The organism is Ercella succinigenes (genome assembly GCF_900002895.1).
The window spans coordinates 1-57,671 of record NZ_CDHP01000010.1; the positions used below are offsets into that span (position 1 = coordinate 1).

At 35.9% G+C, this 57,671-nt stretch carries 46 protein-coding genes (1 of these 46 running past the window's edge); 18 read left to right on the forward strand and 28 right to left on the reverse strand.

The window, feature by feature from the left end; all coding sequences use genetic code 11:
• From AC0KSB_RS03035 to AC0KSB_RS03065, 7 genes are all read right to left on the reverse strand, one after another.
• On the reverse strand, positions 1-244 hold a 244-nt coding region (locus AC0KSB_RS03035), incomplete at its 3' end, for a transposase (RefSeq protein WP_472306594.1).
• 75 nt (positions 245-319) lie between these two features.
• Positions 320-1,252, reverse strand: a complete 933-nt coding sequence (locus AC0KSB_RS03040; protein ID WP_472306596.1) for a carbohydrate ABC transporter permease — start codon at positions 1,250-1,252, stop codon at positions 320-322.
• A gap of 99 nt (positions 1,253-1,351) precedes the next feature.
• Entirely contained in the window at positions 1,352-2,683 is a 1,332-nt protein-coding gene (locus AC0KSB_RS03045; RefSeq protein ID WP_472306598.1) for an ABC transporter substrate-binding protein, read from the reverse strand.
• A 47-nt stretch (positions 2,684-2,730) separates the two neighbouring features.
• Positions 2,731-3,744, reverse strand: coding sequence for a DUF7916 family protein (locus AC0KSB_RS03050; RefSeq protein ID WP_472306600.1), 1,014 nt, complete (start codon positions 3,742-3,744; stop codon positions 2,731-2,733).
• 35 nt (positions 3,745-3,779) lie between these two features.
• Complete coding sequence (locus tag AC0KSB_RS03055) at positions 3,780-5,060, reverse strand: 6-phospho-beta-glucosidase (protein ID WP_472306602.1); 1,281 nt, start codon at positions 5,058-5,060, stop codon at positions 3,780-3,782.
• A gap of 104 nt (positions 5,061-5,164) precedes the next feature.
• A complete protein-coding gene (locus AC0KSB_RS03060) occupies positions 5,165-6,097 on the reverse strand; it encodes a carbohydrate kinase family protein (protein WP_472306604.1) in 933 nt (310 codons plus the stop codon).
• Between the two features lie 41 nt (positions 6,098-6,138).
• The gene (locus AC0KSB_RS03065; protein ID WP_472306606.1) at positions 6,139-7,011 is read right to left on the reverse strand and encodes a MurR/RpiR family transcriptional regulator; all 873 of its coding nucleotides are present in this window, start codon (positions 7,009-7,011) and stop codon (positions 6,139-6,141) included.
• 367 nt (positions 7,012-7,378) lie between these two features.
• On the opposite strand from AC0KSB_RS03065, the gene AC0KSB_RS03070 reads away from it, so the two are divergent.
• The 9 genes from AC0KSB_RS03070 to AC0KSB_RS03110 all read left to right on the forward strand — a co-directional run bounded on the left by AC0KSB_RS03070 (position 7,379) and on the right by AC0KSB_RS03110 (position 18,376).
• Positions 7,379-8,572: a LacI family DNA-binding transcriptional regulator gene (locus tag AC0KSB_RS03070; protein ID WP_472306608.1), complete on the forward strand. Its 1,194-nt coding sequence runs from the start codon at positions 7,379-7,381 to the stop codon at positions 8,570-8,572.
• A gap of 207 nt (positions 8,573-8,779) precedes the next feature.
• Positions 8,780-9,802 carry a sugar ABC transporter substrate-binding protein gene (locus AC0KSB_RS03075; RefSeq protein WP_472306610.1) on the forward strand — a complete coding sequence of 341 codons (1,023 nt, stop codon included), beginning with the start codon at positions 8,780-8,782 and terminating at the stop codon, positions 9,800-9,802.
• Between the two features lie 212 nt (positions 9,803-10,014).
• The gene (locus AC0KSB_RS03080) at positions 10,015-11,505 is read left to right on the forward strand and encodes a sugar ABC transporter ATP-binding protein (RefSeq protein WP_472306612.1); all 1,491 of its coding nucleotides are present in this window, start codon (positions 10,015-10,017) and stop codon (positions 11,503-11,505) included.
• A gap of 2 nt (positions 11,506-11,507) precedes the next feature.
• A complete protein-coding gene (locus tag AC0KSB_RS03085; protein ID WP_472306614.1) occupies positions 11,508-12,476 on the forward strand; it encodes an ABC transporter permease in 969 nt (322 codons plus the stop codon).
• Between the two features lie 44 nt (positions 12,477-12,520).
• Complete coding sequence (locus AC0KSB_RS03090) at positions 12,521-13,144, forward strand: SGNH/GDSL hydrolase family protein (RefSeq protein ID WP_472306616.1); 624 nt, start codon at positions 12,521-12,523, stop codon at positions 13,142-13,144.
• 53 nt (positions 13,145-13,197) lie between these two features.
• On the forward strand, positions 13,198-14,430 hold the full coding sequence (locus AC0KSB_RS03095) for a sugar isomerase (protein ID WP_472306618.1): 1,233 nt from the start codon (positions 13,198-13,200) through the stop codon (positions 14,428-14,430).
• Entirely contained in the window at positions 14,430-15,515 is a 1,086-nt protein-coding gene (locus AC0KSB_RS03100) for a uroporphyrinogen decarboxylase family protein (RefSeq protein ID WP_472306620.1), read from the forward strand. Before AC0KSB_RS03095 ends, AC0KSB_RS03100 begins: the two co-directional genes overlap by 1 nt.
• A 2-nt stretch (positions 15,516-15,517) precedes the next feature.
• Entirely contained in the window at positions 15,518-17,008 is a 1,491-nt protein-coding gene (locus tag AC0KSB_RS03105) for a rhamnulokinase (RefSeq protein ID WP_472306622.1), read from the forward strand.
• A gap of 24 nt (positions 17,009-17,032) precedes the next feature.
• Positions 17,033-18,376 (forward strand): amidohydrolase family protein, encoded by a 1,344-nt coding sequence (locus AC0KSB_RS03110; RefSeq protein ID WP_472306624.1) that lies wholly within the window; start codon positions 17,033-17,035, stop codon positions 18,374-18,376.
• A 59-nt stretch (positions 18,377-18,435) separates the two neighbouring features.
• Here the strand turns inward: AC0KSB_RS03110 and dhaK are convergent, their stop codons facing one another.
• The 10 genes from dhaK to AC0KSB_RS03160 all read right to left on the reverse strand — a co-directional run bounded on the left by dhaK (position 18,436) and on the right by AC0KSB_RS03160 (position 30,556).
• Positions 18,436-20,208: a dihydroxyacetone kinase subunit DhaK gene (gene dhaK / locus AC0KSB_RS03115; RefSeq protein WP_472306626.1), complete on the reverse strand. Its 1,773-nt coding sequence runs from the start codon at positions 20,206-20,208 to the stop codon at positions 18,436-18,438.
• Positions 20,205-21,344 carry a glycerol dehydrogenase gene (locus AC0KSB_RS03120; protein ID WP_472306628.1) on the reverse strand — a complete coding sequence of 380 codons (1,140 nt, stop codon included), beginning with the start codon at positions 21,342-21,344 and terminating at the stop codon, positions 20,205-20,207. The genes dhaK and AC0KSB_RS03120 overlap by 4 nt, the downstream gene beginning before the upstream one ends.
• A gap of 34 nt (positions 21,345-21,378) precedes the next feature.
• Positions 21,379-22,152: an SDR family oxidoreductase gene (locus AC0KSB_RS03125; RefSeq protein WP_472306630.1), complete on the reverse strand. Its 774-nt coding sequence runs from the start codon at positions 22,150-22,152 to the stop codon at positions 21,379-21,381.
• Positions 22,153-22,212: 60 nt separating this feature from the next.
• Positions 22,213-22,971, reverse strand: coding sequence for an IclR family transcriptional regulator (locus tag AC0KSB_RS03130; protein WP_472306632.1), 759 nt, complete (start codon positions 22,969-22,971; stop codon positions 22,213-22,215).
• Positions 22,972-22,993: 22 nt separating this feature from the next.
• Positions 22,994-23,620, reverse strand: coding sequence for an RpiB/LacA/LacB family sugar-phosphate isomerase (locus tag AC0KSB_RS03135; protein WP_472306634.1), 627 nt, complete (start codon positions 23,618-23,620; stop codon positions 22,994-22,996).
• A gap of 46 nt (positions 23,621-23,666) precedes the next feature.
• A complete protein-coding gene (locus AC0KSB_RS03140; protein ID WP_472306636.1) occupies positions 23,667-24,758 on the reverse strand; it encodes a Gfo/Idh/MocA family protein in 1,092 nt (363 codons plus the stop codon).
• A gap of 31 nt (positions 24,759-24,789) precedes the next feature.
• Positions 24,790-26,592, reverse strand: a complete 1,803-nt coding sequence (locus AC0KSB_RS03145) for a thiamine pyrophosphate-binding protein (RefSeq protein ID WP_472306638.1) — start codon at positions 26,590-26,592, stop codon at positions 24,790-24,792.
• A 79-nt stretch (positions 26,593-26,671) separates the two neighbouring features.
• Positions 26,672-27,664 carry an ABC transporter permease gene (locus AC0KSB_RS03150; protein WP_472306640.1) on the reverse strand — a complete coding sequence of 331 codons (993 nt, stop codon included), beginning with the start codon at positions 27,662-27,664 and terminating at the stop codon, positions 26,672-26,674.
• Between the two features lie 16 nt (positions 27,665-27,680).
• A complete protein-coding gene (locus tag AC0KSB_RS03155; protein WP_472306642.1) occupies positions 27,681-29,174 on the reverse strand; it encodes a sugar ABC transporter ATP-binding protein in 1,494 nt (497 codons plus the stop codon).
• 326 nt (positions 29,175-29,500) lie between these two features.
• A complete protein-coding gene (locus tag AC0KSB_RS03160; protein ID WP_472306644.1) occupies positions 29,501-30,556 on the reverse strand; it encodes a substrate-binding domain-containing protein in 1,056 nt (351 codons plus the stop codon).
• 343 nt (positions 30,557-30,899) lie between these two features.
• Between AC0KSB_RS03160 and AC0KSB_RS03165 the strand changes: the two genes are divergently transcribed.
• On the forward strand, positions 30,900-31,937 hold the full coding sequence (locus tag AC0KSB_RS03165; RefSeq protein ID WP_472306646.1) for a LacI family DNA-binding transcriptional regulator: 1,038 nt from the start codon (positions 30,900-30,902) through the stop codon (positions 31,935-31,937).
• Between the two features lie 63 nt (positions 31,938-32,000).
• Here AC0KSB_RS03165 and AC0KSB_RS03170 read toward each other — a convergent pair whose 3' ends face one another.
• The gene (locus AC0KSB_RS03170) at positions 32,001-32,666 is read right to left on the reverse strand and encodes a lysoplasmalogenase family protein (RefSeq protein ID WP_472306647.1); all 666 of its coding nucleotides are present in this window, start codon (positions 32,664-32,666) and stop codon (positions 32,001-32,003) included.
• A gap of 86 nt (positions 32,667-32,752) precedes the next feature.
• A complete protein-coding gene (locus tag AC0KSB_RS03175; RefSeq protein WP_472306649.1) occupies positions 32,753-34,174 on the reverse strand; it encodes an MFS transporter in 1,422 nt (473 codons plus the stop codon).
• Positions 34,175-34,571: 397 nt separating this feature from the next.
• Here AC0KSB_RS03175 and AC0KSB_RS03180 point away from each other — a divergent pair, with 397 nt between their 5' ends.
• From AC0KSB_RS03180 to AC0KSB_RS03210, 7 genes are all read left to right on the forward strand, one after another.
• Positions 34,572-36,215, forward strand: a complete 1,644-nt coding sequence (locus tag AC0KSB_RS03180; RefSeq protein ID WP_472306651.1) for a class I adenylate-forming enzyme family protein — start codon at positions 34,572-34,574, stop codon at positions 36,213-36,215.
• Entirely contained in the window at positions 36,205-37,791 is a 1,587-nt protein-coding gene (locus AC0KSB_RS03185) for an acyl CoA:acetate/3-ketoacid CoA transferase (protein ID WP_472306653.1), read from the forward strand. The genes AC0KSB_RS03180 and AC0KSB_RS03185 overlap by 11 nt, the downstream gene beginning before the upstream one ends.
• 39 nt (positions 37,792-37,830) lie before the next feature.
• Positions 37,831-38,568: a 3-oxoacyl-ACP reductase FabG gene (fabG, locus tag AC0KSB_RS03190; RefSeq protein ID WP_472306655.1), complete on the forward strand. Its 738-nt coding sequence runs from the start codon at positions 37,831-37,833 to the stop codon at positions 38,566-38,568.
• A gap of 52 nt (positions 38,569-38,620) precedes the next feature.
• Positions 38,621-39,802, forward strand: coding sequence for a thiolase family protein (locus AC0KSB_RS03195; protein WP_472306657.1), 1,182 nt, complete (start codon positions 38,621-38,623; stop codon positions 39,800-39,802).
• A 64-nt stretch (positions 39,803-39,866) separates the two neighbouring features.
• Positions 39,867-41,006, forward strand: a complete 1,140-nt coding sequence (locus tag AC0KSB_RS03200) for a glycerate kinase (RefSeq protein WP_472306659.1) — start codon at positions 39,867-39,869, stop codon at positions 41,004-41,006.
• Between the two features lie 150 nt (positions 41,007-41,156).
• Entirely contained in the window at positions 41,157-42,875 is a 1,719-nt protein-coding gene (locus AC0KSB_RS03205) for a sensor histidine kinase (protein WP_472306661.1), read from the forward strand.
• Between the two features lie 2 nt (positions 42,876-42,877).
• Positions 42,878-44,434 carry a response regulator transcription factor gene (locus AC0KSB_RS03210; RefSeq protein WP_472306663.1) on the forward strand — a complete coding sequence of 519 codons (1,557 nt, stop codon included), beginning with the start codon at positions 42,878-42,880 and terminating at the stop codon, positions 44,432-44,434.
• Here the strand turns inward: AC0KSB_RS03210 and AC0KSB_RS03215 are convergent.
• The 9 genes from AC0KSB_RS03215 to AC0KSB_RS03255 all read right to left on the reverse strand — a co-directional run bounded on the left by AC0KSB_RS03215 (position 44,429) and on the right by AC0KSB_RS03255 (position 56,347).
• Positions 44,429-45,376 carry an ROK family protein gene (locus tag AC0KSB_RS03215; RefSeq protein WP_472306665.1) on the reverse strand — a complete coding sequence of 316 codons (948 nt, stop codon included), beginning with the start codon at positions 45,374-45,376 and terminating at the stop codon, positions 44,429-44,431. The two genes, AC0KSB_RS03210 and AC0KSB_RS03215, sit on opposite strands and share 6 nt — an antisense overlap.
• Positions 45,377-45,379: 3 nt before the next feature.
• Positions 45,380-48,025 carry a transglutaminase-like domain-containing protein gene (locus tag AC0KSB_RS03220; RefSeq protein WP_472306667.1) on the reverse strand — a complete coding sequence of 882 codons (2,646 nt, stop codon included), beginning with the start codon at positions 48,023-48,025 and terminating at the stop codon, positions 45,380-45,382.
• A 35-nt stretch (positions 48,026-48,060) separates the two neighbouring features.
• Positions 48,061-48,810: a copper homeostasis protein CutC gene (locus tag AC0KSB_RS03225; protein WP_472306668.1), complete on the reverse strand. Its 750-nt coding sequence runs from the start codon at positions 48,808-48,810 to the stop codon at positions 48,061-48,063.
• On the reverse strand, positions 48,810-50,219 hold the full coding sequence (locus AC0KSB_RS03230) for a M17 family metallopeptidase (protein ID WP_472306670.1): 1,410 nt from the start codon (positions 50,217-50,219) through the stop codon (positions 48,810-48,812). The genes AC0KSB_RS03225 and AC0KSB_RS03230 overlap by 1 nt, the downstream gene beginning before the upstream one ends.
• Positions 50,209-51,060: a YitT family protein gene (locus AC0KSB_RS03235; RefSeq protein WP_472306672.1), complete on the reverse strand. Its 852-nt coding sequence runs from the start codon at positions 51,058-51,060 to the stop codon at positions 50,209-50,211. The genes AC0KSB_RS03230 and AC0KSB_RS03235 overlap by 11 nt, the downstream gene beginning before the upstream one ends.
• Positions 51,047-53,062 (reverse strand): alpha-amylase family protein, encoded by a 2,016-nt coding sequence (locus tag AC0KSB_RS03240; RefSeq protein WP_472306674.1) that lies wholly within the window; start codon positions 53,060-53,062, stop codon positions 51,047-51,049. The genes AC0KSB_RS03235 and AC0KSB_RS03240 overlap by 14 nt, the downstream gene beginning before the upstream one ends.
• Positions 53,063-53,076: 14 nt before the next feature.
• Complete coding sequence (locus AC0KSB_RS03245; protein WP_472306676.1) at positions 53,077-53,925, reverse strand: carbohydrate ABC transporter permease; 849 nt, start codon at positions 53,923-53,925, stop codon at positions 53,077-53,079.
• Positions 53,925-54,821, reverse strand: a complete 897-nt coding sequence (locus AC0KSB_RS03250) for a carbohydrate ABC transporter permease (protein WP_472306678.1) — start codon at positions 54,819-54,821, stop codon at positions 53,925-53,927. The genes AC0KSB_RS03245 and AC0KSB_RS03250 overlap by 1 nt, the downstream gene beginning before the upstream one ends.
• Before the next feature lie 155 nt (positions 54,822-54,976).
• Complete coding sequence (locus AC0KSB_RS03255; RefSeq protein ID WP_472306680.1) at positions 54,977-56,347, reverse strand: ABC transporter substrate-binding protein; 1,371 nt, start codon at positions 56,345-56,347, stop codon at positions 54,977-54,979.
• A 320-nt stretch (positions 56,348-56,667) separates the two neighbouring features.
• Here AC0KSB_RS03255 and AC0KSB_RS03260 point away from each other — a divergent pair, with 320 nt between their 5' ends.
• A protein-coding gene (locus AC0KSB_RS03260; protein WP_472306682.1) for a GH36-type glycosyl hydrolase domain-containing protein crosses the window boundary here: on the forward strand, positions 56,668-57,671 show its start. 1,426 nt of this gene lie beyond the right edge of the window; the window shows 1,004 of its 2,430 coding nt (coding positions 1-1,004); the start codon lies at positions 56,668-56,670; the stop codon falls past the right edge of the window.

The window sequence follows — 57,671 nt, forward strand, 5'->3', positions numbered from 1 at the left end:
ATTTAGGCACGTGAAGAATCAGCGTTCCTACTCTAGTTGTCAGGGTACGCTCGCGATAGCCATTCCGATAGCTGACACGTCCATCACTTCGCTCATACGGCTCGGCATTCAATTGTTCGCTGGCCTGTCCTCGCAGCACCGCATCAAATACTTTTTCCAGTAATTTCGCCACCCCGTTCTCCCGATTTCCAAGCATAAGGTCTTTAAGAATTTCGTCTTCCAGTGTAAGATGTACTTGAGCCATGATCTCATTCCTTTCAGTTGTTAGTTTCGCAAAACCTATTATACCGAAAGCGAGCTCGTGGCTCTTTTTTATTTCTCAATTTACACCAAGTATACGGACTTTATCGTCCCCCATCATTCTTTTGCTAGTTTTTATATAAAATATACTCATCATCATTATGCAAAATAAGGTAATCATTGAAAGAGACATAGAATATCCCATATCATAAAAAGAAAATCCAGTTTTATAGGTATATAGTGCTATGGTTTCTGTTGAATAGCCAGGGCCACCTTTTGTCATAACATATATCGTGTCGAAAATCTTAAATAAATCCATCGAACGAATAAGCATAACAAAACTAATAAATGGTGCAATAGATGGCAAAATGATTTTTCTAACAATTTGCCAGTATCGAGCTCCATCCACTTTGGCAGCTTCAATCAACTCATCTGAAACGTTCATCATTGATGTATAAAGTATCAACACAACAAATGGTGTCATCTGCCATATGTCTACAATCATGACACTTAACAAAGATGTAGAAGGATCTCCTAACCAAGCAATTCCATCAATTCCTATTGTATTACGTAACAAGTAATTTAATATTCCAAATTGAGGATCATATATGTATCTCCAGATTAGACCAACAACAACAGGAGAAGTAATCATAGGTAATAGTATTATAGAATTTATCACTCTCAGATTTTTTTTAATGTTCCAAAGAGTTAAGGATATTAGAAAACCTAAAACTACTTCTGCAACCAAGCATACAATGACCAATGTAAATGTATTGCTAATAACCGTTGCAAAAACATTATCCGAAAAAGTTTTCAAATAATTATTAAAGCCAACAAATACTTTTTCCGCGCCAAGATCAAATAGTTTCCATTCATAGAAGCTCATATAAAAAGAGTAAATAATGGATATAAATATGAAAAAGAGCAAAAAAGCTATTGAAGGTAAAATGAAAAAATAACCCATTCTTTTTTCAGCTTTTTTCCTATGTCTTACAGTATTTGCTAATTGCATGCAAATTCCTCCATTACAAAACCAGATAATGACGTTTGTTTTTACAGTTCGGTTATGCATATTAAAACATAACCGAACCATAAATAAACACTATTGATTTTATTCGGCTTCCATAAAGGCTTGTAATGCATCCATAGCTGCCTGGGCGTTTGTTTTTCCTGTCATTACATCTTGTAGTTGAGTTTCTAAAACTTCTTGTTGAGCTGACCATGACTTCCACGATGGATTAGGTTTTATATTATTAAAAGTTTCATTCATTGCCTGAAGAACTGGTGTAGATTCAAGTAATGCTGTATTTTCATAATACGCCTTAGTTGCACCGCAGGTTCCAGATTTTTCAGTAAAATAAGTCTGAGCTTCCGTATCTGTAATAAAGCTTATTAAAGCTGCGGCTTCAGGCTCATTAGTTGTGCCGTTTGCTATTGACCAGCAATAACTGTCAACTATACCTCCAGGTGTTCCGCTATTGGAATAAATAGGTACATAACCCCATTTACCAACTGTTGAGCTTTGATTAGGATCTTCAAGCCATGCACTGTTAACTGTCATACACATAATCATTGCAGCTTTTCCACTAGCCGCAACATTTGAATTTTCATCCCAATGGAAATTCATAAAACCTGAAGGTGCATATTGACTTAATTTACCAAGATATTCTGCAACTTCTACTGCCTCGGAAGAATTGGCATTAGGATTGCCTTCATTATCATAAAACCAGCCATTATTGCCTACCAAAAGAGCCCCGAAAATGCTTGCCAAAGCACCAGATTTTTTACCTGGGAAGGTTATTCCGTAAAGATTATCCCCATCAGAAAGTTTATCTGCTGCTGCTAAAACTTCATCCCAGCTTTGTGGAGCATCAATATCATTCTCTTCAAAAATATCTTTGCGGTAAGCAAGGGTCTGAGTTGTAATAAAATCTGGCAAACCGTAAAGCACATCATCTTTACGATAAGAATTTAAGAGATCTGGAACATATTTATCGATTATATCCTGTGATAAAACTTCTTCAACAGGTAGTAGAAATCCATTATCTGCGAACTCCTCAAACCAGGAAGGATGAACATACAGAACATCATAGGCTCCTGTTCCTGATGCTAGCTCTAAAGCACTTTTCTCGCGTAAATTTTCCCAGGGTATAGCATCCATTACAACCTTAACATTGGTTTGTGCTTCAAATTCATCAAACATATCCCGCCAAGCTGATTGAAAAGGATCTCCTGCCCATGTAGCAACTACTAATTCTCCTGATAGATCTTCTTTAGTGGTTTCGTTATTTGTAGTTTCTTCTGATGTGCCTGCTGTAGTTTCATTAACTGAAGAAGTAGTAGTAACACTTGTACCATTACCGCTACATGCGGTAATCCAAATCAAATTTGATAGAACCAGTATTAATGCGATGAAAACAATATACCTTCTACTTAGTTTCACTTTCCATTCCTCCTTTAAAATTTGTTCTAATACTAAATCAAAAGAATTTAATATAAATCTCCTCTGAGGGGAGAACCCGCCATTCTGCGCAAAACATGTCGCTGCCCCTTTATGGCTTTTGCAAAAGCCATAACATTTTCTGGTGAACACGATCCCCCGTAAACACTATCTCCAATCTGGAACAAGTCTGCACCTGTCATCTTGCTGTCAATTGCAAATCTCTGGATTACTTCAGTATCAGCTCCCTCTTGTGACGTCCCTATGGTAGTTTCCGCCAAAAGACCACATTCATGTATTACTTCTACCCATTTTCTTACCAGATCAATTGTCAAACCTGGTACAGTCCCAGGAGAAGGAAGAACTATTACGTCTGCCCCTGCTTCTGCCAACTCCTTTATTTCATTGACTGTGACAAAATTGTCTGGATTAATTCTAAAGGAACCTCCCCAAGGCATTTTGCCAGCTTTAACCAACCCCTTGTCCTCAACCCCCTCTCTTACATTTGAAACGCAACCAGAAAACTCTTTGTCTGACATTTGCGGTGTACGGATTAAAGTAATATAACTTGCACCTTGGCTTATACCTTTTTGAGCATTTTCTTTGCTGGCAACACGAGAAGCAGGATAGTTATGACTACTGGTTACAGGCTCTAAAGTCATTCCTACAGGTATTCCAGATAGTTTTTTTACCTCTCCTATTGTGCGACCGAACCCAAATTCAAGAAAAGTATTTTGAAAAGATTCTTCAACTTCATCAAACTTAGGAATTATCCCTTTACTTTTATCAATATTCCAAAAAGAAAAAAATCTCTCAATTCCTTCTTGAGTTGAAGGAAGACCGGGTATTAATGGCGACTCTACATTGTAGTGGTTTAAGGTTGCCATGTCACAACCCCAACTTTTAATTAATTCAATATTTGTTACACCATCAATCAGATTTTGCTTAAAAGTTACTGTTTCTCCAATAATAACGCGTCCACTAGCTGACTGAATTGCTTTTACCAAATCACTTCTCTGAGCTGTTATAAGAGGAGTGCCAACATCGTTTAGAAATTTAACCATTATATATTTCCCCCTTTAAGTTTTTGCGAACATTCTTAATTTAATTTTATATAATCTGGATGTGCTGAAATAATTTCTTCCAACATTTTTTCCGCATCATTAATAGATCTAATAAACGGGTGCGAAGCTAAAGCGATTAAAGCAAGATCTTTAGATTTTTCTGCACCAGCTTTTACCGTAAGCGATTCATACTCTTTAACATGGTGTACAAGACCAGCAATACCATCTGGAATATTTCCCAAATGCAAAGGTTTTATGCTATCACCATATACAATCGCAGGAACTTCGATAACTGCATCTTTTTTGAGCTCATTTATTATTCCGTTGTTTTGAATGTTTATAACGTGAATGGCACCATCGGCATTTTCCATTGAGTCTATTAAGGCAACTGCAGCTTCTGAATACCAGGCTCCTCCCCTTTGGTCCAATCCTGCAGGCTTTGTTTTCAAATCAGGATTACTGTAATCTTTTAACAACTCTTTATCAACATCAATTAATTTCTCCGCTCTGGTTGTCTCCTGTGAAGACAGTTTCTGATATATTTCATTTTGGTGATTGTAATACTGCAAATATCCAACAGGTAAAACCTGCATGGCTAAAGAATGTTTGACATTAAATGCATAACCCAACATATAATCACATTTAGAGTGATTTAATATCTCTGCAAAAGAATTCCTTGTAACATCTTTACCCTTAAGATATATACCTTTTATAAAACCAAGATGATTTAGTCCAAAATAGTCAAAGAAAACCTCATTATCGTTCCAACCCATTACTTCACATATACGCTTGAAAGTCGTAATTGGTCCATTGCATAAACCAATTACTTTGATTTTTGAATATTTACTAGCTGCTTCAGTGATAATTCCAGATGGATTTGTAAAATTAATAAGCTTTGCCTGTGGAGCATACTTTTCCATACAATCTGTTATTTTTAATATTTCAGGAATTGTTCGAAGAGCTTTAGCAAAGCCTCCCGGACCGGTTGTCTCCTGACCAATATAATCATACTTGAGTGGAATTGCTTCATCTTTAGCACGAGCTTTTAAAAGACCAACTCTAAATTGTGTTACAACATAATCTGCATTCTCAACTGCTTCTTTTAGGCTCTCTGTCATGGTAACTTTAGGTGGTTCATCAAACTTAGAACACATTCTTTCAATCAAACCACCAACAATAGAAAGTCTTTCTTGACTAATGTCCATTAGAGCAAACTCTTTTACTCTAAGCTTATCCTGTCTTTTTAAGAAACCATCAATCAACTCAGGACTGTAGGTACTTCCAGCGCCAATTACACTGATCTTCATTGCTTTCATTTCTATTCCTCCTTACTTTTTGAGAACACTTAATACAGACGGCAATATTTAGCCGCTAAAAAATTTGTGGATTCTTTTTTCTCTTTTGATAAAATTAAAAAAGTCTAGTAAACTAATTTTTTTCGAAAAATTTCTGTATCTAATTTAGGATAAATTTTATAATCATCGTATTTCTTTAAGGATAGTCCTGTAAAAACTGAAGCAAACTCTGCACAAGCTTTTTTTTCAAGACCATTTAGCATTGAAAAACAGTAGCTAGCCCCGAATATATCTCCTGACCCCACTGTGTCATATGCCTCAACAAGAAAACTATCTACTTTTTTACAGTCTTCCTGAGTCATAACAATACAACCGGCCATTCCTTTTTTAAGAACAACTGTTTTGCAACCCATATCAAGAAATAATTTCCCCGGATTATTTGTTTTTGTATTATTTAGAATTTGCAACACCTCTTTATGAGCTACGAAAAAAACATCTATCAACTGAAAAATTTTATCCAAGCGACCGGAAGCTATGGGATCGAATTTATCAACCGGTAACATCTGTCCATCTAAAGCTATAATTTTTCCTCTTTTTTTCACTTCACATAATAAATCATAAAATTCATCTGTCCAGAATTCTGGGAAAAGCATGTAACCAGCCACATAAACCAAATCAAAATCGCCAAAATCATCTATTTTAGGTATATACATGGGTAGCATAGGAGAGCACCCAACAAAAGTTTTTTTGTTTTTGTCACAAACCATCATGCTTTTTGTGCTTTTTTTAGATGGCAAGATTTTTACACCACTGCAATCTATACCCTTTTGTCTTAAAAAACTGATCATGCTATACCCTGCTAAATCATCCCCTACAACTGAATAAATTTTGACATCAACACCCAGATGCTTTAGAGCTGTGGATGCGTAAGAAGCAGATCCACCGGTTGTTATAGTTATATCTTCTGCCCACACTTTTTCTCCCATCACTTCTATTGATGAAGGATTATGCATCAGAATGTCTTCACAAATTTCCCCTATCATTATTACCTTAAACACATTTTTACCCCTATAATAATTTTTGTTGGAAATAATTATTGTTAAAATTTTTCTTCCGCAAGAGTCTGATCTGTAAGTCTGATATATTTTTTTGATCTTTCTATTCTTTTAAAGGCGACAGCCACGAATAACGCGTCCATAATTCCCATTTGAGCAATACGCGATGACATTGCAAAATCTCTAAATGTAGTCTCTTCAGATCTCGAAATTAAAGTTATGTCAGAAACTCTAGTTATAGGAGATCTTTCAAAACTTGTTAAACATATTGTCGTGGCACCGTTACTACGGGCATCTTCGAGCATTTTCACAGTATGTTTTGTACTACCTGTATGAGATATGCCAATAGCAACATCTCCCTGATTAAGCATGGTAGCATGTATCAAAGAATCAGATGTATCTACTCCTATTCTTGAGTTTATTCCTACCCTAAGAAGGCGATAATGAGCATCCATACATATCGGAATGGAATTGCCGTATGCAAAAAATTCTACTCTGTTAGAAAAAGCAATGCTATTTACAGCTCTAGAAAATTGATCACTGTCTAATTTTTGCAGAGTTTCCTGCAATGCTTGCATTTCTGAGCTAAAAACTTTTTTCAAAATTGTTTTTTCATCATCATTTTCACTTATATCTTCAAGGATCATTTGGTTTCCTGTGTTAGTTTCAGCTGCTAGATTGATTTTAAAATCGTTAAAACCTGCATAGCCTACAAATTTACAAAATCTAACAACACTCGCCTCACTAACAGAACAAGATTCAGCTACCATCACAATGGTCATGTGTATTACTTTTTCAATATTATCCATTACATAATTTGCTATTATTTTTGATGTGTCAGACATTTTAGGAAACTCTGATTGTATTCTTGCGACACAGCCATCAGGCATCATTAAGTTATTTTCATACATTTCCATATTTGTCATTCTCCAATACAAAATTTATCTTGAACAAATATTAACATGTCATTTTGAATTTGTCTACACAAAACTGAAATATTTTTTCTATATATTGATATTATTTTAACCAATTAATGCTATATACACATTAAAATCTTCTTTTCAGAGCAATTTACAGAGCAAAATTTACTAAAAACCTTAAAATGGTGAAAATTATTTTCTTTTTATAAAATTATTTTTTCACAGATTAGAATTTTTTCATCAATAATCTTTGTAAAAATTTTTCTAAATTGTGTTAAAACTTCAACTGAAAAAGTCTGTTCTATTATCTTTGTCGACATGAAACTCAACTGGGAATGTTATATATGCACAAAATATTTTTTATATGGCACTTATTTTAGTGCATAGTGTGGACAGCAGCATTTTCATAAGCTATATTATAAATGTGGTTGTTAAATTTATGGGAACGTTCCAAGTTGTTAACATCTATTTAGCAGCCATTTTGTTTGAAGCACAAGGGAACGTTCCCAAACAAGTTCTTACTGATGCATTAGTGGAGGATTCAGTGTATACAATTATCGATGTAGCCAAATTAGCCGGAGTCAGCAAGTCTACCGTTTCTAGAGTCATTAATAACAATGGACCAGTTAATGATGAAACTAGGGTTCGCGTAGAAAAAGCCATGAAAGAATTGAACTATTCTCCTAGCTACTTTGCTCAAGGAATTAGAACCGGCAAAACAAAAACCTTAGCATTTATGCATCCAGATTCTACGAACGTCTTCTACAACGAGATGTTGGTAGGTGTTGAAGAGGTTGCCTTGGAACACGGGTATATGGTTTTAATTTGTAATACAAACAGAAATACTGAGCGAGAATATAAGTATGCTCTTGAATTACAAAAAAGAAATGTCGACGGAATTATTTTTTCAACCTATGAAGTGGATCAAAACAACCTAAAACACTTCTATCACCTTTCAAGAAAGCTACCAATGGTTTTCATGGACAATATTTATACAAATCAGGAAGAAGTATCGGTCGTTATCTCTGAAGGATATAGATCCAGTCAACGCATAGTAAAGTTTTTGCACGAAAAAGGCTGCAGACGTATAGCATATATTCGCATTCAGGATGTAAGTGTAGTCAATCATCGTTTCATGGGATATGTAAAAGGTCTGGAAAAGTGTGGTTTGCCCTATAATCCAGAACTTGTTTACATGGCGACTTACGAAGAAATGAACAAGTCCCATATAAAAATGGGACGAGACGGAGCAAAACGCTTACTGGCATTGCCTGAACCTCCGGATGCAATTATGACTTCAATAGATACCATGGCTATAGGTGCAATGAGGCAAATTCTTGATAGCGGTCTACGCGTACCTGAGGATATCAAAATCGTTGGTTATGACAATATTGAACTATCTACATTAGTAAGGCCCAGAATTACCACAATGGCTCAGCCAATAAAACAACTAGGAATTGAAGCCGCTAAACTTTTAATGCATAAGATTCAAATTGACAACAATTATAACCAAAGAATTCTTTTCGACCCTGTTTTCTTAGAAAGAGAAAGCACTTAAAAAAGTATCTATGGTGTGCACATCTGCTAACTATTGACATTAATAAAAGCATCAAAAAGAAAGCTTTCACAATAAAAAGAATCGCAAGAGCAATGTAAATTTACTAAGAGAGGTGATGCTAAGGCTGAAAGCAAGAATAACGAACCCACGATGGTAACGTTCCCAACAAAATAACTAAAATAACAAATTTTCTAGGAGGGTCAAATAATGAATTATAAGAGAATTATTTCATTGATTATGAGCATAGTGATTGTTTGTTTTGTAGCTGCCTGTTCAATGAATACGCCAGGAGAAACAACAACGGCCACTACTACATCGTCTTCTGATCAAGAAGGAGAAACAGAATCTACCGAAACAACAGCTCAAGGAGAAGAAAAAGATTCTTATCTCATTGGTATGTCTACGCTGAATTTATCTAATCCATTTTTTGTAGCACTAACTGATGCAGCAAAAGAATTTGCAGAGCAGAACAATGCCGAACTCATGATTAATGATTCACAGGATCAAACAGAGAGACAAATTACTGCATTAGAAAATTTTATTGCTAGCGGTTGTGATGCAATAATTGTAACGGCTGTAGATCCTGAAGCTATTTTACCTATCGTTCAAAGCGCCCGTGCTCAGGGGATCGTTGTGGTCTGTCATACAACAAAACTTGATGAGTACGATGCCTGGGTTGCCGCTGATGAATATGATATGGGTTATACTCTTGGAACCGCAGCGGGTGAATGGATAGCCGCTAATCTTGGCGACGAAGAAATACAGGCAGCTACTCTAAACTTTGACACTATTCCACAAGTAATAAACCGTAAAAATGGAATTATTGAAGGAGTATTGGAAAAAGCGCCCAATGTAAAATTTGTAGCCGATGCCACAGCTGGTGACCCACAAGCAGGCATGGAAGCAACAGAGAATTTTATACAAACTTATCCAGATCTACAGGTTTTACTTGGTATTAATGATGGCGGAGCTTTAGGTGGTTACGAAGCTTTTATGGCAGCAGGGAAAACAGGAGATCAATATCTTGTCGGCGGTATTGACGCTACACCAGAAGGCATAGAAAAAGTGCGCGAAGGCGGCATCTACCGTGTAACAGTAGATCAGGCACCGGTTACAGCAGGTCAAAAATGTGTTGAACTTGCATTAAAAGCAATAAAAGGTGAACCTTTTGAAAAAGATTACTTACAAGATCTTGTTCCTGTAACCATAGATAATGTAGATAATTATTAAAATCATCCCAATATTTCCCTAAATGGGATTTTCACAAGCATATAAAACTAATAAAACCCGACATTAACTGCATAAAACTACTTTTACTGTTAAAAATTCTAAATATTTTCAATGTGCTTAATATATGCATAAATGTCGGGTTTTTAATTTAATTTATTCACATCATTACTTAAGAGTATTAATGATTAATATTTTATAAAGGAGGGAAATTTTTGAAGACATTGCTTGAATTGAAAAATGTATGCAAAAAATACCCTGGGGTTACAGCTTTAGATAATATAACTATGCAAATAGAAGAAGGTGAAGTACATGCCCTTCTCGGTGAAAACGGAGCAGGGAAAAGTACTCTTATTAAAGTATTATCTGGTGCTATTGAGCCAAATGCCGGAGAAATCGTCTTTGAAGACAAAACTTATTCCTACATGACACCAATTTTATCCACTCATTTGGGAATAGGTGTAATATATCAGGAATTTAATCTGGTTCCATCATTAACTATTTCTGAAAATATTTTTCTAGGCAATGAAAAAAGAAACGGAATATTGATTGATAAGAAAAAAATGCTGGATGAGTCAAAGAAAATTCTTAAATCTCTCGAAATTGACATTGATCCATCAACTCTGGTGCGAGAACTTAGTGTGGCATATCAGCAAATTGTTGAAATTGCCAAAGCGGTATCCAGAAATGTTAAAGTTCTGATTATGGACGAACCAACCGCACCTCTAACTAATCATGAAATTCAAGCCATGTTCAAACTAGTAAAAAAACTGGTCGAACAAAAAGTGACAATTATATATATATCTCATCGACTGGAAGAATTATTTGAAATAGCTGATCGTGTTTCTGTCTTGAGAGACGGCACTTATATAGACACAAAAAACATAAAGGAAACAAACAAAGATGAATTAGTTAGCTTAATGGTCGGAAGATGCATGAATGAACAATATCCACCTCGAAAAAGCATGATAGGGGAAAAAGTCCTGGAAGTCAAAAATCTTTGTGATGGAGCTTTTTTGCAAGATATCAACTTTGAAGTCAGAGCAGGTGAAGTTGTTGGCATATCAGGCTTAGTAGGAGCCGGTCGTACTGAGTTGCTGAGAATACTCTTTGGTGCTGATCTTCGTAGTTCAGGTGATATATTGCTAAATGGAAAACCTATACAATGCACACGTCCAGCACAAGCTATTGCTAAAGGTATTGCATTAATTCCAGAAGACCGTAAACAGCAGGGAATTCTGCTCAAAATGAATATCGCAGATAACATCACCTTACCAAGCATCCGTAAACTTTCACGTGCAATCATTATGAATAATTCCAGAATTAAAAATGTTGTTAGTGATTTTATCACTCGTCTTTCAATAAAAACGCCTAACGCACAACAGATCGTAAAAAATCTTTCTGGCGGAAATCAGCAAAAAGTTGTTCTAGCTAAATGGTTGGCATGCGAATGTAATTTATATCTTTTCGACGAACCAACACGAGGCATTGATGTTTGTGCCAAATATGAAATCTACCAATTAATTAATGATCTTGTACAGCAAGGTAATGCTGTAATTATAGTTTCTTCAGAACTTCCAGAAATTATTGGCATGTCAGATCGTATTTTAGTCATGAACCATGGCAGAATGGTTGGCGAACTGGGGCGTGACGAAGTAACTCAACATAAAATTATGAGCCTGGCATCAGGCGGATGGGTGGTTTGACTATGAAAATGGGCAATTTCGCAAAAAAATATGGCATTGTAATTGTCATGGTATTATTAATCATTTTCTTTTCTTTTATGACAAATTCTTTTTTGTCAGTAAAAAATCTTTTTAATGTAATGCGTCAGGTTTCGATAACTGGAATAGTTGCTGTTGGTATGACCTTGGTTCTATTGACAGGAGGATTAGATCTATCAGTAGGAAGCCTCTTGGCAGTGACTAGCGTTACAGCCTCTAGTCTAATTGTCAAGGCAGGACTTAATCCATGGTTAGCAATGATTATAGCAATTCTGTTTACAACTTGTTTTGGAATAATTACAGGATCTCTAATTCAAAAAATTGAACTTCCCCCTATGATAGCTACATTAGGTATGATGACTATTGTGCGAGGATTGTCATTCATCATCACAGGTGGATTGCCTGTATATGGGCTTCCCCAACAGTATGCAATTATAGGACAGGGGTATCTTTGGGTAATCCCCATTCCGGTTATATTTATGTTGATAGCTTTTGCTCTAGGATACTTTCTTCTAAACAAAACATATTTCGGACGTTATTTTTACGCTATGGGAGGCAATCAGGAAGCAGCCAGATTGGCTGGTATCAACGTGGGTATAATAAAAATTGCTACTTATACAATTAATGCTTTTTTGTGCGGAGTAGCCGGCATAATCCTCATGTTTCGTATTAATTCAGGACAACCTACGGCGGGACAAGGAATGGAAATGGACGTTATAACAGCAACTGTTTTAGGCGGAGTGTCTCTTTCGGGAGGCGAAGGAAGAATCGCAGGGGTTCTGATTGGTTGCCTAATCATGGGAATTTTATCAAATGGTCTGATTATAATGAATGTCGGAGAATACTATCAAATGGTCGTAAAAGGTGTTGTTTTAGTACTGGCAGTCAGCTTCGACAAGATTAGTCAACGTAGCACTATGCGACAAGCTCGTCAACGTTCCGCAAAAGCATAAAAGAACGAATCTAGAATACCAATTAAATACACGAGGGCAATAAAATGAAAACTATCCTTTGTTTTGGTGATTCAAATACATATGGAGAAATTGCAGGTGGTGGACGCTTTGGCCGCTACGAGAGATGGACAGGCAGACTACAGCAAAAAATAGGATCAGAATACTATGTAATTGAAGAAGGCTGTGGCGGCAGAACAACAGTCTGGGATGATCCTATTGAAGAATATAAGAACGGGAAAAAGTATCTTATACCCTGTCTTAATAGTCATAAGCCACTTGATTTAGTAATTTTGATGCTAGGCACAAATGATTTGAAAAATCGCTTTTCTTTATCAGCAACAGATGTATCTTGGGCGATAGAAAATTTGATTAGCAAGATTCATAATCCAGCCTACGGATTAAATGGTGTACCTCCTAAAATCTTACTGCTATCTCCACCTGCTATAACAAACCTTTCTAATTTGTCAGAGATACTTATTGGCGCAAAAGAAAAACGCGAAAAACTTGCTGTCTTGCTAAAAGAAATAGCAGACAAGTACGCTATCTTTTTTCTTGACACTGCACCAATAGCAACGATTGATCCAGCAGATGGTGTGCATTTGGATTTAAACGGCCATGCAGCTTTATCAGAAGTTTTAGCTGAGATGGTAATAACTATATTTAAATAGCAATGAAAATTATTCAAAACAATGGGATTCAGATACACGCAAAAGGAGGATTTATGTCCAGATATATCGATCAGTACAAAATTTTAGAGGAACAGTTATTAGAAAAAAATATAGAAATAGAAAAAATCAAAAAAAATCTCAAAAAACAAGTTGTTGAACTGCCTTCATGGGCTGTAGGAAATTCGGGAACTCGATATGGTACATTCCGTCAAGCCGGTGCAGCTTCAAATATATGGGAAAAAATTGATGATTGTGCAGAAATACAAAGATGCCTTGGTATTACTCCTGTAATGGCAAGTCATGTAACATGGGATAAAACCGAAGATGGAAGTTATACACCAGTACGTGAATATGCTTCACAAAAAGGAATGAAAATAGGTACAGTTCATCCCAACACCTTTAGTGGTCAAGAGTTTCGTTTAGGATCAATTTGTTCACCAATAGCAGAAGTTCGCAAAAACACTAAAGAACACTTTCGTAAATGTGTGGAAATCACACGAGAAATGGGATCAAAGACAATTGGCATGTGGTTGGCAGATGGAACAAACTATCCCGGTCAAGATAATTTGCGCGAACGAAAACATCGTATGCAAGAAGGATTGAGTGTTTTATATGATGCTATGGATGAAGACATGACTTTAATGCTTGAATACAAACCTTTTGAACCTTTTTTTTATACAACTGATATAAATGATTGGGGAATGTCACTTCTTATGTGTCAGAAGCTAGGTCCCCGCGCTAAAGTTCTAGTAGATCTAGGTCATCATGTTGCTGGTGTAAATATTGAACATATTATAGCCACTTTACTAGACGAAGGTCGTCTAGGTGCATTTCATCTCAATAATCGCCGTTATGCCGACGACGATTTAATTTCAGGAACAGTCAATCCCCATGAGATGTTTCTCATTTTCAAAGAAATTGTTGATGCAGGATATGATGGCTTGAATAATCAAATAACCTATATGCTTGATCAGTCACATAATATCGAAAATAGTCTAGAGGGGATTATATATTCAGTCATGAATGTGCAAACAGCTTTTGCCAAAGCACTGATAATAGATCGCAAACAGCTGATAAAAGCACAAGAAGAACAGGATATTGTGGGAAGCAACAGAATACTGATGCAGGCTTTCAATACAGATGTCGAGCCACTATTAAGTGTTGTTCGCGAAGAAATGGGTTTAAGCGATATAGATCCTTTGCGTAATTTCCGAAACAGCGGATACCTTTCAAAGATCATATCTGAGCGTAAAGAAGGAATATTAACATTGGGAGGCGGCTGCTAATGAAACAAAATAATGTCAAAAAAATTTCTATGACTGGCAGAGAAAGAATTCTTAGTGTCTTAAATCTTCAAGAACCTGATCGAGTACCCACGATGGAATGGGTTATCTATCCAAAATTAATGCAGACGCTTTGCGGCACTACTTCTGATCTTGAATTCGCCCGTTGCATTGGTTTGGATGGTGTTGCAGTTGGCATAGACATGAAAACAACACCTATCGATGATCGTCATGTAAAAGATGAGTGGGGAATTACACGAGTTACCTATGATGAATATCCCAACCCAGTCGTATTCCCTATTGAAACTATGGATGATTTAGACAAACTGCAAATTCCTGATCCAGATGCTCCTTATAGATTTAATAAAATCAAGCAAGCACTTGCCGAAGTAGGAGAAGAGATTTGTGTAGTTGCCAGAGTAAGAGATGTATTTTCACAACCACGCGATCTTATGGGATTTGAAAATTTCCTTGTCAGTTTTTATGAAGAACCTGAACTAGCTGAGTTTTTAATGAAAACAAGCGCAGATTATTCTTGCCGCATCTGCGAAAATCTTGTTGATCTTGGAGTGGAAGTAATTGTAATTGGTGACGATTATGCAAATAACGATGCTCTTCTTATGAATCCTGATATGTTTCGGGAACAAGTTCTTCCCCACTTAAACAGACTGGTAAAACATGCAAAAAAATTAGGACTAAAAGTAATTAAACATAGCGATGGTGATCTTAGAGCAATATTGTCCGATTTGCTTGAAACAGGTATCGATTGCCTTGATCCTATAGATGAGCGCGGCAATATGAATCTTTCAGAGCTGAAAAAAACTTATGGAAATCAAGTGGCATTTAAGGGCAATGTTGATTGTGTATCAACACTTGTCGATCAAACAGTGGCACAAGTAAGGCGGGAAACTGCACGCTGTATTCTTGCCGGTTCTTCCGGCGGTGGACATATTATTTCTTCTTCTAATTCAATTCACAGTGGCATTAATCCTGCTAATTATAAAGCCTTTATTGACTCACTACATGAATTAGGGAATTATCCTTTAGATTTAGAAAAACTGCAAAGAATAGCGCAGGGAAAGGAATAGTTATGAGCTGGCATTTTGCTGTTGATTTAGGTGCCGAAAGCGGACGTTGTGTCGCTGGCAATTTGGAAAATGGTAAAATAACACTACATGAATTATCACGTTTTCCCACAGGTTCTTTTCAATTAAAAGATGGTTTGTATTGGAATATTTATCGGTTTTACGAAGAAATAATAAAAGGTCTTAAAATATACGTGCAAAAATTCGGCACTACTTTGGATAGTATAGGTGTAGATTCTTGGGGTGTAGATTTTGGTTTAATTGACAATAACGGAAATTTAATTGATTTACCTCGTTGCTACCGAGATTCTCGCAATGATGGCTCTGATCAATTAATAAAGAAATTTATGACTCAACAGGAAATTTATGCTAATACTGGAATTCAGTTTTTAACAATAAATACTCTTAACCAACTTGTTGTTTCTCAGATCTCTGGAGAAGTTTCAAACCAAAAATCATCTGGCATATTGTTCATAGCTGATCTTTTACATTATTTGCTTGGAAGTAAAGCTTGTTGTGAAACTACTTCTGTTTCTATTTCACAACTCTTCAATATTCACGAAGGGAATTGGGATTCTTCAATTTTTTCAAAATTTAAGCTCTGTGAAGACATGCAATTACCAATAGCTAAAACTGGCGAAAAAATCGGAACACTTTCACCATATATTGCCAAAGAGGTTGGTCTAAATAGCAAAACTGCAATAATTGCTCCAGCTACTCATGACACTGCAAGCGCAGGTGCCGCGGTTCCTGCCAAAGGAGAGTTTTGGGGATATATCAGCTCTGGCACTTGGTCTTTGGTAGGAGTTGAATTAGAAAAACCAGTGGTTAATGAGCAAAGTTTCAAGCTAAATATTTCTAACTCTGGTGCCGCTTTTGAAAAAGTGCTTTTTTTGAAAAATGTAATGGGGTTGTGGATTATACAGCAATGTCGTTCGCACTGGCAAAAAAACAAGCCCGATCTAGATTATTCCCGGATTGCAGAACTTGCCAAACAAAAAAATGCCATTAATTCTCGAATTTTCATCGACCCTGATGATCACCGCTTTTTATCTCCGGGAAATATGCCTCAAAAAATATGCGAATACATTTTAGAAAAACAAAAAATCCAAGTAGATCCTGAAGATATAGGTACAGTCGCAAATATTGTTTTCATAAGTCTTGCTATGAAATACAAGTATGTCATGGAGATAATATGCAATACAACCAGCAAAAAACTAGATTGCTTGCATATTGTTGGCGGAGGAAGCAAAAATGATTTGCTAAATCAATTATCTGCTAACATCATGCAGATTCCAGTTTTGGCAGGACCGGCAGAATGTACTGCAATGGGAAATCTATTGATTCAAGCTTATGGTTGTAGATTAATTGATTCACATGAAGAATTGCGGCAAATCGTACGTAATTCCACCGCATTGACAAACTACAAGCCTGAAAAAACTGAAAACTGGAATGACTTATACAAAGATTTTCTGGCTATTACAAAATTAGCTTGAAAATTTACTTTGGAGAAAAGCAAAATGATTAGTTATGATAGCTTATTGTGCCAAATAAGTGAATTGCCTGTAATTGACACGCATGAGCATCTGCCTCCTGAGGAAAATTTGATCGAGCAAGCTCCTGATTTTTTTGATTTACTTACACCTTATGTATGCGATGATCTTATTTCTGCAGGTATGAATTTGCACGATTTTTCAATAATTCGTGATCACAAACATAACTTTAACATACGTTGGAATACTTTTTTGCGATATTTGCCAGACATACAACATACTCGTTTCTTTAGAGTATTTCTTGATTCTTTAGGCTATTTAGGTTTTGACCAAAACCTTAATTACCTTGATAGAAATACAGCGGCCTTAATTAGCAAGAAGCTTATACATGATTGTCAAACTGGCATCTATGCCAAAATAGCCAAAGATCACAATATAGTGTCCATGAATATTTTGCTGGAAGATTATCAGATCACAAGCAAATATCATTTGCCATTCAATGAAATAAATAATATAAAACCAGCCGAAAATTCATTAATTAAATTGATTCCAACTATTAGCTCATTTTGTCCAGTAAATTCAGATAAATTGAAGAAACTACAGAACGAATTTAATATACCTGCTGAGAGATTAAGAGATCTAGATCTTATGCTTGATCAAATTTTCCTCACATACAAAACTAATAAAATAAGCACAATAAAGTTAGGCAGTGGGTATGTGCGATCTTTAGATTTTAATCATCCAGACCCTATTAAAGCTCAGTCTGTTTTAGATAATATAAAAACAGGCCTAAGTTGTTCGAAAAATACAAAGCAGCTTGATCCTAAAATTACCGATTTCCAAAAAATACTGCATTTGGACGATTATCTGACCTGGTCGATTGTAAAACGAGCTCAAGAATATCAGATGGATATTCAAATACATACAGGTATGCATGCCTGGAACTACAATGTTCCAAGCCGATGTCATGCTGACGGATTAGTTACATTAATAAGAGAATTCCCTGACGTACGCTTTATACTTCTTCACGGTGGAATTCCATACATGGACGATGTTCTTCTATTAACAAAGTATTATCCTAATGTCATATTAAATCTCACCTGGGTGCCTATTATCGACAAAATAAAAGCGATAGAACTTTATGGTAGAGCACTGGATTTTCTGCCACATAACAAAGTCCAGTGCTTTGGTGGCGATTATTTTTACCCGCAATGCATACCTGGACATTTAAAAGCTGCACGACAATTACTAACCAATATGCTTTATAAAAAAATAAAAGCATATGAAATGGCTACAGATCAAGCACTGGAAATTGCATATAAATGGCTTTATCAGAACAGTATAGAAAATAAAAATTACACTACCTTCTAATTCAAAAAAGGTAGTGTAATAAAGTTGTGTAACTAAGTATACAGTTTTTGGAAAAAACACTATGCTTGTTCAACCGAATCGGCTATAAAAGAGAAAATGACTCCTAAGCCGTGTGCCCCTGCATCAGGATAACCAATACTTCGGTCACCGACAGTGCCGGCACGTCCCATCTTGGCGGCTATTTTTTCTGTCGCTTTTGCACCTTTCACAGCAGCCTGAGCCCCCAGACTAAATGATTCATAGAAGTTCAAACCTTTTTGGGCACTTTCAGTCCAGGAATCAGCAGCCGGTACGAGCGCATCAATCAAAGTTTTATCGCCTACCACTGCTCCTCGGCCAAAAGATCTTGCACCCGTTGCCTGTATTGCCTTTACTGCAGACTGCATCATATCGGCAAATTCCGATACTGTTATTTCTTTCTTATCACCAATGTTTTTGGCAGCCGCTCTGAATGCAGATCCCCATATAGGGCCAGATGCGCCTCCACAATATTCCATAATAATAAGAGAGCAGGCATCAAGAAATGAACCTATATTTTCGGAATGATTCTTTAGCAGCGATCCCCACTCTTGTTGCAGTTTTCTAAAGCCTTTTGCTATGCTCATTCCAAAATCGCCATCACCTGCATGAGAATCCAAATCGCAAAAAGGTTTTTCATTTGCTATTACAGATTCACTCATTTTACCAACGATATAGATCATATTGTTTGTATTTATTGTGTCTGATTCTATTTTTGCATATTTTGCATAAACTTCTGCCTCATCGGCATATGTATTAACTTCTTCCTCACTGCTCAAAATATTATGTGCCTCAGGTATTTCCTCTTGCCCATCAAATTTAAGTGCCGATGTATTGCATTCCTGGTTTAAATAACCTTTTAATTCATTGTCCAGTTTCAGCAAAGTTATGGAGGCTCCAGCCATATCTATACTTGTCATATAATTGCCTACAAGACACCTGTGTACTTTAATATTTTTTGCTGCCAATGCTCTTAAGGCATAATTATTCAGCACATACAGCTCCTGCAAAGGACTACCGCCAAAACCATTTACAAGCAGTGCTACCTCTTCTGTCCCACAATCACTTTCTGAAATTGACAAGTCTTTGACCAGTGCTTCTATCATGCGTTGTGCAAGCTTTTCTGCACTTGCTATTTTTTCGCGTTTTACTCCGGGCTCTCCATGAATTCCCACACCATATTCAAGCTCATCTTCTTCTAAATTGAAAGTAGGGGTACCTTTGGCAGGTACAGTACATGATGTTAATGCAAAGCCTATACTTCTTACATTGTCTGCTGCCTTCTGAGCAATTTTTTTCACAGACTCAAGATCCATGTTTTGTTCTGCTGCTGCTCCTGCTATCTTATGGACAAAAACAGTTCCTGCAACGCCTCTTCTGCCAACAGTATACAAACTATCTTCTACAGCTATATCATCTTCCACTTTTACAAAATCTACCTTGATACCATCTTCCTGTGCAAGATATGCTGCATTCTTGAAATTCATAATATCGCCACTGTAGTTTTTTATAATCAGCAAAGTACCTTTTTCTGATGCTGTTTCTTTTATTGCCTGATAGACCTGTATTTGAGAAGGAGATGCAAACACATCACCACAAACAGCAGCGTCCAGCATCCCTTGTCCTACAAATCCTGCATGTGCCGGCTCATGACCACTGCCTCCGCCACTTATAAGGCTGACTTTTTTGCTGTTTTTTTCCCTTCTGGTAATTATTTTATACTTTTCATTAAGAGTTAAATCTGCATGTGCCATAACTATTCCCTGGCACATTTCTGTAACTAATCCCTCTGGTTTATTGATTATTTTTTTCATTTCCCAATCCTCTTGGCCTTATACATTGACCCATACTTATCTGCAGTCATTATTGCTGCCGCAACATCTTCAACAGAAACAGGGAAAGGCATTGCATGAACTGATTCTTCTGGTATACATGCCTTCTGCGCTACTTCAATCAATTTTTCCGAGCTGATTGTTTCTACACCTATATCCGAAAAACACACAGGCAAGCCAACATCCAAGCAAAAGTCCAGAACTTCATCTATTTCTGTCTGCGGTGCATTTTCCAGGAAAAGTTGAGACAATGCACCAAATGCTACTTTTTCACCATGGAAATAATGATGTGCCTCTTCAAGTATTGTCAAACCATCGTGTATGGCATGTGCTCCCGCCAGTCCGCCACTTTCAAAACCCAGTCCTGAAAGTAAAATGTTTGCTTCTATGATATTTTCCAAAGCTGGTGTAACTCTATTATTTTCACATGCTATTTTTGCTTTATATCCATCTTCAAGTAGTGTTTTGTAACATAATTCTGCAAGGGCAAAAGCAGTATTTGTTCCTTTGGCCGGTTCACAAAAACCTTCTCTGAAACCACATGGAAGACCTGCATTTACATTAGAATATGAGCGTTTTGTTGCTCTGGCTTCAAAATATGTTGAAAGTGCATCTCCCATTCCCGAAACAAGGAATCTGACCGGTGCATTTGCTATTATTTTTGAATCTATCAAAACTACACTTGGACTTTGTTTGAAATATGCATAATCCTCAAATGCGCCCTCTTCTGTGTATATTACTGCTGAATGACTTGTAGGAGCATCTGTTGCTGCAATTGTAGGAACTATTATGAGGTTTTCTCCGCCTGCTACACATTTTGCTGTATCTATTGCTTTACCACCGCCAAGTCCTATTATACAGCTGCATTTTTTTTGCTTTGCCTCCTCTTGTAACCGGCTGATCTCTTTTCTTGAGCATTCACCGCCAAAATTACTCTCCATGAGCGTTATTCCGTATTTATCGGATGTTGCTGCCAGCTTTTCTTTTACTCTGTTTACATCGTCTTTATGGGCGATTAACAATGCCGATTCTCCAAATGTTTTTACAAAATAACCCAGATTCAACAGCTCATCTTCTCCCTGTACATATTTGCAAGGACTTATAAATGCTTTTCTCATATCTTTTTCCTTTCTTGCGTTTGTTTTGCTTTTCCTATTTGCCCAGAAAACCTCCATCAACCGGAATAACTGCTCCACTTATGTACCTTGAAGCATCAGAAGCTAGAAAAACCGCTATTCCTGCTAAATCTTCTGGATCTCCCCATCTGCCTGCCGGAATTCTATTTGTTAATTCTTCATACTGCTTAGGATTTGTTTCTTTAATATTTTTGGTCAATTCTGTTTTCATATATCCAGGAGCAATCGCATTTATATTTAACCCATTTGCCGCCCACTCATTTGAAAGTGCTTTTGTTAATTGTGCTACCCCTCCTTTACTTGCAGAATAAGCCGGAATCATCACACTTGCCACAAAAGAAGTCATTGAAGCAATATTAATGATTTTCCCATACTTTTGTTCCAACATTATTTTCCCTGCTTCCTGCGACATAAAAAAAACAGCATTAAGATTAATATTTATTACCGAATTCCATTTATCTGCAGGAAAATCTTCGGCTTTGCTTCTATACTGTATTCCTGCACCATTAATTAAAACATCTACCCTGCCTTCAAGCTTTTCAAGAGCTTCTTTAAAAATCAATTTTATAGATTCTTCACTACTCAAGTCTCCGATAACATAATGAACAGGAGCACCTTTTTCCCCGAGATGCTTTGCTGATTCTTTTACTCTTTCCATTATGTCTATCAAAACAACTTCTGCACCGGCCTCGTGTAAAGCCTCAGCCATCGTATAACATAGTCCTTTTGCTCCACCAGTAACTATTGCTTTCTTACCTTCTAAAGAAAAACTATTCATTAAACTATTCATTCTTCATCTCTTTTCTACCATTTAATTAAAGTATAATAAGATCAAATCAGCACAATATTTTTACCTGCTTACCAGACCATATCCCAGCTCTTTACTTATTCTCTTAGCGGTAATAATAAGCTTATTGATATAGATCTGCTTTTCCCCTTGAGTTTTATTATTGGTTGGTCCGGATATACCAACGCTATATTTAACAGCATTTCGGTAGTCAAAAACAGGTGCAGCAATACAAGAAACGCCTTTAGCCATTTCTTCATTGTCTTCTGCATAACCTTGATTTCTTATTATTTCTAACTCTCTGATTAAATCTTCTTTGTTTGTAATTGTTTTATCTGTATATTTAACGAAGTCATAATTTTCAAGTATTTCTTCAATTTTTTCTTTTGGTTTAAAAGCTAAAATGCATTTACCTACCGAAGAGCTGTGCAAAGGCTCTATTAGTCCCACATTTGCATAGAGTTTGTACTCTTTATTGCTTTTTACCTGATCTATTATGTATGCAGTTCCATTATTGTAAGTGCATAAATGTATACTTTCATTTAGCTCTTCTGAAACTTCACTTAAAATCGGTTTGGCAATAAGCAGGATATTTAAATTATTTTTCAATGCCTCACTGAGAAAAAGAACTTTTAAACCAAGCCTGAACTTGCCTGTAACAGAGATTTTTTGAACCATATCGTTTAATCTCAAAGTTTCTACTAGTCTAGAAGCCGTACTTTTATCTACTTTAAGAAAATCCGCTATTTCTTTTATGCTCATGCTTTCCTTTTCTGCAAGAGCACTTAGTATTTTGATACCTCTGTCAAGTGATTGTATCATTTTACATTACCTCGTTATAAGCCTATTGCAGCTTTTCCATTATGGTTAAGGCAATCCTGTTTTTCTGGCAAGACTCCTCAAGCAAATCCATAAATTTCTTGCTCTTTGATATAGTCATAAGAATTTCTTTATCAATTTTTGTCAATATGTCAGTTAACGGCAAATGCGAAACTCTGGATATTTCCATAAGCGTTTTACGGCTTGCTCTCTGACTCTCTTGTCTTGTTTGCGGGAATCCACGTCCGGCGGGATCTTGAAATAATCTATCGAATATAAACTCCAAATTTTTCTCTGCAGCCCAGCCATAACCTTTATTTAAGGCAAGAGAAACACAATTACCTCCATTTATTTGTGAAAATAACCATGCATCTAGCGGATCATTAATTAATCCTGCAAAAACATTAGGATACATCATAGCCGCATTAAGATATCCTTGACCTGTTCCACAACCACCTATGACCATTTCACATGCGTTTATGTTCAACAATATTGCAGACATTAAACCCGTATGGATATAAGTAAGTTCCTGTTCACCAGTCTTTGAAGTCATTCCTACATTAAGAACATCTATTGATCGCCCTTCAAGTGCTTGGATAATATCAGGATTTCTACTTTGCGCACTGACTTCATTTATAACTGCAATTTTCACTTTGATCACCCCTCTTATAATTTTTCATGGCCATAAAAAGTCATGATTAAAGTTCAATCGGTCTATTGTGAATAGATGACTGAATAGCAGCTAGCGAGAATTCTAAAACAGCTTTACCATCCTCACCCGTCAAAACTGGATCTCTGTCCTCAATAATAGCATCTATAAAATCTTTAGTTGAATCTATAAATGAATCAGCCCAGTCATCACGGAGATTTTCATAATGGCTTGTTATACCATCACGGTATATACTCAAAGAAGGTATTTGCTGCATTTTGCCAGTACATCTTGTTATCCAGATTACTCCTTTACTTCCCGTAATCTCTACTCTTTCATCGCAGGCATAATAATCGGAATTTATTTCCATATCCTTTGACCACGTTATGTCAAAAACTCCGTATTGCTTACCACCTTTATATCTCCAGGTAATCATCGAGGGAGCATCTAAATAAAACTGAACTTTTTTACCATTTTCATCAATATATTGTTCTGACTCCATATTGGTTCTTCCTATATATGCAAAAACACTCTCTGGTTCACCCATAAGATATCTGGCAATCGAAAATTTATGATTTCCATCATCAAAGACAAGCTCACCTCCGCCGCTTAATTCTTCCTGCATTCTCCATGCCCAGGTTTCATTATCAATTGACCAGCCATATTTATTATTACCGGCATTCATTTTTAAGCGGATCGTAAGCGGCTCACCAATTTCACCTGCATCTATCAGCTCTTTAGCTTTGACATAAGGAGGATAAAAAACAAAATTCTCGTATACTTTTAGCTTTACACCTGCTTTTTTGGCTGCATCAATCATCTGATCGCATTCTTCCAGTGTAAGTGCCATTGGTTTTTGTACTGAAACATGTTTACCTGCCTCACAGGCTTGCACCGTCATACTGCAGTGAAGATGATGAGGTACTAAAAGATCAACAACCTGTATGTTTTCATCTTTAAGTACATCTTCATATTTAGAATAAACTTTTTTTGCACCTAGCTCTTTTGCAAACTCATATCCTCTGTTTTCATTTATATCGCATACGGCAAAAACTTCTGCTTTGGGATTGTCTTTATATCCCAACACATTTAATGTTGCAATTCTTCCACAGCCGACTATACAAACTTTTATCTTATCCATATGATTCCCTCTTTCATTATACTTGTGAAACTTAAACCTGTTCTTCTACAATGCTTTCTTCATATCTTTCGCGTCTTTCTCTCATGTATTCAGGTACAGGAACATCCCACCAGCCATAGGCTTTGCCTCCTGATTCAGGATACTCTCTATATACATTTACTTCTATCAACGCAGGAACTTCCATCGAGACTGCTCTTTTTATTGCTTCCTCAACATCTTCTTCTGTCGACACTTTTTCAGAGTAAATACCAAAATTCTTTGCTATTTCCGAAAAATTCGGAGAGTACAGTTGATCCTCTTTCATGAAATCATTGCCAAAAGTATTCTCCTCGCCAAACATATCTGCCTGAACGTCTTTTATAGCAATCCAACCTGAATTATTTACAAGAATTACCACCACAGGGATGTTGTACTGTGCCATAACTGAAAGTTCTTGCATGGTCATCATAAAATCACCATCACCCATAAGAGCAACAACTGTTCTTGTTTTATCTGCCAGTTTTGCACCTATTGCTGCCGGCAAAGCCCAACCCATAGTTGAAAATCCACCTGTAGTAAGATGTTTTTGCCCATCCTTGAAGCAATACTCTTGGAATAGCTGTGCCTGAGTATTTCCGGACGATGTTGCAATAATACTTCTGGCAGGTAATATCTGATTCATTTTACCAATTAGCTGAGATATGGTTATTTTATCAAATTTCTGAGCTCTTTTAATTGAAAGTGTTTTTTCCCATTCCTTTTTGAGGTTAATTATTTCTTTGGTATATTCAGCCTCCAAATAATTATTAGTTGGTATATTTGTATTCAAAACATCTATTAGTTGTTTTATAACTATTCTAAGATCACCTATAATACCAACGTCACAGCCATAATTTTTGCCGATTTCACCAGCATCAATATCTACATGTATGAGTTTTGTTTCCGGGAAATTAAAACTAACGCCTTTTCTATAAGAACTTGCAGTCTCATCAGCAAACCTGGTTCCTAAAGCCAGAATAACATCAGCTTTACTGGTTAATTCTATACCAACAGGAGTTCCTTTGGCACCAGTATGGAATCCATTAAGAGGGTGATCTTCAGGAAAAGCACTTTTACCGGACATAGTTGTTATTACAGCAGCTCCCCATTTCTCAGCAAGTTCAATCAGTTCTTTTTCAACATTGCTGCCTAAGACGGCGCCACCAGCTAAAATCACCGGTCTTTTTGCCTGCTTCATTATAGAAATAGCCGTATCCAGATTTTTTACATCTGCTGCCGGAAAACTATCTGCTTTTCTATTATTATCGGAAAAATTCACCTCTGATGCATCTGCCTGAACATCCATTGGAAGAGCCAGTGCTACTGGTCCTTTTCGTCCGGTTGACATCTGATTAAAGCTGCGCTGCATTATTCTAGGAAGCTGTTTTACCGATTCGACTCGCCAGCATCTTTTGGTAACCGGCTCTAAAGTTTTAATAAAATTTGAGTCCTGATATCTTTCTATCTCCTGAAGAACTCCAACACCTTTCATATGTGTATGCGCATCTCCTGAAACTTGAAAAACCGGAACAGAATCAACATACGCTGTCGCCAGCCCTATTGATGTATTAAGTGCACCGGGTCCTATTGATGTAAATACAGCAAGTGGCTCACCTTTAACTCTGTAATAACCATCTGCTATATGAACAGCTGACTGTTCATGTTTCACTTGTATATATTCAGTTTTACCTTCTGCAACCGATTGCTTTAGCGCATCAAAAAAAGCTAATATTCCATGTCCTGGTATTCCTAAAACATAAGGAACTTTCTCCTTTTCAAGATACTTCATTACTATTTGTCCACCAGTTAATTTCATAATTATCTCCATTTCTATATTCAAAAAAATTTAATGTTTTTGTGATGTTTTTTAGTCATAAATATTCAAATATTTTCTATTAGCTTCTTCCACTTCTGTTTCTGTCAATGAGGACCGCCAGTATGATTATGCTTCCTTTTACTATCTGCTTATAAAAAGCATCAACCCCCAAAAGATCCATACCGTTGTTTATAATGCCAATATAGAGAGCACCAAGTACCATGCCAGGAATTGTACCGATGCCACCGGTAAAGCTAACACCGCCTATTATGCTGCCGGCTATTGCATCTAATTCGTATCCTATTCCAAGTGAAGGAGACGCTGATTTTAATCTTGCAGTTAAAACGGTAGCAGCAAGTCCTACAAGAAAACCCTCTAATATATATGTTTGTATTTTTACCTTAACAACATTTATACCTGCTGTTTTTGCCGCATCTTCGTTACTTCCCACCGCATAGATATATCTTCCCAGCGGTCTTTTTTTCATAATAAAATTCATCGAAATAATTACTGCTATGTATATAACTACAGTCCATGGAACTAAATTCAAAGAATCGATAGTAGCTGTGCCTATATATGTAAAAGAGTCAGGCAAACTGCCTACCGGCATACCATGAGCCGCTATCAGGGCAAGACCTCTTGCAATAGACTGCATCCCCATAGTTACTATAAAAGCTGGAATCCTTCCTTTAGCTATAACAAGGCCATTAAATGCACCTAAAAGCATTCCTGTACTAATTCCTGCCACATAACCTAAAGGCGCTGGTAGTCCAAACCCACTTGAACTGACCGACACAACAAGTGCTGAAATTACTCCGCACAAGGCAAAAAGAGATCCGATAGATAAATCGATGCAGTTCATAATAATCAATATACCTACACCAATTGTCGCTATTCCAATTGCAGATACCTGCCTAAGCACGGTCATCAAATTACCGTAACTTAAAAAATTATTTGCAAAAATAGATAATAGAACAAAAATTATCACGAACCCAATCCAGATACCATAGTCTGTTAAAATATGAGCAAAATCTATACTTTTTTTATTTTGCAGTTTTGATTTATTCAACATTTTACCCTCCACAATATTATTTTTTACCTACAGCCAACTCCATGATTCTTGTAGGACTAAACTCTGATCTTTGTAATTCCCCCGACTTTTCTCCTTCATGCAAAACGATTACCCTGTCACTCATGCCAAGAATCTCTGGTAATTCCGATGAAATCATTAAAATAGATTTTCCGGAGCAAGCAAGCTGGGACATTAACCTGTGTATTTCTGATTTCGTTTTTACATCTATACCTCGAGTAGGTTCGTCTAGAATAATGATTTCAGGATCGGCATTCAAAACCCTTGCTATAACCACTTTCTGCTGATTACCACCGGAAAGATTTGCACAAACCTGATAATCACTTGCCACCTTAATCTGCAATTTTTCTTTGTATTCATTAAAATATTTATTAGTTAAACTTTTTCTTATATAACCTTTTTTGAGACATTTTTTTATGGAAGACATAAGTACATTATCTTTTACACTAAGACCAATAGCACAACCATTCTTTTTTCTATCTTCCGGAACCATTATTATTCCTTTATCTATAGCATCTTTGGGTATACGATTAATGATTTTTTCCCCGTTTAGATATATTTCTCCGCTATCTATTTTTCTATAACCAGTAATCGCCTCACCCAGTTCACTTCTACCTGCACCCATCAAACCTGCCAGGCCTAATATCTCTCCTCTTCTAAGCTCAAAATCTATATTCTTAAACGCTTTTCCAGAACTCAAATTTTTCACTTCTAAAACAACATCACCTATTTGCGAATCTTGTTTCGGGAAAAGCTCATTTACATCCCTATCAACCATAAACTTTATTAATCTATCTTCGCTAATGTTCTCTACGTTATCTGAGTGTATAAATTTTCCATCTCTCAACACAGTTACTGCATCACACATACTGTAAATTTCATCCATTTTGTGTGATATGAATACAATAGCTTTTCCTTGTTCTCTTAAATCTTTTACAATTGATGTTAAATAGTTGATTTCTGTGCTGCTAAGAGCAGAAGTTGGTTCATCCATAATTATGATTTCTGCATTATAAGAAAGTGCTTTTACTATTTCCACTAATTGCTGTTTTGCAACAGTTAGGTTGCCAACAATTTCTTTGGGATCTATATTCGCCTTTAATCTTTGCATTATTTCCTTGGATTGTTTATACATCTTTTTATAATCTATCGAACCGAATTTATCTTTTGGTTCTCTGCCCAGAAAAATGTTTTCCATAACAGTCATCGGCAAGACCTGATTGAATTCTTGGAATATCATACTGATCCCGGCTAAACGTGTATCATTTACAGATTTAAAGTTCACACTTTGTCCTTTGTAAAAAATCTCACCTTTGTCAGGGGTATAGTATCCAATAAGGATTTTCATCAAAGTCGATTTGCCTGCACCATTTTCTCCAACAAGCGCATGTATTTCTCCTCTTCTCAAAGTGAATGAAACATCATCAAGCGCGTGCACTCCCCGAAAATGCTTGTCAATATTTTTCATTTCAAGGATGACTTCATTACTCATCTACCCACTTCCTTTTCTTTAGATGGAACAAAAATTTCTCGTATAGTCTTTTGATAAAATCTCGGAAAATAATAGAAGCAATTTCTTATATATCTGATAATAAACTATGTTTTTGACACTAACAATCACTATTTGATTCTTAGTTGCACTATTCGCAACCACTATATAAATTGTGTATTTTTGCTAGTAGCGCTTCTTTTTTTTGTCTAAAATCTCCATAAATTAAAACAGATGCTCTTTTTTGCACATTTTCTTTTTTGCACAAAGGTTACAGAGCACCTGTTTGTTTATACTATAATTACATTTTCACAAGCATGCTTTATTGATTAGAAATATTTTCTAGCTAAAGCATCTCTTTCCTCTGCACGAACTATAAATTCTTCAATATTATCACCATGGCAAATCTCATAAGGAATAAATAGATTACCTACTTCTTTTCCTTGTGCAGCCGCTATTGCAACTCTAAGAGCCTCTTCACCTTGTTTTACTCCATCCTGCCAGATAGAACTATCAACATTACCGGCTTTGATTGCTTCCATTATTACAGGATCACAATCCATTCCCAGAAGCTTAATTTCACCTAGAAGACCAGCATCTTCGACAGCGGTGATTACACCAATCAACTGGACATCTGCCATACAAAGTATTGCATCCATTTCACGTCCAGCCTGTATCCAGTTTTCAACAAGTTTCATTGACTCATCACCAGACCAGTTTCCTGTATCGTTAACAACCAATTCTATATTAGGGTTCATTTCCAGTACTTTTTGGTACCCTGTTGATCTACCTACCTGTGCTGAATGTCCTAGTACAGCATCTATATATGCTACTTTTCCATTCTCTCCGATTACTTCTATAGCTCTTTCCATCTGCATCATTCCAGCTTCAATATCATCTGATCCTACATGTGCAGCATTATTCATACTTTCTGTCATAGTATTTACGGTTATAATCGGAATTCCTGCATCTGCAGCTAAATCTACAGCAGTTGCTCCTTGCACACGATCTACAGGATTTATAATGATCGCATCAACTTTTTTGCTTATGAATGTTTCTATCTGACTTAACTGCTGTGCAGCATCATCGTCAGCAAACATGACTTCAACTTCCACCAGATCAGAATTTTGTGCTTCATACTCCCATATTCCTGAAGTAATATACTGTATGAATCCACTTTGATTCCCCTGCATCGAGACACCAACAACTATTTTTTCTTCACCACCGGCTGCTTCATCATCTGACGTTGAATCAACGTTTCCTGCCGTTGTTGTAGTTGCTTCTTCAGTCGTTTTATCAGTGTCAGCACTTCCTCCACATGCGGCTACTGAAACAAGCATTGATAAAACAACCAGGACTACTAGAATCTTTTTGAAATGTTTCATAGTTAAAACCTCCTTTTATGCTCCAACTATATCAGGACGTTTCACTTATAACAATCATTTTTCAGCGCTACGTTGCGAATAACGCAACGCTATACATTTTTACATCTTTTTGCATATAATTATATATATCTATTGTGCAATAACAACAAAAAACTTTTTTCTTTTCAAATTTTTTCACTAATAATACACTTTTTTGCCATCTTAACATTTATATATATTCAGTGCTTTTTTCTTTTTTTTCAAGTTTTTTTTAATATTGAACGGTTACAAATATGATATAAACAGCTATAATGATATCAAATGAAATTAAAATGAATTGTTAATTCATTTGAAAGAGGCTTTTATGAAAAAATACACTGTAAGCGATATTGCAAAAATGGCAGAAACATCACCAGCTTCTGTTTCAAGAGTAATTAATAATTTGCCAGGTGTTAATGATGAAACAAGATCCAGAATAAAAAAAGTATTAACCGAAACAGGATATAAAATCACTCCCAAAATTGATAATAAAACTATTTCACAAAAATTATTTAGCCAATCTTCGCGAATAATAGCACTAATAATGGGAGATATCCGAAATCCATTTTATGCAGACATAACTTATCATATACAAAATATGCTGGAAGAGCAGAATTATTACGTGCTCCTTCTAAATTCAGATTACAAAAATAACAAAGAGATCGAATTTTTTAATTTAGCCAAAAAAATAGACTTTGCAGGAATAATAGCAGTTACCGCTATGGATTCTTCAGGTTTTGTAAAAACAATTAATAAGTTGAACTGCCCCGTGGTATTAATAAATCGGACAATTGAAGGATATACCGGACCTTCTGTTGTACTGGATAATTTTCAAGCGGGTTATTCTGCAACAAAACATTTAATCGAATTGGGACACCAGAAAATCGCTTTTGTAGCAGGACCAGAAGATTCATCCTCAAGTATGCAGCGTGTAAAGGGATACAAGCAGGCACTGCTTAATTATTCACTTCCCTCACTTAAAGAAGATATTTATTCAGGAGATTTAACACTTGAATCCGGAAAAGCATGTGGGAGACAATTTTTAGCAAAAACACATGAAAATGCCACAGCAATTATCTGTGGCAATGATTTAATGGCAATTGGAGTTATGCAGGCTTGTGAAGAAGCAGGTGTAGTGATTCCAAACGATCTTTCTGTAATAGGATTTGATGATATTACAATTTCCAGGCTAAAGAAAATTAACCTAACAACAATGAAACAGCCGGTGATGCAAATGGCAGCTAAAACAGTGGAAACTATGCTCGCAGAGATATCTAATAAAAATATATACAATCAAAAACACATCCTGGAGTCAGAATTAATTATAAGAGGTACAACATCAGCACCAAGACCTAGAATATAGCTGTTTATCAGATTGTCCCTAAAACAAATTAAACGCCTATTCTTATCTTGCTGCATAATTTAATTATGCAGCAAGACTCAGTGCAAGTATCATTGTTGCGGCATAATAAGTAGTCAGATTAAAAATTGGTAAAACAGCAACTTTTTTTGCGAAATATTCAAAAATCAAAATAATATCTGAAATACCAAATAAGATGCAGCCGACAAGTATCAGAACAGCAGATGTATCATAATTTGAAGTAAAGAAAACAATTATACCCTTAGACATAAATAAACCAAGGCAAATTGAATAAACAAGAAGAACTTTTTCCATACCCTTTATGTTTATGCAATCAAGTCTTGAAATAGAAAAAATCAATACAGATATTATGGCTGCAAATATCAGATCATACATTTTAAATGGAGACAATGCTAAAAAAGCAAAAAAGAAAACAAAATGAGCTATCATAAAAGATGCAACACCTGCATAAAACCAGCCTGATTCAGCTCTTCCCTGCACTACACTAAGCAGAATATCTCCAAGTAAACATAATGCAAGTGCGGCTATCATGACTATTGAATATTTATTATTTTGAACACTTCTAAAAAGCAAAATATACAGTGCTACTAAAACAAAAATCAAACTTGTAAGGCTTTTTAGAAGAACATGAAATTTTTTGAAACTATCTTTATATTCTGAAATAATTAGAAAAGACAAACATAAAATATATAGTGGAATTATAATATACATAGACGAAACCTCTTGTAATTCAATCTAGTACACAAATAAACTATATTTATGTACTAGATTGAAAATGCTAGCAAACTCTGCTTGATCTATAGTGTAAACTCCGTTTTTAACTCATTTATCTTTTGAATTTCATTGTTATTGATACTATCTTTTATTTGTTTTTGTTTTTCCATATCTATCTTATACCTGTAAGAAATAAAAATACCGACTATTAATATTATTATAGGAGCAAAGCACATTATTGCACGAATAGCATTTTGTGCAGATTCCGGCTGACTAAGTATAGGAGCCCCACTAGGCTGTCTTTCCTGGAAATTAAAAAACCCTAAAATTGCCATTACTATAGAAAGGCCTACTGCCTGTGCGACTTTATTAGCAAAATTGACAAAACCACTCATGGATCCTTCATTTCTCCCACCCATGACAATTTCCGAAGCATCTACAACATCTCCAAACATTGCATGGCAAATCAGCCCGGGACCACTTATACCAAAACCAATAGCAACAGATATAGCAATTACCAGAAAGCCTGGAGTGCCAGGTTTAATCATAAAAAATATTATTGCACATACAATCCAAATGTATGAACCTAAACGATATGCAAAGGCTTTATTCTTTTTATTTATAACCCAGAGGTAAAAAGGCAAGGCTACAATTTGTGTAGAAAACATTAAAGCCGCCGCAACAAGCCCCAGCATGGAAGTTTCTCCAGTTGCAGTAACTTCTCTACACACATAGAAATCTATAAAGAAAAAGAACATTGCACTCATAATAGCCATCGTCATCTGTACAGTGATAAACATTCCTATATACTGGACAAATGGTTTTACTTTAAGAAATCTCGTAAATTCATCAAAACGAAATTTTCTCTTAACTGGAGGTGAAACTATTTCTTCTCTTGTAAAAAGACCGGTTACAAGAACTGATATTCCAAAAAGAGTTCCAAATAGCAGGCTCATCGCTATATAGCCATTATCTCCCCCAACTATATTAACAATCATTCCAGGAACAGCAACACAAAGAATCGACGAAAAAATGCTAAAAGCAAGTCGCATTGAATTTGCCGAAGCTCTATTTTTATAATCATAGGAAAGCTCAGAAGAAAGAGAGTAATAAGGAATCATTATCATCGTTTGAATAGTACAAAAGAATATATACGATAAAAGCACCGATATAACTCTCAAAGCAAGACTCTCAAATGAATATGGGAAAAACATCAGAAACATGGCGAGTATAACAAGTGGCGAAGCTGCAACCAGAAAAATTCGTCGTTTTCCAAAACGCTTATTAGATGTAGCGTCGGAAATTCTACCCATTAATGGATCACTTATTGAATCCCATGCTCTGGCAACAAACATTACAAAGCTTATCCAAAAAGGTGGCAGCCCCACTGTCAAAGCTAAAAATCCAGGGTAAAGAAAATTCACTATATTAAATGATCCTCCACCGAAAAAGTCGCCTGCAGCAAAAGATAATTTGTTTTTCAGTGTAATTGTTTTTTGTTTCATAACTTTCTCCTTGTTTCAGTTTATTGCGTTTATTGCTTTCAGCCATTGTAATATTAGAAACCCTTTATATCAATGACTTATCTTGTGCATGTTGCACATACTGCAACTTTATTACAAATCATGCTCAGATGATTTTATATAAACAGACAAGCTCAAATGTCAAAAATCTTAAATCTGCCTATTGTTTGAGAATAAAATAAAACATTTCGCGAACCCGTCGTGAAACAACAAAAATATTTCACTCTAAAAACAGGAAAATTCACAACTGTTTTTTCAAAAACTCGTGAAAAAGGACATTATAGCTCTCAGATATACTCTTTTTATTGAAATATTTCACACAGAGCGTATAATCACAAGTGAAACAAGCAAAAAAATTCACAAATTCAAGGTGATTAACATGTTTACATACCATCAATTCTCAATTACTGAATATGTTATTAAAAATAACAAATATGAATCTTATCCAGATATACCTGGATCGGTTTACGACACGCTAAAATTATCTGCCAAAAATTTTCCTGAAAAAACAGCCTTACTTGAATCTGACAAAAAAATAACCTTCAAAGAATTAGATCAAAGGGTATGTCAATTAGCAAATAATCTGAGAAATAACTATGACATAAAAAAAGGAGATATTTGTTCAATTATGGCAGTTAATAGTATTGATTTTTGCATTTCCTTCTATGCAGTATTAAAGTTGGGCGCTATTGCCATGCCTATAAGTACAAAGTTAAAAGCAGAAGAAATACTATTTCCTTTAAAAAACTCTAAAAGCAGAATCATCATCACTGATGAAGCATGGTTTTCTCAGATAAATGAAATAATTACTGATACATTTATCGAAAAAGTACTAATTACTGACAACAAAATATATTTTGGTAAAAGCAAAAAACAGGTAAACTCTGTTAAAACAAAAAAAATCTCAGATTTAGGAAATTCTACTTGCACAAATGAAGATGCCGATATTTCTTTGGCAGACGGTGCAGTTTTAATATACACGTCTGGTACAACAGGTATGCCTAAAGGTGCTTTAATTAATCACTTTAATATTTTGCACAGTGTATTATCATATGAAAAAATATTAAATGTTACTTCCAGTGACACAACTTTAATTTCAACCCCCATTTTTCATGTTACAGGTCTAATTGCTGTAATGTGTCTCTTCATAAAATTGGGAGCAACAGCATATCTACACTTCAACTTTAATGCCAGAAAGACAATAAATTGCATTAAAGAAAATGAGATTTCATTTTTTCATGCTTCTCCTACAATTTATCAATTGATCATCGAAGAATTAGCAGAAAAAGAGATGCTGAACAGTTTGATGAAATGTGTCTGCGGAAGTGCCAATTTACCAATCAATATTATCAGACAGCTTAAAATGCACAACAAAGAGCTAAAAATGTTTCCGGTATATGGTTTAACAGAGACATCTTCTCCTGCAGCAATAATGCCTTTCGATCCATTAGGCAGTAATAAAGAAGGTTCTTCCGGCATAGCGATTCCGGGAATGCAAATTAGAATAGTCGATCAATTACATGGCAAAGAATTGCCTAGAAATAACGTCGGCCTTTTGGAAGTAAAGGGAAGCAGTGTTATTTCTGGCTATTTATCAGCCACTAAAGAGGACAAAAAAGCTTTTAAGGATGGTTGGTTTAATACAGGTGACATAGGCCTGATGGATGAAGAAAATTTTATTTTTATCTTAGATCGCGTGAAAGATATGATAAATAGAGGTGGAGAAAAAATATATTCAATAGAAGTAGAAAACGCAATTAATTCTCACCCGAAAGTTCTTGAATGCTCCGTAATCGCTTTTGAAGATAAAGTCTTTGGAGAAGTGCCTCATGCCATTATTCGGATAAAAGACGATTTTTTGCTAACAGAAAAAGATTTAAATGAATATTTATTGCCTAAAATTGCTAAATATAAAATACCTGCATCTTATGACTTTGTAAGTCAGATTCCCAAAACAGAAAACGGAAAGATCAATAAGAAAAAAATCAGAGAAATTTTACAGGAGAAACAAAATGGCATTTAAAGCAAATTTTATCACAGCAGATGAAGCAGCATCTTTAGTCAAAAACGAATCAACTATTTGCACAATAGGTATGTCTTTGATTAGCGCAAGCGAAAGTATTCTTAAAGCCTTGGAAAAAAGTTATCTAGAAAAAAATTCTCCCCGAAATCTAACCTATGTGCACTCGGCAGGGCAATGTGATCGCCAAAGAGGAAACCAGCATCTGGCTCATCAGGGTATGGTCAAGAAAATTATCGGCAGTCATTGGGGACTAGCACCCAAATGGATGGAAATGATTAGCAATAATCAGGTAGAAGCCTATTGTCTTCCTCAAGGACAAATGACCCACCTTTACAGGGCAATGGCTGCAGGAAAACTTGGTGAAATATCAAAAATCGGGTTAGGTACATTCATAGATCCTCGAATAGAAGGCGGTAAAATGAATGATATAACCAAAAAATTACCCGATATATCTTCTGTCATTGAGATAAAAGAAGAAGAGTATATTCTATATCATTCCATTCCTTTGGATGTGGTAATCATAAGAGGAACCTGCTGCGATGAAATGGGAAATCTGACAACAACGGAAGAGGCAATGAAGTTAGAGATAATGCCAGCCGTTCTCGCTGCCAAAAGATTTGGTGGCAAAGTAATTGCACAGGTAAAAAGGATTGCCCAAAAGGGAACTTTACATCCTAAAAGCATTACAGTACCTGGAGTTTTCATTGACGCCATTGTAGTTTGTGAGAATCCTGATATAGATCATAGACAAACCTCTTCATGGGTATATGATCCTTCATATTCTGGTGACTTGAGAGAACCTTTGTCAAGCATAAAACCTTTACCTCTCAGTATTAGGAAAATTATAGGCAGACGGGCAGTAATGGAAATGCATCAAGGATGTGTCGTTAATCTTGGTACAGGTATACCTAATGATGTTGTCGGCTCAATAGTTGAAGAAGAGAACGCAAGTGATAATGTGATGATTACAGTAGAGTCCGGAATTTACGGAGGTATTCAAGCGGGTGGAATAGATTTTGGCATCGGAAAAAATCTCTGGGCCATGATTGAACATGATGTACAGATGGATTATTACAATGGTGCAGGTGTAGATATAACATTTATGGGTGCAGGAGAAATAGATGTAAATGCAAACGTAAATTCTACTAAATTAGGATCTAAATGCACAGGAGCAGGTGGATTTATCGATATTACGCAAAATGCGAAGCATGTAATTTTTTGCTCGACATTTACAGCAGGCAATCTGGACATATCCTGTAATAATGGCAATCTAATAATAAACCAGGAAGGTAAAATCAAAAAATTTGTTAAGCAGGTTAAACAAGTTTCCTACAACGGTGAACTTGCAAGAAAGAATAATCAAAAAATGCATTTTATAACTGAACGCGCCGTTTTTGAATTAAAAAAGGAAGGTTTGGTATTAACAGAGATTGCTCCAGGCATTGATTTGAAAAAAGATATTCTCGAGCAAATGGATTTTAAGCCTATTATCAGCTCTGAATTAAAACTTATGCCAAAAGAAATTTTTGAAGAAGGTTTGTTTGGATTAAAAAAGCATATTGTCGAAAAAAATTAATTTACAAAATTATTTTACAGTAGGAAAGGATGTAGAAAAATGACTTTAAAAGGTAAAATTGCAATTGTAACAGGTTCTGGCAGAGGGTTGGGCAAAGGAATAGCAATAAAACTTGCCGAAGAAGGTGCTACAGTTATTGTGAGTGATTTAGATCATGAAACAGCGTCTAACTGTGCAAAAGAAATAATGGAATCAGGAGGAAATGCTTTAGCACTCCAATTAAATGTTGCAAACAATGATTCCGTAAAAGAATTGTTCAGTAATATAATGCAAAATTATGGACGGGTGGATATTGTTGTAAACAATGCCGGGATTAACAAAGATTCTATGCTGCACAAAATGGATTTAGAAAAATGGGAACAAGTTATTGCAGTTAATTTGACAGGAACTTTTTACGTGACTCAGGAAGCAGCCAAAATAATGCGGGAACAAAATTCCGGCAGAATAATAAATATTTCCTCAGCCAGTTGGCAGGGAAATATTGGCCAGGCAAATTATGCTGCAGCTAAAGCAGGAGTAATTGGTTTGACAAAAACCGCTGCTAGAGAATTAGCAAGAAAAAATATAACTGTAAACGCTATTTGTCCAGGATTTATTGAAACAGATATGACAAAGGGAGTACCCGATAAAGTCTGGGATATTATGGTTTCGAAAATTCCTCTTGGCCGGGTAGGAAAGCCTTCAGACGTAGCAAATATGGTTGCTTTTTTAGCTTCAGATGATGCTGCCTATATTACTTCAGAAGTAATTAATGTTGGTGGTGGCATGATCCTTTAAATATTTTTTATATGTACTTCTATAGAGATTAAGATAATGAGAGGATCGACAAATGAAAAGAGTATTTATTATTAGTGGTGCGAGAACAGCTATAGGTGGGTTTATGGGTTCTTTATCTGGAGTAAATCAGATAGACCTGGGAGCCGCAGTAGTTAGAGAAGCGATCAACAGATCTGGAATAGAGAATAATGAAGTAGATGAAGTTATTGTTGGAAATGTTGGTCAGGTTGCAGAAAGCGGCTTCATAGCCAGAGCAGTTATGCTTAAAGCAGGATTACCCAAAGAAACAACTGCTTATTCTATTAATCGTCAGTGTGGTTCTGGATTGCAAGCAATAACCGATGCAGCCATGAAAATACAAATGGGAAAAGCCGATATCATTGTTGCCTGCGGAACAGAGAATATGAGTCAGGTTCCTTTTTATCTAAAAGGAATTCGGAACGGAATAAAAATGGGTCACAGCGAAATGGAAGATGGGCTCATAGATTTACTTACCTGGCCACTTGGCCCTTTTCACAATGGCATGACAGCTGAAAATGTAGCAGAAAAGTATAACATAAGCAGACAAGAGCAAGATGAGTTCGCTTTAGAAAGTCAAAATAAGGCAATTGCGGCTATAGAGGCAGGCAAATTTAATCCGGAGATAATTTCTATAGATATTAAGCAGAAAAAAGAAATAATTAGTTTCTGTCAGGACGAACATGTACGTTCAGGATTAACAATGGAAAAATTAGCTAAGCTTAGACCAGCTTTTAAAACCGGCGGAAGTGTAACAGCAGCAAATTCATCCGGAATTAATGATGGTGCTGCAGCAGTTGTAGTAATAAGTGAAGACAAAATGAAAACCCTTGGCTTAAAACCATCTATGGAATTTATTGATTATGATCTAGCAGGTAATGAACCTGAACTAATGGGTTTTGCACCGGCACTTTCCACAAAAAAACTTATAAACAGACTAGGCATTAAAGTTTCAGACATAGACATCGTTGAGTTAAACGAAGCTTTTGCATCACAGTCTATTGCCGTAATAAAAGACTTAAGTCTTGATAAAAACAAGGTTAATCCTAATGGCGGAGCTATAGCTCTGGGACATCCGGTAGGAGCTACAGGATGCATTTTGCCTGTAAAAATGATGTATGAAATGGAAAGATCAGGAGCATCACTTGGCTTAGTAACTATGTGCATAGGCGGTGGACAAGGTATTTCTGCTTTATTCAAGTCTTGTAAATGTTAAAAATTAATACAAAACTAAATGCAGTATGTTTTGAAATTAATTTTATTAATAAACGGAGAAGCAAATGGTAAAAAAAATATTATTAGCCCCCGATTCATATAAGGGAACAATGTCAGCACAAAAAGTCTGCGAAATAATGGAATTAGCAATTAAAAGTATCCTGCCAGATGTTTCAGTAATAAAGATGCCTGTTTCAGACGGTGGTGAAGGTTTAGTTTCTGCGTTTATGTCTGTTTCAACCGGAAAATACCATAATATTTTGGTAAATGATCCTTTGAACAGAAAGATAAAAGCAGAATATGCTATTCTTGATGATGGCACTGCAATAATTGAAATGGCCTCTGCTTCAGGGCTCCCTCTTCTAAAGAAGGGGGAGCGCAATCCTTTGCTGACAAGCAGTAAAGGTGTGGGCGAACTAATCATTGATGCACTCAATCAAGGGTGCTCAAAAATTTTGCTTGGACTTGGAGGTAGCTCAACAAACGATGGCGGCATGGGAGCGGCGCATGCACTAGGTTTTAGATTCAGAGGAAAAGACAATCTCTATATAAACAATTTAAACGGGCAAGGCCTTGGGGAAATAGAAAATATAGATATTTCAGGAGTAGATCCGAGATTAAATGACGTCGATATCAAAATTGCATGCGATGTTACTAATCCCTTGCATGGTCAAAATGGATCTGCTTACATCTTTGCCCCACAAAAAGGTGCAACTGCCAGCGATGTTGAAATCCTTGATCGAAACTTAAAAAATTATGCCAAGGTCATAAAAAAACAATTTAATTTAGACCCTCAACAAATAGCAGGTACAGGCGCCGCCGGGGGGCTGGCAATACCGTTTCTTTTGTTAAAAAGAACGAAAATAGAATCTGGCTTGGACATTATTCTCGAACATTTGAATTTTAGAGAAACAGCAAGAGATTGTGACATTGTAATAACAGGAGAAGGTAAAACAGATCATCAGAGTGCCATGGGCAAAGTATTGTCGGGTGTTGCTAAAATCGCTGCAGAAGAAAAAATTCCGGTTATAGCTTTATCTGGCGGTTTAAATGAAGGATATGATGCTTTATATAATGTTGGTATGAGTGCTTTGTTTTCTACATGCAGACAAATAATGACTCTTGACGAAGCACTTTCTACAGCACAAGAAAGCCTTTATTCTGCTACTATAGATTTATTTAGACTTATAAAGGCAATATCTTAGTTAAGCGGCAAATCCCTTTATCTATATGTTCAATCAAATTCATAAGCTTTGTTTTTATTTCAAAAGGTCAATCATTGTTAACCTGGCTATATGTTTTATGCCTCCGGTATATGATAGAATATAAAGAGTCTACACGGAGGCAAATAAACATTGTACAGCTATAAAAAGCGTGATTCCACCTCTATCAACAAGGCTTTTTTTCGAGCGATGTCAGGCTTGGCTTTCGCCTCTATTATCATTTTGCTTACAGTTTCATCTGCAATATTTTTTAACAGAATTCTGGATATTGAAGGCAAAGCATCTCAAAATCAGCTTAGCTATGTAGCAGATCAAATGGACTATTATTTAGACGCTGTTGACAATTTTTCTAAAACTATAATGGTTGATACTGATATACAAGGCTACATGATAAAACATATAAGCGGGAAAGAATCACTTAATGCGATCGACCAGATGAATATAAAGCGAAAAATAAGCCATATAATTCAATCCACTAATTTTATACATTCTGTTACTCTTTATTCTCCTGATGGAGAAAGAATAACAACAACAGAAATTTTCCCATATTCAGCGAGCCTTGAAGAATCTCTAATGGCTGATAATGCAATCTGGCAGCCCAGATATAAGCATTCAAATACGAATCGTTCAATTGTACTATATACCCACTCATTAATTAGACCTTTCTACGATTATACTACTGCTGCTTTAATCGGTTATATAGAAATCGTTCTTCCCGAAAGTACAATAGCAAATATTTATAGCGATAAAATAAGTGAAACAAGTAATTTATTTATCCTAAATTCAAATGGAATTATTGAAAGTTCAATTTCTCCTGCAAAAGTGGGAACTTACTATGAGGATTTTGAGAAAGTTATTTTTCTTGATGATAGCAAGATAAACCTAAATAACAGGATGCTTGTCTTTTCCCGTCATTTTTCTTCTCTTGACTGGTATATTGTCAGTGAAGTTGATATTATAGCTTTAATGGAGCCGACATTCGCTGCTTTTGGTCTTGCTTTAATAATTACTTTTATAGTTATAATTGCCAGTTTAATGGTATCTCACAGACTGGCAAAATCTATTACCAGACCTGTTTACAGTCTTATAGATCACACTCAAAAAATAAAACAAGGAAACTGGACACCTATGGAAGGCTCTGCTGTTTACAGCGATATAAATACTCTTTTTATTGAATTTAATGATATGATAAAGGCTCAGGAAATTTTGAAAAATGATTTGCTAGCTTCCGAGAAACAAAAAAACAAGCTCTCTATGGATTTACTGCAAGAACAAATTAATCCTCACTTTTTATATAATACTCTTGATAATATATGTGCTGTTGCTGAAGTCGGAGAGAAAGAAACTCTTATAGATCTTGTAATGAATCTTTCGACATTCTATCGCAAAGGTTTAAGCGATGGTTTGAATCGTATTACTATCGATAAAGAACTGGAAATAACACGGGCATATCTACATATTATGAGTGTAAGGTATTTCAATAAATTTGAATATGAAATAAACTGTCCTGATCATCTTAAAAATTACAGTTGTATTAAATTCTTACTTCAACCCATTGTGGAAAATAGCATCTATCATGGTATCAAACCTATCGATGATCATGGCTTTATTTCTATAAATGTTTCAGATATGGGCGAAAGTATAATTTTTAGCATCAGAGACAATGGTATAGGAATAGATGAATATAAACTGCAAACAATAAGACAAAAAAGAAAGTCCGGTCATTTTGGTGTCAATAACATCCACGAGCGCATACAGTTATATTATGGATCTGAATTTGGACTTGAACTCGCAAATCATCCTGATGGTGGCTGTATTGCCACTATCAAAATAGGTAAAGAGGAGATATAACAATGCCTTATAATGTGGTAATTGCCGATGATGAATATTTCATAAGACAACGTCTCAAGAAAATAATTTCATGGGATGATCTGAATTTGACTTTCGTAGGGGAAGCTGAAAACGGCTATGAATTAATTGAATTAATTAGCCAAAAACAGGTAGACATCGTTTTGCTTGATATTAAAATGCCTCAGATGACGGGAATGGAAGCAGCTAAAATAATTAGTCAGGACAATCCATTGATAAAAATTGTAATTCTTTCAGGTTTTGATGATTTTAATTATGCACGCTCAGCTATGCGCTACGGTGTAGTTGATTACCTTTTGAAGCCGGTGGATCCTGAAGAATTAAAAAAAGTTTTAATTAGATGCAAGGATTCTATTATCAAGGAGCAAGAACAAGACAATAAAGATAGAAGACTTCTTCGTTATGATAGAAATCTTAGTCTTTCTGCTGTTTTGAACAGCAACATGAAACCAGAGGATCTTATTAACAAATATCCTGAATTAAAGCATGCTTTATATACACAGTTTATCGGCTGTTTTATATATTCTGAATCTGATGAGAAAATTCAGGACATAACAATATGGCTGAAAAGCAAAGGTTTCGAATGTGAATATTACAAAGAACTTGATTATTCATATGTTATACAACTGTTCCTATCAGACAAAGCCAAAATCAAAGAGGCAAAATCCTGTTTAGAAATATATGTCAAAAACAATCCCTCCGATTTTATATTTATGACTTTCTCTGAAATAATTGACATATTCTCGGCTTGGTTTCCATCATATAAACAAGTTGAGAAATTTCTTAATTATCGTTATTTTTCTAATCAGGAAACAGCAATTTCCGGCGATTTTATTTGCAATAACATCTGTAAAAAGAGCAGAGATACTTTTAGCTTTAAGGATAAAAATAAAGAAAAAAATGAAATTCCTGATATATCAAAAATTCGTCAGGGCATTCTTTTGTACCTGAACGCCCGTGATAGTGAAGGTTTTACCAAAATGGTCAGCTACTGGTTTGATCAGATTCAACTCAGAGCCGACATTGATTTTTTCTTTACAATAGTTTCAGAATTCTACTTGACATACAGCATATATTATCGTGATATGATCAATATAGAAGACAATATTGCAGATTATGTTTCGGTGATAATTAGTGAAGACTACGAATTAGAAAATATCAAAGAAGTTTTAATATCGGCTGGTTTAAGCTGCATAAAACATAGCAGCAATACTCCCTCAGACATTGTTTTAAGTAGAAAGATTGCTGCCTATATTGATGATAACTACACTAATACTGATTTGACTGTAGCCCAGATTGCAGATAAATTTCAACTAAATCCGTCTTATATGGGGAGTATTTTTAAGAAAGTCTATAATCAAAGCCTACTGCAGTACATCACACATGTTAGAATGGAAGCTTCCATAAGACTCATGGCTGACAGACGGTATAAGATGTCGGACATAGCTGAAATGGTAGGCTACACAGACGCTTTTTACTATAGTAAAAGATTTAAACAGATTTACGGAGTATCTCCTAAATCATACAGTTTGAGCTTATAGGTTTTTATAAAGCATCCCCGCACCAATGACCCCTGCATCATTTCCAAGTTCACAAGTAATAATGTCGGTTTGAGTCTTTCCACGACCCAACTCAGTTTCTACTTGTAGTTTTAATGGCAAAAGCAGATTATCACCCTCATGAGATATTCCACCTCCTAAAGCAATCGCTTGCGGTCTAAATATATGTATAATATTGGCTAGACCAATTGCAAGATATTTTACATAACGTTCTATAACAATTTTAGCTGTAGAATCGTCTTTTTTTGCAGCAACAAAAGGGATCCTTGCATCCATTAATCCATTGTTTTCTTTGACAAGTTGATTAAGCAGACTGTTTTTTTCTTTTTTTGCAGCCTTAGACGCCTCTTTTATCAGTGCCGATGCAGATGAATATTGCTCCCAGCAACCCTGACGACCGCAATTGCATGGATAACCTCCTGCCTGAATAACCACATGTCCAAGCTCGCTTCCTCCAGGATAATATCCCGAAAATATTTTGCCGCCTATAATTACTCCTCCTCCTACACCTGTCCCTAGAGTAACAGTGACGAAATCTTCATATCTTTGTCCACATCCAGCTATAAATTCTCCATAAGCAGCTGCATCTGCATCATTTGCAACATGCGTTTTAAAACCGGTTTTCTTTCCAAAAAGCTCCACCAAATGAACATTATGAAAGTTCAGATTACTGGCATAAATAATCGCCCCGCTGCGACTATTCACAAGACCAGGACTGCCGATACCAACGGCTATTATTTCCTCGGTGCCAATTTCCGCTTGCTTAATCAAATCAGCTACTAAAGCAGCCATTTTGTCGATTATATCTTGTGCTGAACCTTGCCTTCCCGTACTTATACTTTGTTTGCAGACAATTTTGCCACTCTCATTTATTAATCCTGCAACCGTATTAGTTCCTCCTAGATCTATACCAATGCTATACATTTTTCAAACCTTCCTTTCTTTTTTTTCTGCTATTTTGAGTAATAAGTCAGCAGTTCCTACATTATATCCACTAGCACTGTATATTACTGTACAATCTGATTTTAAAGTCATAATCAGAGGAAGCATGCCTGGTTCCTTATATACTCTTCTAGCAAGCGATTCCAAATTAGAAAAATCGAAAACCCTAAATTTTGTTTCTGGCAAAGATCTAATCAGCTCTATGACACTCCTGTCATTTTGTGCCTCTTTTGAAGCAGCCAAAAGAACTATCTGTATATTTGCTTCTTTAATTTTTTCAGCTCTATCCCTCAATTCATTAAGAATATGTTCCGTCGGCTCTCTTCCTTCTTCAATCCATATCATTATGGTGAGAGAATCAGGCAAAACATTGCTTCTGATAAATTCTATATCTTTCAGTATAATTTTTTCTAAAATATCTTCTATTTTGAAATTTATTGGCAGAAGATTGATTTCTTTTTTCTCCTCTGCTGTCACTATAAATTCGCTCATATTTACTGTTTGATTCCCATTAGGCAGTCTCTCACATGTTATTAATCTATACTCTCCCGGGTTCAGATAGAATTCAAGATTTTGATTTTCAAACCCTACAAACTCCGATCCTAAAGTAAAATAATGACCTTGATAAAACCAGGCAATGCTCAAGTTTTGTTTATACTGCCATAATTTTTCATCATCTTTATTTATATTTAGAATCAGTTCGGCTTTTTCATTTTTAAGCTGAGCTGCCCCGCCAGCATCAATAAATCTTCCTCCTTGCCAGTACTGAGGCACCATCTTAACAGGATCTATTCTTGCTGCAATGCCAAGTGTTCTACAGATTGCAATGAAGCAGATATCGATTGATTTTGGGTCTGCAATATCGTGCTTAATAACACTTTCAGGACTTGTTAACAACTCTGTTGCGCACAGCTCATTACTAATTTTTGTCTGACAAAAAAGCCATTTATAAATACTGGAAGGATTTTCTTTGAACTTTTTTTTCAGCTTTTCAGAAAACCATGATTCTATAAAAAGCCGCCATGAAGTTATAGGCTCAAAATATATTCTTGGACAAAGTATATATTTATCTAAGAAAGCCTGCTCTTTTAACGAAAGTTTTCCGTTCTTGCTATCTAAATCTAATTTAATTGCAGGTATTAAGTGGTCTAAAAGCAATTGGCAGGAATACTCTCTAATGTCTTTGAAATTCAACTGTTTTAGCAAACGTATAGACAGCAAATCTGCACTTATTTCTTCTTTATTTTTCCCCTCGAGCTGCTGTGCAGTTTTAATAAAAGACACTATCTGCTGCCAGTTACTTCTTGCATTGACAAGAATATCTGTAATCATACTGCGGTCTTTTTCATTGATTCTGATTAGGTCAAGTTCATGTTCCAGTCCAAGTTTCCATGCTAACTCTTTATCTTTGTATTTTTTTTGTGAAGCTGCTAATTTTCTTTCACTTTCTTTTTTAATACTGTCGGTAATATTAGTTAAAGTTTTCTCAGAATCAGAAGGTGCAAAAAAAGTAAATTCTTTGCTAGAATTTTTTGAGTAGCAATAATTCACCCTGCTTTTTTGATTATCTATGTTTAAGATAATTTCCTCATCAGAAACCTTCTCAATGAATTTTTGCACCTTTTTATTATCTTGACTGATGGCTTGAATAAACAAACTTCCTGCAGCCGTTTCAAAAAAAACCTGACCATTTTCATCTGTCATAATTGATGCAAGAGGAAACATTTCAGCAAAATTAAGTACACACAAATCAAGCCGTACATTATGCACGGGCTTTCCTTTATTATCTACAACTTTGACTTTTAGCCAAACTGTTTTTGCATATCTACTTAACTGATTCTGATAACGCTCTATTCCTTTTTTCTCAATTAAAATACTATTTTCTCCATCAGAAATATCTCCATAGGTTCGCGAATGAACCAGCATAGCTCTTGCCGCAGCATGTATAAACCAGCCATGATCAAGTACCGGCTCTGGTTCACAAGCACCCATAAAACGCCATTTTCCGTCACACCATACTTCTACCCACGCATGATTATCATCACAATGAGACCAGCGCGGAGCATATACCTGACGTGCAGGCAAGCCGAAACTACGCAAGGCAGCAACAGTAAAAGCAGACTCTTCGCCACAGCGGCCAACGCCACTGCGAAATACAGCCAATGGAGATGCGGTTCTATCGTCACCCGCCTGATATACAACATGCTCCGAACACCAATAATTTATTTCAATGGCAGTCTCTTCCATCGTAAGGTTCTTAAAACTCAAACCTTTTTCCAAAAATGATGTTTCGATTTGAGCATGAAAAAAACTTCTGCAAGAATCAATTTTTTCATTATTAATCCGATGCATTAGAATATAGTTAAGGAAAAGTTCATCCGATATTTTTTTTGAAAAAGCACTATTTTTACGAAGCCAGACAGCATGTTCAGCATAATCAAGAATAGTATCAAAGCTGCAGTCAAAAGTGTCACTAATAGGCATGGCACTGTAGAGATATTTCATGGAAATAGAACAATCCGGATCTAATTTTTTTATTTTTGAATTTACAATATCAGAAAAATCACCCAATAATTTGAGCCTCTCTTCATATGCCTGTTCAATTTTCACCCTGGTTATTTCAGAAAACATAACTTGCTCCCGTTATTTATATTTGGTCTGTTAATTTAAACAAAAGAGTCTATAATATTGCGTGCTTTTTTTATTTCTGCCTCATCTGTTTGCCATATTTCATACTCACTCATTGTTGGCAATCCCATTTTTACATCAGGATTACGCCAAACCATAGGACTGTTTATAATCTTCTTACCCGACATGTGAAAGCTTCTTATCTTTGTTTTTAACTGTATCTGCTTAATAACCGAAGCATCAATACCTCCACCTGCCATAATTTCAATACGGTCATCTGCAGCAGCAGCCATATCTCCTAGAACAGACATTCCTTGAATGCTATCAGCTTTCTGACCCGAAGTCAGAATTGTTTTAATCCCCAGATCTATAGAATCTTCAAGAGTTTTGTATGGATCCTTAGATTGATCAAAAGCCCTGTGAAGAGTTATATCTAAGCCTCCGGCTGCTGTAATAAGTTTTGCCATTCTTATCACATCGAGATTTCCATCTGGTTTTAGAATTCCTGAAACGATGCCATTTACCTCGGTATTGACAAAACGTTTGACCTGAACAAGCATAAGCTCAAATTCTTCATCTGTATAACAAAAATCTCCAAATCTTGGCCTGATAAGAACATTAATTTTTATATCACTTTTACGTCTGATTTGATTTAATACGTGTACATCAGGTGTTGTTCCGCCAATGACCAAAGAAGAACACAGTTCGAGTCTGTCGGCACCTCCACGCGAGGCAGCCAACGCTGAATCTACTGAATCTACACATGCTTCCAAAATAAATCTTTTCATTAAACACCTCTGCTAAGATAATACAATGTACTAACGGCAACGCCTGTTGCACCCTTGCTTTGAAATTCAAAAACGGGGTTATCTGTCCAAGCAGTTCCTGCTATATCCAGATGCAGCCAAGGCTTCCCTTCAGCAAAACTGCGCACAAAAAGTCCTGCAGCTATAGTGCCACAATGATCTGACCCTAGATTTTTGATATCTGCTATTTCACTTTCTAACATTTTTTGATGTTCAGCAAATGCCGGCAATAAGCAATATTGTTCGCCTGAACGTTCGGATGCTTTTAACAATAATTGTTCGAGTTCTTCGGAATCGCAAATTGCTCCTGTAATAGTAAAACCCAACATATTTGCTACAGATCCTGTAAGAGTTGCCACATCTACTATTTTATTAGCGTTAAGATTACGCACGGCGTAGCATACAGCATCAGCAAGTATAAGTCTGCCCTCGGCATCAGTATTTATAATCTCAATGCTTTTGCCAGAATAAGAGTCTATAACATCGCCTGGCAGTATTGAATTATTCGATATTCTATTTTCACAAACAGGTATCAATCCGTAAATATTTATTTGAACCTGCATTTTAGCAAGGGCTCGAATAGCTCCAATAACAGATGCAGCTCCTGCCATATCTCCTTTGATTCCAGTCATTGCAGCCGCTGGTTTAAGACAATAGCCACCAGTGTCACAAGTCACACCTTTCCCTACAAGGGCAGTTATATCGCTACTATTTAAGTCATTCAGATAACGAATAATTATAAATTCAGGTGAATAGGCACTTGATTTGCCAACATTTTCCAATGCTTTCAATCCTATTTCTGATATATCTTTATAATCAAAAATATCTATATCAACAGATGTGCCGTTAAAGCATTTTTTTATTTCTTTGGATAAATCTCCCGGACGAAGCATATTGCCAGGCTTATTAACCAAATTTCTGGCATATATTATTGATTCAGTTATTATTATGGATTCTTTAATCAAAGCTCTTATCATTTTATCTTTATCTTTGTATTGGAGGCTATAGTTTAAACAAATTTGAACATCTATAGTCTCTAGCGGCCTTTCCACCATTGCAAAACAAACTGGCTTATAAAAACCTAAAAGCAATCCCTCAACAATATCCGATATGCTATCCAGACCACCATTATCCAGAAAATCAGAAATATTTATCTCTATTTTCTTAACTTTTTCACTTTCAGAAGACAATTTAATAATATCGGTTATTTTAAAAGCAATTCTGGCAGCTGCTTCTTTAATATATATTCTCTTGTTTTTTTTAATACTGGAAGTACAAATTTCAGAAAAAAGCCACTCCATCATCAAAACGTCTGACATTATTTTGTCATTTAATTTTGTAGATATATGAGGCACTATGCGCAAATTTTCTAGTTTTTCACTATATAACATGACGGAAACCCTTTCCTTCTATAGTATTGGCTTCATTAATAATTATAAGAGCAGCAGGATCTGTTTTTCTGACTAATTTTTGCAATTGAATCGCTGAAGATTTTTCTACTGCACAAAGAATCACCCTTTGAGGGTCACGGCTGTATCCCCCTTCACCTTTTATAATCGTTATACTCCTGCCATTTCCAAGTAATGACATTCTTACTTTATCTGTACAATCAGATATTATCAGCATTAATGATCTTGCTGTATTACTATCTATAATTTTATCCATAAACAACCCTGAGACATACACAGTAACAACTGCATAAAGCATATTTTCAATGTTTTTGTATACAAATGCCGAGGCAAGTATAACTGTGCTGTTCAGCATAAACAAAATAGTTCCGGTTTTAAATAAAGGCCGCTTCATCTGCAGGAGTAATCCTAAAAGTGATATTCCACCGGTGTTTGACCGTCCAAGATGGGCAAGACCCATCCCTGCGCCCATTAAAGCACCCGCAAGCAGGGAAGCAAGCAACGGGTCTCCCCTATAAACAGGCAAGAAAACATCCATCAAATCTGTTAAAACAGATAAAAGAATAATTACTATAGTGCTACGCACAGCAAAATATCGAGGCAGCAAATCTGATCGCCATGTTATGAGTAAAAGCGGCAAGTTAAAAACAAGAACAAAAAGGCCTATGGGCAAACCGAACAAATAGTTAACTAATATTGCTATGCCACTGGCACCACCCGGAGCTATATTGTGAGGGGCAGCAAAGCTGTTTATTCCGCCTGCATACAAAATTATTCCCAGCAGGCTCAAAACAGCAGACTTAAAACTCTCATTCGTTTTCATACTGAACACAGACCATCTTATGCCCATTTATTCTATCAACAATGAAATCTATATAATCTCCGTTATAGTCGAAAGGAATCTTCACATTTTCCGGTACAGATGTTAAATCTCTTACATTTTTACCTCCAGTATAAAGACTGAACTTAGTATCATATAAGGGGATGATATCTTCAATCGTATAAATATCCTCTGAGCGTTTTTCAGTTATATAATGAAGAATATGCAAAATATCACGATTATGCTGTTTTTGTTTATTTAGTGAAGTTATTATTGTTGAAGGTCCTGAGTGATCCACTTGTTTAACCGGCAGCAATAATCTTATTGCATCCTTAATCATATGTTTGCACCAATTCGGAGCATTTTTGCGATATAAAGCAAAAACAGGATGTGAAAAATATATTACATTTTTATACTTTACTACTGCCGCATTCCCTTTTTGCCCATTAGAAGGAGCATGTTGATGCGAACAGAAAGTTTTACCAGAACGATCAAACCAAGGTTTTATTTTATCCATTATGGTTTTACTGCCTATATTTTCTTTCGGTTTAACATCATATCCTCGTAAATACATTACCAGTTCTTCTTTTGGTAAATCTCTTCCTATAACTTCATTTGGCATAACAAATTCGCGATAATACTGTGATTCACTTAAAAAATCTATACCATAAATATTATTTTCTTTTTCCCTTGCAAAGCAGGAATCATAAGATCCTAGAACCTTACCCCCTTTAGAAATATATTCAGTAAGTTTTTCTTCCAAATGTTCCTTATAATAAATAACATCCGGAAGTATCAGCAGCTCATAATTGGTAAATTCGACACTGCTGTCAATTATATCAAACTGATGTGATAGTTCCTGAAGCATTCTCACAGCACCTATAAGAGAAGGAGAGATTCCTAGATCATGTGAATCTTCTGGATAAAACTCTTCCGGAGTCAATACAGCTATGCGTGCTGCAGAAACAGAGTCTTTACACCAAGGCTCTTTTTCTTTAACCGAAGCATAGATATCTCCAATAAGATCATATGCCGAAGCAGACAATTGACAGCTAGGATGTAGTTGGTCACCAATTGAGCAGCCTGCTCCCATTGCCAACATCTGAAAACACTCAAATTCAAGAGCAGCTTTATTTTTAAGAGAATGAAAATCACCCCAGTAAGTATGAAATTTACCAGTCATTCCTATCATGTCCATTCCTAAGGTTCTGGCATATCTGCTGGTAGCTGGGAAATGATCATATCCCCAACCTCCGCTTGGCAATGATTCTAATTCAAGATGACTATAATGATTCAGAAAACTACTGCGTGTCTTAGGGCCTACATGTGAACTATTATAAAAAATTCCACAATTTGGTACGAGTTGATGTATCAAAGAAGATATTTCGTACTTGAATTCGTCCAGCATGATAGCACTGTACTTCAATCTCTCACTTTTATTTTCTGCATCCATACCCTTTTGTTTCATTTGACTACGGCAATATTGGCAGGCACAATCAACCTGGAAAAGAATATCCATAAAAAACCCATCAATATTTTCCGCACCTACTGAGTCAACAATGTCTGATAAATGCTCTTTAAAGAAATCCCTGTAAGGACTATTAAGACATATTGTATGGTAAAAATGAGGATCCGGAATATTTTGCGTATTTATGAATTTACCGTCAGACCCTATCGAAAGCCATTCTGGATGCTCACGCATAATTCGTGCATCCCATTGCACTGTAGTATATACGGGAACCTTTATACCATAATTGTGACAGGCATTTATCTGTTTAACCAAAAGATTCTTTTCTTTAAGCTGAGGATGAATAAGTCCAGGATGCTTTTGAGACTGGTAATACAGCCAGCCATGATGGCATCTGGCAAAACAGGTTATAGAATCAACAGAGGCCTGGTTCAAGGTATAAGCGAATTCATCCGAATCAAATCCGGAACCTATATTTTCAATATATTCACTGGTATGAAAATCGAGATGTATTTGTCTATATCGAATATTGTGCATAAATTTCTCCTTGTTTATTCTTTAACAGCACCTGCTGCCAGACCACCTTCCACTTTTTCCTGGAACAAAAGATAAAGCGCTGAGGGCAAGATAACAGTAATTACTATTGCTGCCATCAAGGGACCGTAATCACTCCCGCGTTCACCGTTAAAATTAAGCAATCCCAGAGCAACCGGTCTTAGTTTTCTATCATTAATGAAAAGCAACGGGAAAATAATATTGTTCCAGGCTGCCAGAAAATTAAATATGGATATTGTAGATAAAGCAGGCAAAGAAAGTGGCAACATAACATTTTTATATATTTGAAAATATGATGCTCCATCAATAACGGCAGCCTCTTCCATAGATTTATTTACTCCGCGCATAAAATTTGTCATGATTAAAACGCTAAAGGGAAGATTAAAGGCTACATAGATTAATATAAGAGCGAGTATATTATTTTTCAAATTAAACATACCTATCATATATGCTACCGGAACAAGTACAGTGTGAATAGGTATCATCATTCCAAGAGCAAAAAATACAAGCAGCGCATTATTCCCTCTAAAATTAAAACGAGATAAAATAAAAGCAGCCATAGTAGAAACAATTCCCAGAATTATTACTGTTGCAGCAGCGTGAATCACACTGTTTAAGAAATATTGACCCATGGATGCTTCTTTCCATGCAACAATATAATTTGACCACTGAATCTTTTCCGGCAATGCAAAAGGCTGAGAAAAAATTTCCAGTTTAGTTTTTAGTGAGGAAAGTATGGTAAAGGCCATTGGCATAGCAAAAACAAGCGCCATGAATATGAGAAAAAAGTACATAAAAAATTTACCAGGCGCACTATTTTGGGTTTTATTTGTTCTTATATTCATTATAGGCCACCTCGTTCATTACTTCTGCTCATAAGCTTATTGCTGCCTACAGTTCCTATCAGACAAATAACTAAGACAATTATGCCTATTGCACTACCCACGCCGTAGTGATTATATCTAAAAGCTTCATTGTACATAAGAGTTGTCGGCAAATTAGTAAGCCCATTTGGCCCACCGCCGGTCATAGCAAAGACAAGATCAAAGACTTTAACCGAACCGATGATATCAAGAAGTATGCACATGAAAAGAGTTGATTTAAGCATTGGTATAGTTATGTGAAAAAATTTACTGACGGAACTTGCTCCATCTATAGAAGCAGCTTCATATAGCTCGTCAGGTATAGTCGTAAGACCAGCTAGCAAAATAACCAGAAAATAGCCGATGCCTGCCCATATGTTTACAAAAACTATTGTATTCATTGCAGTTGAAGGATTCACCAGCCAGGGCTGAACCAAATCTGTAAATCCTATTGTCTTCAGAAAAGAGTTAAGCAAACCTGTTGGCATAAAAACAAAGTACCACATCAGTCCTATAGAAGCCATTGGAAATACTGTGGGCACAAAAAATAGTCCTTTGAAAATTTTAAAACCTCTGAAACGAGTATTTAGTGCTACTGCAAGAAGCAAAGCAACCGGAGTATGGAAAATAACACTAAAAAACACCATTCTGAGCATATTTTTCAGAGCAAGTAGAAAAGACGGATCCTTAAAAGCTGAAATGTAATTCTTAATTCCTACAAAAACCAGAGGCGATCCTGCAATACCATTCCAATCCATAAAAGAAAAGTAAATAGCAGCAATCAACGGAATTATAAGCAAAACCAGATATATAAGTATTGCCGGCAGCAAAAACATTGTTACATTTAGCTTTGCGCTGGCACTTTTAAGATTATGCAAGAGTGTTTCCTCCTTTTATTATTACTTGCCAGCTAATGTTTGCTGACAACAAAACCTCCTGGAACCCGGCAGTTCGGGCGATATTTTCACCTTTATACCTTTACCAGGAGGTTCTTTATGTCAATCGACGAATCGATCAGAAATTGAGGTTATAATTATTCTGCATTATCAATCTCTGCCTGGATTTCAGCCGCAGCATCTTCGGCAGATGCACCAACAAACATACTGACTATTGAATTTCTTGTTCTATCCTGCATTGATCCTAAGGAATCAAAATCAAAAATATCTACGCATATACCTGTGGATGTTCCACCAAGTTCAACACTTTTTCTAAACAGATCTGTTGTTTTTCCTTCATCTAGTTCTATATCATTTCTAGGAATAAGGAAAGCAGCTTCTTCAGCAAATCTTTTCGCTGCATCTTTATTTGTCAGCATTTTTACCAGTTCCATTGTAAGCTCTAATTCTCTACCCTCAAGTTTTCCATTGATCATATAAGGACTGAGAACTTGCATATCTTCATCTTTATTTTCTGCTTTTGCAGAGAAATAAGGGAATTTTGCTAGTCTAACATGTTCTGCCACTGCTGTTGTTTCAGTATTTGTAAAGTTACTTATATTCCATGGCCCTGTGATAATCATAGCAGCTTCACCCTGTTGAAACTGAGTTACCGCTACATCATCCGTAATGCCGGCCGCACTTGGGTCAAAAGCATCAGCTTCAATCAGATCTTTTACAAATTGTAAAGTCTCAACAACGTCCGGATCAGTCCAACTCTTTGTTCTGTTACCAAGCAGTTTAGGAACTTCAGTACCTAACCATTTATATGCTATTTGATTATGGAGATGTCCAGCCATATATGTTGACTGTGCACCAATAGCTATTGGTGTAATTCCGATACCATTTAATTTATCAATTGCAGTAAGTAAATCTTCCCATGTTGCCGGGAAAGAAGCGATGCCCGCCTGATTAAGCAAGTCTTCATTGTAAAAAACACCAATCAAGCCTGATTCCATCGGCACAGCGTATGTTCCATCATATCCTGGCACCTGATAATATGAAAGTGAACCCTCGCTGAAGCCACCACCCCACTCAGGATCTGCCTCAATAAAAGGAGAAACATCCAATAATAGACCATTCTCAACATAATTTGCCAGATTAGCCACACCCTGTATACGGAAAATATTAGCCATATTGCCTGAAGCAATATCTGTTGTCAGGATGTTATTAAAAGCAGATTCATCGCCTTGTGAATCATCTATAATCTTAACCTCAGGATATTTATCTTTGAATTCATTAAGAATATCGTTATAAATTTCTACCTGCGTAGTAGTACCTGCCATTCTTGTAAGCAGTCTGATAGTTATTTCCTCATCACTATCTTTAGATCCTTCTGTAGTTTCGGCAGTTTCTTTTGTACCATCAGCATCGGTCTTATCGGTTACAGTATCATTGGATCCACAACCAGCAAAAAGTGCAACAGCCATAACTAAAACCAGTAATATAGCAGTTATTTTTTTCATCATTGCTATTCCTCCATAAATTTCTATCTGCTTCAAAGTCCCTACTTGTCTTGTCCGGACAATGGTAATAATAGCTTATTACATCTTGTGAAAACATGGAGATTTTATAGTAATTATGGAAATAAACTATTTAAATTACATAAAAATCCAAGCATATTTCTATAACTGAGCAAGCAGATACAATAATATACATTATTTTTCACTGTGCACATCTGTGTATTTAGCTAGAATCATTATATGCCTGCTTAATTATCTTTTAGCATGATCAAAATTCAAATTTCTGGATAAGGATCACAAAAACACACCTTTGAGGAGAATACACTATGCAATACGGATATTTTGATAATGAAAATCTGGAATATGTAATAAACAATCCGCAGCTTCCTGTATCTTGGACTAATTATATAGGAATCAATGAAATGTGCGGAGTTTTTAATCATACTGCCGGCGGATATGTCTTTCATAAAACTCCTGAATATCATAGAATAACCAAATTCAGACCTAACGGCGTTCCAATGGACGGTCCAGGACATTACATTTACATCAGAGATAATTCAGACGGTGATTTCTGGACAGTATCCTGGCAACCGGTTGGTAAAAATCTCAATGATTCAGAATATAAATGTTGTCACGGTCTATCCTATACAAGATATTGCTGCAATTATAAAAAAATAAAAGCAGAACAAAAGCTATTTATTGCAGTTGATGATCCTGTCGAAATTTGGGACATAAAAATTAAAAATACAAGTGATGAAACTAAAGAACTAAGTATATTCAGTTATTTAGAATTTTCATTTCATCACATAGACATGGACAACAAAAATTTCCAAATGAGTCTATATGCAGCCGGATCAAATTATTCGGAAGGAATTATAGAATATGATCTTCATTATGAAGAAAAAGGCTGGCAATTTTTCACTTCAAACTTTGAGCCTGATGGTTATGATTGTGTGCGGGATTCTTTTTTAGGACAGTACAGGACAGAGGCAAACCCTATTGCAGTCGAGTCTGGTGATTGCACTCAAAGTACAGAACTGGGAGGAAATCACTGTGCTAGTTTAATGAAAAAAATATCACTTAAACCGGATCAAGAAATCAGACTTATTTTCCTTTTAGGCGAAGGAAATCTGGTTCAGGCAAAAAAAATGCGGCAAAAATATGCCTGTCCTCAAGCGATTGATCTTCAGTTTAGCAAGTTGAAAAATTTCTGGAGAAAAAAGCTTGATGCCATGAAGGTAGAAACTCCAAACAATGCTTTAGACACACATATTAACATCTGGAATCTCTATCAAAGCGAAATAAATGTAATGTTCTCAAGATTTTCATC

Coding starts and splice junctions, on each gene's coding strand:
- AC0KSB_RS03055 (WP_472306602.1), bottom strand. CDS start 5,060: ATGAAAGCAATGAAGATCAGTGTAATTGGCGCTGGAAGTACCTACAGT.
- AC0KSB_RS03130 (WP_472306632.1), bottom strand. CDS start 22,971: ATGATACAATCACTTGACAGAGGTATCAAAATACTAAGTGCTCTTGCA.
- AC0KSB_RS03100 (WP_472306620.1), top strand. CDS start 14,430: ATGAAACAAAATAATGTCAAAAAAATTTCTATGACTGGCAGAGAAAGA.
- AC0KSB_RS03195 (WP_472306657.1), top strand. CDS start 38,621: ATGAAAAGAGTATTTATTATTAGTGGTGCGAGAACAGCTATAGGTGGG.
- AC0KSB_RS03165 (WP_472306646.1), top strand. CDS start 30,900: ATGAAAAAATACACTGTAAGCGATATTGCAAAAATGGCAGAAACATCA.
- AC0KSB_RS03175 (WP_472306649.1), bottom strand. CDS start 34,174: ATGAAACAAAAAACAATTACACTGAAAAACAAATTATCTTTTGCTGCA.
- AC0KSB_RS03075 (WP_472306610.1), top strand. CDS start 8,780: ATGAATTATAAGAGAATTATTTCATTGATTATGAGCATAGTGATTGTT.
- AC0KSB_RS03050 (WP_472306600.1), bottom strand. CDS start 3,744: ATGGTTAAATTTCTAAACGATGTTGGCACTCCTCTTATAACAGCTCAG.
- AC0KSB_RS03215 (WP_472306665.1), bottom strand. CDS start 45,376: ATGTATAGCATTGGTATAGATCTAGGAGGAACTAATACGGTTGCAGGA.
- AC0KSB_RS03090 (WP_472306616.1), top strand. CDS start 12,521: ATGAAAACTATCCTTTGTTTTGGTGATTCAAATACATATGGAGAAATT.
- AC0KSB_RS03220 (WP_472306667.1), bottom strand. CDS start 48,025: ATGTTTTCTGAAATAACCAGGGTGAAAATTGAACAGGCATATGAAGAG.
- AC0KSB_RS03225 (WP_472306668.1), bottom strand. CDS start 48,810: ATGAAAAGATTTATTTTGGAAGCATGTGTAGATTCAGTAGATTCAGCG.
- AC0KSB_RS03235 (WP_472306672.1), bottom strand. CDS start 51,060: ATGAAAACGAATGAGAGTTTTAAGTCTGCTGTTTTGAGCCTGCTGGGA.
- AC0KSB_RS03200 (WP_472306659.1), top strand. CDS start 39,867: ATGGTAAAAAAAATATTATTAGCCCCCGATTCATATAAGGGAACAATG.
- AC0KSB_RS03110 (WP_472306624.1), top strand. CDS start 17,033: ATGATTAGTTATGATAGCTTATTGTGCCAAATAAGTGAATTGCCTGTA.
- AC0KSB_RS03125 (WP_472306630.1), bottom strand. CDS start 22,152: ATGAATAGTTTAATGAATAGTTTTTCTTTAGAAGGTAAGAAAGCAATA.
- AC0KSB_RS03150 (WP_472306640.1), bottom strand. CDS start 27,664: ATGTTGAATAAATCAAAACTGCAAAATAAAAAAAGTATAGATTTTGCT.
- AC0KSB_RS03095 (WP_472306618.1), top strand. CDS start 13,198: ATGTCCAGATATATCGATCAGTACAAAATTTTAGAGGAACAGTTATTA.
- dhaK (WP_472306626.1), bottom strand. CDS start 20,208: ATGAAAAAAATAATCAATAAACCAGAGGGATTAGTTACAGAAATGTGC.
- AC0KSB_RS03240 (WP_472306674.1), bottom strand. CDS start 53,062: ATGCACAATATTCGATATAGACAAATACATCTCGATTTTCATACCAGT.
- AC0KSB_RS03155 (WP_472306642.1), bottom strand. CDS start 29,174: ATGAGTAATGAAGTCATCCTTGAAATGAAAAATATTGACAAGCATTTT.
- AC0KSB_RS03070 (WP_472306608.1), top strand. CDS start 7,379: ATGGCACTTATTTTAGTGCATAGTGTGGACAGCAGCATTTTCATAAGC.
- AC0KSB_RS03180 (WP_472306651.1), top strand. CDS start 34,572: ATGTTTACATACCATCAATTCTCAATTACTGAATATGTTATTAAAAAT.
- AC0KSB_RS03245 (WP_472306676.1), bottom strand. CDS start 53,925: ATGAATATAAGAACAAATAAAACCCAAAATAGTGCGCCTGGTAAATTT.
- fabG (WP_472306655.1), top strand. CDS start 37,831: ATGACTTTAAAAGGTAAAATTGCAATTGTAACAGGTTCTGGCAGAGGG.
- AC0KSB_RS03140 (WP_472306636.1), bottom strand. CDS start 24,758: ATGGATAAGATAAAAGTTTGTATAGTCGGCTGTGGAAGAATTGCAACA.
- AC0KSB_RS03105 (WP_472306622.1), top strand. CDS start 15,518: ATGAGCTGGCATTTTGCTGTTGATTTAGGTGCCGAAAGCGGACGTTGT.
- AC0KSB_RS03145 (WP_472306638.1), bottom strand. CDS start 26,592: ATGAAATTAACTGGTGGACAAATAGTAATGAAGTATCTTGAAAAGGAG.
- AC0KSB_RS03160 (WP_472306644.1), bottom strand. CDS start 30,556: ATGAAACATTTCAAAAAGATTCTAGTAGTCCTGGTTGTTTTATCAATG.
- AC0KSB_RS03230 (WP_472306670.1), bottom strand. CDS start 50,219: ATGTTATATAGTGAAAAACTAGAAAATTTGCGCATAGTGCCTCATATA.
- AC0KSB_RS03255 (WP_472306680.1), bottom strand. CDS start 56,347: ATGATGAAAAAAATAACTGCTATATTACTGGTTTTAGTTATGGCTGTT.
- AC0KSB_RS03210 (WP_472306663.1), top strand. CDS start 42,878: ATGCCTTATAATGTGGTAATTGCCGATGATGAATATTTCATAAGACAA.
- AC0KSB_RS03170 (WP_472306647.1), bottom strand. CDS start 32,666: ATGTATATTATAATTCCACTATATATTTTATGTTTGTCTTTTCTAATT.
- AC0KSB_RS03085 (WP_472306614.1), top strand. CDS start 11,508: ATGAAAATGGGCAATTTCGCAAAAAAATATGGCATTGTAATTGTCATG.
- AC0KSB_RS03120 (WP_472306628.1), bottom strand. CDS start 21,344: ATGAGAAAAGCATTTATAAGTCCTTGCAAATATGTACAGGGAGAAGAT.
- AC0KSB_RS03040 (WP_472306596.1), bottom strand. CDS start 1,252: ATGCAATTAGCAAATACTGTAAGACATAGGAAAAAAGCTGAAAAAAGA.
- AC0KSB_RS03065 (WP_472306606.1), bottom strand. CDS start 7,011: ATGGAAATGTATGAAAATAACTTAATGATGCCTGATGGCTGTGTCGCA.
- AC0KSB_RS03185 (WP_472306653.1), top strand. CDS start 36,205: ATGGCATTTAAAGCAAATTTTATCACAGCAGATGAAGCAGCATCTTTA.